A 56666-nucleotide genomic window follows, 5' to 3' on the forward strand; every position below is an offset into this window, starting at 1 on the left:
CACGAGGACGAGGACGCCTTCCGCCGCGCCCTCGGCCCCGGCGGCGCTCCCCGGGGCGACGGAGTCGACACGGCGCGCCGCGACCGGCCGACGCGGTGTGACCGTGTCCGCGTGGACCCTCATGACGAGCCTCCACGACCCCGGACCGGCTCAAGGCCGGGACCGGCGAGGACGAGGACGCCTTCCGCCGCGCCCTCGGCCCCGGCGGCGCTCCCCGGGGCGACGGAGTCGACACGGCGCGCCGCGACCGGCCGACGCGGTGTGACCGTGTCCGCGTGGACCCTCATGACAGGCTCCCCAGGTCCCGCACCAGATCGAGACCGAGCAGCCGGTCGGCGTAGGCGTACGTCTCGAAGCGGGCGCCGTCCGGCAGGCCCGGCTCGGTCTCCACCCGGCCCAGCTCCCGCAGCACTCCGGGCACGTCCAGATCGTCCTCCCAGGCGGTGCGCAGCCGTCCGCGCACCTCCTCGGGAACCGGCCGCGACGGCCGGCGGCCCCAGACGGCGACGGCCCGCCGCCAGCGGGCGAGGTTCCGCTCCGCTTCGTCGAGGGCGTCCGCGTCGAGCCGTACGGGCGTCCCCCGGGGCGTGGCGAGCAGGGCCAGGCGCAGGGCGGCGGGATCGCGGACACCGACGTCGGCCGCCGTCGGAGCCTCCGGCCCGGTCACCGGGGCGACCTCGACCAGGACGGTTCCGTCCGGCGGCGACCCGCCGACCGCCGCCGACCGCTCCCCCGTCACACGGATGACCTGGGACTCGCCCAGCCCCGACGCGAGGTCCCGGCCGTCCTCGAAGGGGCGGATGCCCAGGCCGGTGGCGGCGGCGCGGAGTTCCGGCTGCTGCCGGTCGCCGGTGAGCACGGCCCAGACGGGGGTGCCGCCGAGTTCCAGGACGCGGACGAGGACGTCGGCGACGAGCAGCACGCGCAGGGCGGAGGCGTCGAGGCCCGTGGCGTGCGCGTGGACCCGGGTCAGGACCCGCCGGGCGGGAGCGGCCTCGACGGGCGCACCGGTACGGGAGTCGATGATGCGCAGCACGGCCCGACTGTAGGCGCAGGGACGGCCCTTTGCAGACACTTGGCCGCGATTGCGGATGTTGTGGCGGGATACCGGACGGCATGGCGCGGCTTCCGGACAGTGCGGCGGGAATCACCGCCCGGCGGCCGCCGTTTCCGCCGAGGACAGTGACCCCGAGGCCCGAGGAGGCCGGCCGTGTACGGTGACGCAGCGACCATCCGCAGGATCCTGACCGAGCTCGGTGACACCTGGGCCGTCGTCGGCCTCTCCTCGAACCGGGGCCGGGCCGCGTACGGCGTCGCCGAGGTGCTGCGGCGCTTCGGCAAGCGCGTGGTGCCCGTCCATCCGAAGGCGGAGACGGTGCACGGCGAGCCCGGCTACGCCTCCCTCGCCGAGATCCCCTTCGAGGTGGACGTGGTCGACGTCTTCGTCAACAGCGACCTCGCCGGACCGGTCGCCGACGAGGCGGTCGCCAAGGGCGCCAAGGCGGTCTGGTTCCAGCTCGGGGTGATCGACGAGGTCGCGTACGAGCGGATCCGGGCGGCCGGACTGGACATGGTGATGGACCGGTGCCCGGCGATCGAAATTCCTCGTCTGGGCTAGCTGTCTCACTCTCTTCTCACATTGCGTGTCTGAATACGAACATTCCGTACAACCGCCTGACCTGTACAAAGACCGTGACGCTCCGTTCCGGCTCAACAGTCAAAATTTGGGAAACAGTCTTTTGCCGACTCGCAAGGCGTCCCTACCCTGTGGCCTCATTGCTCGTTAATCCTCTGTTCAGAAACTGAGAGGCCACTTGACATGGCGAATGTCGACCATGCCGTGCCGCAAGCCACGAGAGACCCGAGCGGTCTGCGAAGGGACGTCGGGCTGATCGGACTGATGTGGGCCTCCGTGGGGTCCATCATCGGCTCCGGCTGGCTCTACGGAGCCCAGAAGGCCGTCATGGCGGCCGGCCCCGCGGCGATCATCTCGTGGGTGATCGGCGCGGTGGCCATCGTCCTGCTCGCGCTGGTGCACGCCGAACTCGGCGGCATGTTCCCGGTGGCCGGCGGAACGGCCCGCTACCCGCACTACGCGTTCGGCGGCCTGGCCGGCATGTCGTTCGGATGGTTCGCCTGGCTGCAGGCGGCGACCGTGGCCCCGATCGAGGTCGAGGCCATGATCGGCTACGCCGCCCACTGGCACTTCGCCCAGGGCTTCCAGCACTCCGACGGGACACTGACGCCCAGCGGCATCGTCGTCGCCGTCCTCCTCATGGCGGTCTTCGTCGCGGTCAACTTCTTCGGCGTCCGGGCCCTGGCCCACACCAACAGCGCCGCCACCTGGTGGAAGATCGCCGTCCCGCTGGGCGCCATCTTCATCATCGCCGCGGGCCACTTCCACGGCGGCAACTTCACCTCGGAGGGCTTCGCCCCGCTCGGCGCGAAGGGCGTGCTGAGCGCCATCAGCGGCAGCGGCATCATCTTCGCCCTGCTGGGCTTCGAGCAGGCGATCCAGCTGGCGGGCGAGAGCCGCAACCCCCAGCGTGACCTGCCGCGCGCCACGCTCGGGTCGGTCGCGATCGGTGCGGTGATCTACATCCTGCTCCAGGTCGTGTTCATCGCCGCCCTGCCGCACAGTGCCTTCGCGCACGGTTGGGCCAAGCTGGACTTCCCCGGCATCAGCGGCCCGTGGGCCGGCCTGGCGACCCTGGTGGGCCTGGGCTGGCTGGCCGTGGTGCTGTACGTGGACGCGGTGATCTCCCCCGGCGGCACCGGCCTGATCTACACCACCGCCACCTCCCGCGTCTCCTTCGGTCTCGCCAAGAACGGCTACGCGCCGAAGGTCTTCGCCCAGACCGACAAGCGGGGCGTGCCCTGGTTCGGCCTGATCATTTCCTTCGTGACCGGCGTGGTCTGCTTCCTGCCCTTCCCGAGCTGGCAGGAGCTGGTCGGCTTCATCACCTCGGCGAGCGTCCTGATGTACGCCGGCGCTCCGCTCGCGTACGGCGTCTTCGCCGACCGGCTGCCGCACTTCGCGCGCCCGTACCGGCTGCCCGGCGGCAAGGTGATCTCGCCGCTGTCGTTCGTGGTGGCGAGCCTCATCATCTACTGGTCCGGCTGGGACACCCTGTGGCGGCTCGGCATCGCCATCATCCTCGGCTATGTGCTGCTCGGCTCCTACGCCTGGTACGCCACGAGCAAGGAACTGCCGGACGCGCCCCGGATGGACTTCAAGGCCGCCCAGTGGCTCCCGGTCTACCTGCTGGGCATGGGCGTGATCTCCTGGCTGGGCGGCTTCGGCGGCTCCGGCAAGCTCCCGCTGTGGTGGGACATGCTGGTGATCGCGGCGTTCTCCATCGGCATCTACTACTGGGCCAAGGCCTCCGCCTCCGGCACCGAGGAGATCGAGCGCAGCATCGACGAGGTCGTCGTCGTGGACATGCCCGCGCACTGAGTGCGGCCGTCCGCACCGACGGCAGCACTCCGCTGAGGGCCCGGCCGCTCCCGCGGCCGGGCCCATGCCTGTCTGAACACCGTCATACTGGCCCGGTGACACTCCCCTCCCCCCACCTCGATCCCCCTGCCGAAGAGCGCCGTCCGGTCGTCATCGTGGGTGCCGGGCCCGCCGGGCTCGCCGTCGGGAACATCCTGCGAGCCGCCTCCGTCGACTGCGTGGTCCTCGAGACCGAGAGCCGCGGGTTCATCGAGACGCGACCGAGAGCCGGGATCGTCGAGGAGTGGGCGTTGCACGAGCTCCGACGGCGCGGGCTCGGCCGGGGCATGCTCGCGGGGGCCGAGGCGCACACCGAGTGCGAGTTCCGCTTCGCCGACGAGCGGCACCGGTTCGCGTACACCGACCTGACGGGCCACCGCCACTACGTCTATCCGCAGCCGATGCTGGTGACCGATCTGGTGCGCGAGTACACCGAGGTCCGGGGCGGCGACATCCGCTTCGGCGTGCGGGACGTACGGCTGCACGACCTGGACACGGACCGTCCCTCGGTTTCCTACCTCTGCCCGGAGTCGGGGCGGCGGCGGATCATCGGCTGCGACTTCGTGGCCGGCTGCGACGGGGCGCGCGGGGCCACCCGGGACGCACTGCCGCCCGGGCGGGCCCGGATCGCCCGGCACGACTACGGCATCGGCTGGCTGGCACTGCTCGCCGAGGCGCCGCCCTCCTCCGACTGCGTCGTGTTCGGCGTCCATCCGCGTGGCTTCGCCGGGCACATGCCCCGCAGTCCGGAGGTCACCCGCTACTACCTGCAGTGCCCGCCCGGCGACGACCCTGAGAACTGGGGACACGAGCGCGTCTGGGCCGAGCTGCGGGAGCGGCTGGGGGCGGCGGGGGCGCCGCCGCTGACGGAGGGACGGCTGATCGAGAAGCGCGTGCTGGACATGCACGACTACGTGGTGGAGCCCCTGGTGTTCGGCCGGCTGTTCCTTGCGGGTGACGCCGCCCATCTGACCGCGCCCATCGCGGCCAAGGGCATGAACCTGGCCCTGCACGACGCCTTCCTCCTCGGCGACGCGCTCGCCGCGCGGCTCACCCGGGGCGACAGCACCGGACTGGACGGCTACTCGGCGGCGGCGCTGCGGCGGGTGTGGGACTACCAGGAGTTCTCGCAGTGGCTGTCGGACATCTATCACGGGGCGGCTTGCGGCGATCCGTTCCGCGCGGGCACCACGCTGGCCAGGCTGCGCCGCCTGTTCGCCTCATCGGCGGCGGCCGCCGCGTTCGCGGAGCAGTACCTGGGCACGGCCGCGCGGCACTGACGCCCTCCTCAGTCGTGCACCGGCCGGTCGCCGATCCGGTGGTCCGCCACGTTCAGCGCCTCGTCGACCAGGCGGCGCAGATGACCGTCGTGCAGTGAGTAGACCACGCGGCGGCCCTCCTTGCGGGTGCTCACCAGCCCCGCGAGCCGCAGCCGGGCCAGGTGCTGGCTGACCGCGGGCCGGGCCGCCCCGCACTCCGCCGTGAGGGTCGTGACGTCGGCCTCCCCCCGCGTCAGCGCGTGCAGCAGCGCGAGGCGGGTGCGGTCGCCGAGCAGGGCGAGGAGTTCGGCGGCGAGCGTGAACTGTTCCTCGCCCGGGCTGCGCGGATGCGCATGGTGCGCAGGTGACAGGTGCATGCGTGCGCTCATAAGCACATAATGGCTCCGTGGGCGGCGTACGTCCACTCCCGCAGCCGAAGGGGAAGCACGTGAGCGACCACAACCATCACCACGAACACCCGCATCGCTCCTCCGCCCGCCATCGCCTCGCCCATCTCCTCACGCCCCACTCCCACGAGACCGCCGACAAGCTCGACCCGGCGCTGGAGTCGAGCGCGCGCGGCATGCGCGCGCTGTGGGTCTCACTGGCCGTGCTGGGCGGGACGGCGCTGGTGCAGGCGGTCGTGGTGGCCGTCTCCGGATCGGTGGCGCTGCTCGGGGACACGGCGCACAACGCCGCGGACGCGCTGACCGCCGTACCGCTGGGGATCGCCTTCATGCTCGGCCGACGTGCCCCGACACGCCGTTTCACCTACGGGTACGGGCGCGCCGAGGATCTCGCGGGCCTCGCGATCGTGCTGACGATCGCCGCGTCCGCGGCCTTCGCGGCATGGACGGCGGTGGACCGGCTCCTGGATCCGCGGCCCGTCGCCCACCTCCCGGCCGTCGCCGTGGCCGCGCTGGTGGGGTTCGCGGGCAACGAGTGGGTGGCCCGGTACCGGATGCGGGTGGGCCGTGCCATCGGGTCGGCCGCGCTGGTCGCCGACGGTCTGCACGCCCGGACCGACGGGTTCACGTCACTGGCCGTGCTGGTCGGCGCCGGGGGATCCGCCCTGGGGTGGCAGCTCGCCGATCCGCTGGTGGGGCTCGCGATCACGGCGGCGATCGGCCTGGTGCTGCGGGACGCGGCGCGGGAGGTGTTCCGGCGGGTGATGGACGCCGTCGACCCGGCGCTGGTGGACCGCGCGGAGCGGGCACTCGGCGAGGTCGCGGGCGTGCTGGAGGTCGGTGAGCTGCGGCTGAGGTGGATCGGGCACCGGCTGCGGGCCGAGGTCGCGGTCGTGGTGGACGGCGAGGCGACGGTCCGCCAGGCCCACGCGGTGGCCGTCGAGGCCGAGCACGCCCTGCTGCACGCCGTGCCGAGGCTCACCGCGGCCCTGGTGCACGCGGATCCGGCGCCCGCCCCGGGCCACGCGGACCCGCACCTGCCGCTGGCCCACCATGTGACCGCCTGAGGTCAGGCCGTGCCCAGGCCCTCCAGCACCACCGCTCCCGGCAGCTCGGCGAACGCCTTGCCCGGCACCAGCAGTTTGCCGCGCCGGCGCCCGCTGCCGACCAGGACGTAGGGCAGGTCGACGACGGCCGAGTCCACCAGCAGCGGCCAGCTCTCCGGCAGCCCGATCGGCGTGATGCCCCCGTACTCCATCCCGGTCTCCCCCGTCGCGGTGTCCATCGACGCGAAGGAGGCCTTGCGGGCCTCGAGCCGGCGGCGCACCACACCGTTGACGTCGACCCGCGTGGTGGACAGGACCAGGCACGCGGCCAGGGTGGTGGCGCCGCCCCGCCTGCCCGCGACGACGACGCAGTTGGCGGACCGCTCGAGCAGGTCGCGCCCGTAGTGCTCGACGAAGGTGGCGGTGTCGGCCCACTGCGGTTCGGTGTCGACGTAGACGATCTGGTCGGCGGGGACGCTGCCGCGCCAGTGGCGCACGGCGTCGGCGACCGGGCCGACCAGTTCGTCGAGGCAGTCGGGAACGGGCGTCGCGTTGTCGAAGTCTCCGATGGGTGCGCGCATGACCGCACGCTACAGCCCCGGGAGAGCGGGCTCAGCGCACCGGCGGGACCGAGACGGTCATCACCAGCTCCGCGGGGACGTCACCCTCGTTGCCATATGTGTGCGGGGTGTCGGCCTCGAAGGAGACGCTCGCACCGGCCGGGACGCGGTACTCGGTCCCGTCGACGGTGAGCGTCAGCTCGCCCGCCGTGACGTGGACGAGTTCCACCGTGCCGGAAGGGTGCGGGTCGGAGGCGCTGGCCTCGCCGGGCATCAGGTGCCAGTCCCACATCTCCAGCGGGCCCGGTGCCTCGGCGCCCGCGAGGAGCCGGTTGTAGCTGCCCGCCTCGGTGTGCCAGAGCCGTACGGCCTGGTCGGCGGGGACGATGCGGACCTTCGGGCCCTGTTCGTAGTCGAGCAGGGTGGTGACGCTGATGCCGAGCGCGTCGCCGATCTTCACGACCGTGCCGATGCTGGGGTTGGTGCGGGCCTGCTCGATCTGGATGAGCATGCCGCGGCTGACTCCCGCACGGGCGGCCAGCGTGTCCAGGGTGAAGCCGCGCTCGGTGCGCCAGCGCTTGACGTTGCGCGCCAGGGACTGGGTCAGCAGGTCGAGGTCCGACACATTCCGTCCAATATCATGGATGACAGAGTTCAATGGACTGAACTACGGTGGGGTGAACCCGATCGTTCACCGAACTGTACTGCGAGGGGTCTCGTGACCGCATTCTTCGCCCTGGCCAGCAGCCTTCTGTGGGGCCTGGCCGACTTCGGCGGCGGGCTGCTGACACGGCGAGCCCCCGCGCTCACGGTCGTGATGGTCTCCCAGACGATCGCGGCCGTGGTCCTCGGTGCGATCGTGACGGCCACCGGAGGCTGGAGCGAGGCCGGGCCGCGACTGTGGTTCGCCTTCGCGGCAGGGCTGGTCGGGCCGGTGGCGATGCTGTCGTTCTACAAAGCTCTCGCACTGGGGCCGATGGGCGTCGTCTCCCCGCTCGCCACCCTGAGCGTCGCCGTCCCCGTCGCCGTCGGCCTCGTCCTGGGCGAACGTCCGGGCCTCGCGCAGGTGACGGGCATCGCGGTCGCCGTCACGGGCGTCGCCCTCGCCGGCGGGCCGCAGCTGCGGGGCGCCCCCGTGCAGCGGCAGGCGATCCTGCTCACCCTCGTCGCCGCACTCGGTTTCGGTACGGTGTTCGCTCTGATCACGGAGTCCTCGACCACCGTCGGCGGTCTGTACCTCGCACTGTTCGCGCAGCGCGTGACGAACGCGGCCGCGGGCGGAGCCGCCCTGTACCTCTCGGTGCGCCGGGGCACCCCCGCCCTCCCGGTGGATGGATTCTCCCGGGCCGACCTGCCCGCGCTCGCCTTCGTGGGCCTCGCGGACGTGGCGGCCAACGGCACCTACTGGGTCGCCGCCCACCACGGCCCGGTCACCGTGGCCGCGGTACTCGCCTCGCTCTACCCGGTGGTCACCGCGCTGGCCGCCCGCGGCTTCCTCCGGGAACGCCTGCGTGCGGTGCAGGCGGCGGGCGCGGGCCTCGCCCTGCTCGGCACGCTGCTCCTGGCGACCGGCTGACAGCCCCGAAACGGTGGGGGCACGGGGCCACAGGGGTCGCCCCTCGCAATCCGGGGTAGAGAGTCAGCCGTGTACGCGAGTCCCGACGACGAAGCCACCGCACACCTGCTCGTGGCCGCTGCTTTCCATGAAGCCGCCGCGAAGGCCCACGAACGGGACGACGTCTCCATCGGCGAGTTCTCCCGAGCCGTCCTCGCCCGCTTCGACGAGTACGGTGAGCTCCAGGGCCGCCTCTACGACGTCGTCCGCGGCTACGCGGCGAAGCACGCCTCCCTCGAGGAGCAGGCCGCGCTGGAACGATGGATCGCGGAGAAGACGGGTTCCTGACGCGCCGGCGTCCGGGCTGGCCGCAGGGGCACGCCGGCGCCTTGCTGGATCAATCCGGCCCCGCCTATGGTGCGACGACGTCGGAGTCGGCGCCCAGCGAACGGCGCCCGGAGTACGGGGCGGTCGTCGTGGGCGTTTATGTCCGGATCAGGGGCTGGCTGGAGTGCGATGACCGGCAGCTCATCCAAGTCAAGGAGATCGTCGGAGCGGACGATCCCGATCGGACATACGGCGGAGGCTGGGCCTTTCCCGCGAGGCAGTACAACTTCACCAATTGGGTCTTCTTCGGGGCCGAGATGCGCGCGCAGTCCGCCGACCGGTTCCTGGAGCAACTGCGCCGTGTGGCGCGGGTCCCGGCTTCCGACGACGACAATGACCTGATCACCGGTCTGTTCCTCGTCAGCCACGAGTCCGAGGGCATGAGCGAGTGGCAGGTTCGCGACGGCATCGTGGTGATCGGAGCCCCGAGCGGGGCGTATCAGTTCCTCGACGAGTAGGGCCGGTGAAGAGCCTTACGCTGCCGATACGCTCCGCCGAATTGACCCATGATTCGAGCAGGAGAATGAACCCTGTCCGGGGTCTTTCCCGGCCATAGATTCATGGCATGACGGACAACGCGCACACCGCTCAGGCCGCCCCCCACACACCCACCACCGCTCACGAGGACTCCCCGCGCACCAACTTCGCCGAGGCTGCCCCCAAGGCGTTCGAAGCCCTTACCCGCAAGGCCGACGAGGACGAGGCCCGGCTGCACATGACCCTGGAGACGACGCCCGGGCCACGCCCGGCTCCCAGGGCCCTCGCACGGCGCGGGAGGGCGAACGCCGCGAACCTCGCCCTCCTCGCCTTCGCCCAACTGATCATCTCCGTCGACTACAACATCGTCTACGTGGCGTTACCCCAGATCGGCATTGGCCTGGGCTTCTCCGCGCAGCACCTCCAGTGGGTGATCAGCGCGTACGCCGTCGCCTTCGGCGGCTTCCTGCTCCTCGGCGGCCGCGCCTGCGACCTGTTCGGCCCACGCCGCACGTTCGTGCTCGGACTGAGCCTGTACGGAGTCTCGTCGCTGGCAGGCGGCTTGGCCGCAGGACCCAGCCTGCTCATCGCGGCCCGCGCCGTGCAGGGCATCGGCGGCGCGTTCCTCTTCCCCGCAACGCTCACCCTCGTCGGCACGCTCTTCGCGGAGGGCCGCGCGCGCAACCGCGCCTACTCGGTGTGGGGCGCGGCGGGCGGCAGTGGACTCATCGTGGGCGCGCTGCTCGGCGGCGCACTGACCCAACTCCTCGGCTGGCGCTCGGTACTGTACGTCAACGTCCCGCTGACCCTGATCGCGGTGGTGGCCGCCTTCCGCCTCATCACCCCGGACACCGCTCGGCGGGCCGGCCGCCGGATCGACCTGCCCGGCGCCCTGACCTCCACGCTGGGCGTCACGGGGCTGGTCGTCGCCCTGGTCCAGGGCCCGGAGTCGGGCTGGCTGTCGGCGACCGTCGTGCTCTCCGCGGCGTCGGGCGCGACCCTGCTGGCCGCCTTCCTCCTCATCGAGGCCCGCACTCGCGACCCCTTGATGCCCCTGCGGCTGCTCCGTGGCCGCCGGCTGCGCACCGGCATGGCCGTGACGTTCCTCTACATGGCGACGATCGGCAGCCTCGCGTACTTCCTCACCGTCTATTTCCAGAACGTCCTCGGCTACGACGCCTTGCGCACCGGTCTCGCCTACCTCGTCCCCATGCTGGCGATCACCGCGGGCTCGCTCCTCGCGGGCCGGATCACCACCCGGCTCGGCGCCCGCACGGCGATGACCGGCAGCCTCGCGCTCGGCGCGGCGGGCACGGCGATGGTGGCACTCGCCATGGCCGCCGACGGCTCCTACGCCGCGCTGATCCCCGGCTTCCTGGTCCTCGGCCTGGGCCAAGGGGCGGGCTACTCCCTGATGTTCGGCGCCGCCGTCGCGGGCATCGCGGGCCACGAGCAGGGCATCGCCTCCGGCATGGCGTCCACGACCCAGCAGGTAGGCGGCGCGGTGGGCCTGGCGGTCCTGGTCGGCATCGCGGGCCTCGGGCAGCACACCTCGGCGGCGGCCACGGTGGCCGGCGCGCGCACCGCGCTCTTCGTGGCAACGGCGGGCATCGCCCTGACAGCCCTGGTGGCCCTCGGCTTTCCGCGCAGGCCAGCACGGTGACGCCGCAACGTCGTCGGACGCGCATCACGCAGCGCCGGTATGGGGCCGGCCCGTCACCTGCCCCCTGTTGGTGACGGTCCTTCCGCGCTCTTTTCCCGGCGTCCCTGACACGATTGTGGCTTATGATCACGACAAGGCGGGGTCGTAGCACAGAGGTAGTGCGCCGCGACATCATCTCGGAGGACGTCGGTTCGAATCCGACCGCCCCGCCCCTCACGGGACGACGCAGGGGCCGTGCAAGCCCGCCGGCTCCTGCGCACTGTCACTGTGGCATGTTCGGATGCCTGAGCGCACCGAGTGCGGCAGTCGGCCAGAGACCCGACATGGAAGGTCTCCGGCGGCGCCATGGACAGCCTCACAGCTGCAGGTTGTGCCACCGCTGACATCGCCCGATGCGGCAGGACGGACGACGAGATCAAACGTCCTCCTGGCCCGTCCACGTCGGTTCAGTGAGCGGGTTTCTCCCAGGTCAGCGAGTACCGGCGCAGCACGTGGCGGCGGTAGCGCACGCCGGGCAGCAGCCGGTGGGCGGCAGCCCGTACCTGCCCGTAGCTCATCTGCGGATCGGCGACCGGCATGCCCTGCGGGCCACGCGCGCGACGCAGCACCTTCGTGATCCGCACGATCGGGGCGGCCGCGATCAGTGCCGCCCATTCCGTCACGCTCGCCTCGCGGGCCAGACCGACCACCACCAGCGTGCCGCCGGGCCGCAGCAGCTCACGCATGCGGACGAGGGCCGCCTCGAAGTCCATGTGATGGATCGTGGTCACCGAGCAGACGAAGTCGTACTCCGCACCCCCGAGTTCCGCGGTGAGGAAGTCTCCCTGGACGAAGGTCAGTTGCGGGTGACCGGCGGCGGACTCGCGGGCGCGGGCGATCATGTCCGGTGACTTGTCGACACCGGTGACGCGTTTCGCCCGCCCGGCGAGCTTCCGGGCCAGCAGCCCGTCCCCGCAGCCGACGTCCAAGGCATCGCCGCACCCCTCGGGAACGGACCGGAGGATGCCCGGGTGCCGGGCAACGTTGGTGTTCCAGTACGGCTCTTCGGCAGGCTCGCGCATCGGATCAGCGTAGGGCCGGTCACCGACTGGACGCCGACGGATTCGCGGTGCCCATGGGGAGTGGGGACCGCAGCCGAGTCAGCTCTCGGTCTCCAGCTCCGCCAGCCGGGCCACGTCCGCCTCGTCCAGCTCCGCCAGGGACAGCAGCTGCTCCGAGGTGACGCCTTCCGGGATCGGCACCGGGGGCGGCGTCCGCAGCGGCGGCTGCCAGCCGTCGGCGGGTGTCCAGCGGCGTACGACCTTGGCGGGCGCGCCGGCCACCACGGCGTGGTCGGGCACGGTGCCGCGGACCACCGCCCCGGCGGCCACGACCACGTTCCGGCCGATCCGCGCGCCGGGCAGGACGACCGCGCCGGTGCCGATCCAGCAGCCCGGGCCGATCTCCACCGGCTCCATCCGCGGCCACTGCTTACCGATCGGCTCGTGCGGGTCGTCGTACGAGTGGTTGGTGGAGGTGACGTAGACGTACGGCCCGAAGTAGCAGTCGCTGCCGATGGTGACCGTCGTGTCGGCGATGACATGGCTACCCCGGCCGAGCACGACCCCGTCGCCGATGCGCAGGATCGGCTCGGGCCCGAGGTCGAGGTCGGGCATGAGGCCCGCGGTCAGGGTGACCTGTTCGCCGACGATGCAATGGGCGCCGAGGTGGATCCAGGGTTCGCCGAAGACGGTGCCCAGCGGGAAGGCGAGCCTGGTACCCGTTCCGATCGCGCCGAAGCGCAGCCGTCCCGGGTGCTCGGCGGTGACCGAGCCCGTGCGCTGCACCCATGCCCAGCCCGCGTGCACGGCGCGCTGGAGGAGACCGCGCCGCCAGGACGAGAACGAGAACGTGTTCTTGTGGATGGGCATCCGCTCACCGTACTCAGCGCATGGTCCGGCCAAGAGCCCGGAAGGCTGTGATCTTCGCCCCACCGGGTGGCGTACCGTGCGAATGTACCGACGACGAGGAGAGGGCGATGACGCACAAGGCGTTGATCATGGGCATCGGCGGCAGGGAACCGAAGGTCGACACCGAGGCTTTCGTGGCGCCCACGGCCTCCGTCATCGGGGACGTGACGCTGGAGGCGGGTGCGAGCGTCTGGTACGGGGCGGTGGCGCGCGGCGACGTGGAGCGGATCACCGTCCGGGCGGACGCCAATGTGCAGGACAACGTGACGCTGCACGCCGACCCGGGCTTTCCCGTCACCATCGGCGAGCGCGTGTCCGTCGGGCACAACGCCGTGGTGCACGGCGCGACCGTCGAGGACGACTGCCTGATCGGGATGGGCGCGACGGTCCTCAACGGGGCGGTGATCGGCGCGGGGTCCCTCGTGGCCGCGCAGGCTCTGGTGCCGCAGGGGATGGTCGTGCCGCCGGGGTCACTGGTGGCGGGGGTGCCGGCGAAGGTGAAGCGGGAGCTGACGGAGGAGGAGCGCCAGGGGGTGACGCTCAACGGCACGCTGTACGCCGAGCTGGCCAAGGCGCACCGGGACGTGCACCGGGACTGATGTCCCGGGCCTGCCTCAGTCGGCGGCCGGGACGGGTTCCGGCTCGGTCTCGGCCTCCCGCCTGTCGGCCGCCTTCTTCGCCTTGCGCTTGAGCACCAGCATCGACGACAGGCCGATCAGCAGGGCCACCACCAGGCCCAGGTAGGAGAAGCGCTTGAGCCAGTCCTCGGCGACGACTCCGACGTAGTAGATGACGGCGGTGGTGCCGCCCGCCCAGCAGATGCCGCCGAGGACGTTGGCGATCAGGAACTTCCAGTACGGCATGTGCAGGACACCGGCGAGCGGGCCTGCGAAGATGCGGAGCAGGGCGATGAAGCGGCCGAAGAAGACCGCCCACATGCCCCACTTCTCGAAGGACCGCTCGGCGGTGGCCACGTGGCCCTCGCTGAAGTGCTGGGGGAACTTCCTGCCCAGCCAGGCGAGCAGTGGTCGCCCGCCCTTGCGGCCGATGGCGTATCCGATGGAGTCGCCGACGACGGCGCCGGCGGTCGCGCACGCACCCAGCACGAAGGGGTTGACGCCGGAGTGCTGGGAGGACATCAGGGCCGCCGAGACCAGAACGATCTCACCGGGCAGCGGGATGCCCAGGCTCTCCAGACCGATCACCAGGGCCACCACGGCGTAGACGGCGGCCGCGGGCACCGAGTCGAGCCATTCCTGGACGTGCACCGCCGGTTCCTCCCCTGTCGGTCATCACTTGCGGGAAGGTCGCCCGTCGGGCGCTCCCCCAGTGAAGGCTACCGGTTCGCCCGCGGACGGCGGCGGCCCTCAGTCACGGCGGGCCACGAGGCGGTAGGCGTTGGACAGGCCGAGCCGGTGGGACAGCGGCCGTACCCCGAGACGGTCCACCAGGGTGGCCAGGACCAGGGCGGGTACGCCCGCGAGCAGGGTCGCGGTGCGCAGGCTTCGGCTCAGGGCCCCGGGCGGCTCGCGCAACCAGGGGGCGTCCTCGCGCGGCGCGGTGTGGTCCAGGGCCAGCCAGACGGCGGCGAGCAGGTCGACCGGGTCGTGCGGTTCGGCGTGCTGCTCGGCGACCACCGTGAAGCCGAGCTCGGTGAGCCGTCGGCGCAGGTTGGCGACGGGCACGAAGTGCAGGTGCTGCGGCTGGAGCCAGGGCAGCCACCAGCGGCCGAGGAGACGGGCGTAGCGGCTCTCGGGGTCGGGGACCTCGATCAGCAGGTGGCCGCCGGGGCGGACGGCCTGGTGGGCGGCGCGCAGTTCGCGGTCGGGGTCGGTGCTGTGTTCCAGGTAGTGGAACATGCTGACGACGTCGTAGCGGGCGGCGAGGTCGGGTGCCAGGTCGGGGAAGAGGCCGCGGTGGGCGTGTTCCACGCGGCCCTCGCGGGCGGCGATCTCCACGCCGTCGGTGAAGTCGAGGCCGTCGAAGGAGGTGCCGGGCAGCACCTCGCGGGCGGCCGCGCAGAAGTGGCCGTGCCCGGTGCCCACGTCGAGCCAGTTCTTCGGGGTGGGATCGTGCGGCAGCATCGACTCGGCGCGGCCCCGGTACATCTTCGTACGGCCCCCGAAGGTGCCGCCCATCCTCTGCTCGCCGAGGCCGTCGTAGAAGTCTCGGTAGTAGAACTCCAGGCCCTCCTCGTTCAGCGCCGGGTTCTGGAAGGTGTGCCCGCACGCCTCGCAGCGGTCGAGGAGGAAGCGGCCCGGTTTGTGCTGGAGCAGGTCGGTGGTGCGCAGCCTGGTGGTCAGGCGGTCCGACCCGCACCAGGGGCAGGTGCTGCGCCGGGGCGCGAAGAAGCGGTCCACACCGCTCGCCAGGTCGGCCCGGTAGGCGGGGCGCAGCTCGGCGACCCGGGCGGCGCGGTCAGCTCGGCCGGCACCGCGAGCACCCCCGGCACCACCGGCGTCGTCGGGGCCTTGGGTCTCGTTGCTCATCGGGTTCCCTCCGGACGTGTGTCGGCGGCCAGCCGCTCGAGGCGGGTGGCGGCGGCGGGGGCGCCGCCCGCGGCGCGGAACGCGGCGCGGATCCGTTCCGCGGCGGTGCGGTGGCCGGGTTCGTACAGGACCGTGTCGAGGGCCGCGCCGAGCCCGGCGGCGGAGACCCGGCCGAACCGCACCCGGACGCCCGCTCCCGCGTCGACGACCTGGGCGGCCACCACGGGCTGGTCGTCACGGATGGGGGCGACGACCAGCGGCACGCCGTGCCAGAGGGCCTCGCAGACGGTGTTGTGCCCGGCGTGGCAGACCACCGCGCCGGCCCTTTCCAGGAGCGCGAGCTGGGGCACGTAGGGCAGGACCAGTACGTCCTTGTCCCCGCCGGACACCTCCAGCGTGCCGCCCGGATCGGCCACCACGGCCTGTGTCCGGTCGGCCCGTTCGCGCACCGCGCCCACGCACTCGGCGAGGAAACGTCCGGCCGCGTCGGCGTTGGCGGTGCCCAGGGTCACCAGGACCGTGGCCCGGCCGGGGTCCAGCCACTCCCAGGGGAACCCGGGCGCGGCCGGGCGGGCGGCGACCGAGGGGCCGACGTAGTGGATGTGTTCGCCCCGGACGGCCGACGGACCGGCGAGTTCCGGGGTGCTGAACGCCAGCAGCAGGTGGGGGGAGAAACGCGGGTCGGTGTCGCCGGCCGGGTCACCGATGCGGGCGCGCAGCTCGTCGAGCCTCGCCCTGATCCAGTCGGCGACCTTGGGCATGCCGTCGTAGGCGCCGGTGAGTTCGGCCGAGGTGGTCGCGGAGGTGGCCCAGGGCAGGCCGAGGCCCTCCGCCACCAGGGCGCCGGCGAAGGCCTGCTGGTCGGCGACGACGACATCGGGGCGCAGGCTCCGCACGGCCGCCCGGACCCCGGGGGCCATGGCGTCGGCGAGCGGCAGCAGGTACCCCTCCCACAGGTACTTCAGCGCCTCCGGGCCACGCAGTCGGGGCGGGCGCTCGGCCGGGGCGGGTCCCGCGCAGGGGAGGACGTCGGCCTCCGGGCCGGCGAGCCGCCGAACCAGCCCGGCGTCGGCGCACACCCAGGCCACCCGGTGTCCGCGCGCCGCGAGTTCGGCGGCGACGCCCACCGCCGGGTTGATGTGCCCCACCAGGGGCGGTACGACGAACAGGAAGCCGCTCACCGGACGGCCTCGGCCCCCGCCGAGCGGATCAGTTCCAGGACGTGCCCGCCGACCGCCCCGGCCGCCTCGACCAGCACGGAGTGTTCGTGTCCGGGCAGCACGACGGACCGGAAGTCGGCGAGCAGCGCCTCCTTGAGGGGCGCCAGTTCCACCAGGTCCGAGTCGCCGCCGTAGACGCCGAGGACCGGGCAGCGCACGGCTCTGATCTCGTCCTCGGTGAGCACCCTGCTGGCGGGTATGTCCCGGCCGAGGGTGGTCTCCCGGGCGAGCCGTGCGGCGCCCTTGGCGAGGCGCGCGGTGTTGTGCCCCCGGTGGGCGGTGATCCAGGCGATCGCGTCGGGCTCGTTGTACGCCAGCTGGTTCAGTACCCGGTCCAGGATTCCGCCGAGCTTCGCCGCCCAGGCCGCGGTGGCCGGCTCGGACTCGATCAGGGTGAGGCTGGCCGCCCGCTCCGGGTGGCGGGCTGCGTAGCCGAAGGCGATGGTCCCGCCGTAGGAGTTGCCGACCAGGTGGACGGGCCCGGTGATGCCGAGCCGGTCGAGCAGTGCTTCGAGGTCGTCGATGTTGTGGTCCAGGGTGTAGCCGGCCGGGGGCCGCTCGCTGCGGCCGTGGCCGCGCAGGTCGTACATGACCACGTCGACGCCGGCCACCGCGAACCGCGGGGCCACCGTGAAGTAGTAGCTGGCCAGGCTGTCGGTGAGCAGGCCGTGCACGAGCACGGCGGTGGCGACCGGGGGACGGCCGTCCTCGGGGCCCATGCGCTGCACGTGCAACCGGACTTCGCCGGTGTCGACGATGGCCATCCGTCAGCTCGCCTCCGCGGCCTTCAGGCTGTGCACGACGTGCTCGACGAGCCGGCCGACGGTGAGCTCGATGATCTCCTCGAACTCCATGCCGGCCAGGAACTCGGCGAAGTTGACCCGGTTTCCGTAGTGCTCCCTCAGCAGACCCGCCAGGGTCACGAGGTCGATGCTCTCCAGCTCCAGATCGCGGTTGAACGTCGTGGTCATGCCGATCTCGAGGTCCTCCTCGCCGTACTCCTCGAGGAGGGTCAGGAGCATGCCCCTGATGTCGGCGAGCACCGCCTCCTCGTCGGCGGACGCGGTGGTCGGCTCCATGGGATTCATCGCTCCTGCTCCTCTTCGTCGTCGCCCGCCGGGCCCGTCGTCCAGGCCACGACGTAGTCCCTCGGCGGCAGTGCGGGCGGGTTGCGGACCGGTGCGCAGTGCACCGTGTACACGCGTTCAAGGCGTCCTGAGACCAGCAGCCGGTCCCCGGCCGGTGCCGCGTGGAAGACGGCGAAGTCCCGGGGGCGACCGCCGAATCCGGTGCCCTCCGCCTTCGCCACGGCCTCCTTCGCGGCCCAGAACCGGGTGAACCAGAGCGCGGCGTCCCCCGCCGCGGACAGGGCACGCAGCAGCCGGAGTTCCTCGGCGCCGAGAGCCGCGGCGACGGCCGACGGGGCGCGTTCGGTGACCTCTTCGATGTCGATGCCGGGTCCCGGGCCGGGCGTGTGCGGGCGCACGATCGCCACGCCCGCCTCGGCACGGTGGGCCAGGGACACGTCCAGCGGGGGCAGGACGCGTCCGTGCACGCCGGTGACGTACGGGCGGCCGAGGTCGTCGTTGTGCACCTGGATCTCGGCCGGGTAGACCGGTCCCTCGCCCTGCTCCCACAACCACCGCCGTACGGCGTCCTTGACCGCGATCCGCCCGAGCAGCCACTGCCTGCGGCCGCGCGGCGCGTGCTCGGCGTACCGCGCGCGCTCCGGGCCGCCCAGGGAGTTCCGCATGATCAGCTCGCGGGACGCGAGGTCCGGCCACCTCTCGTGCAGCAGCGACCAGCCGCCCGCCCGGGGTTCGGAGAGGGTGTTGCGCTCGGGGAAGCGCTCGACCGGGCGGGTCTGCGGGTCGTTGTCGAAGCGGCGGTCCTGCCAGCCGGTCAGCCGGGCCCACACCCGCCCGGCGACGGTGAGTTCGACGTCCGCCTCGAGGACGGTGTCGGTGAGCGAGGTGATCCGTACCAGGCACTCGACCCGGGTGCCGGGGGCCGGACCGGGTCCGTGGAAGAGCATGTGCCGTATCTGCACGGGGAACACGACGGTCCGCTCGGTCCTGGTGGCCATGATCCAGTAGCCGAGGATCTGGCCCACGTTGTCGAGCAGGGCGCCGGGGGCGGTGGGCGTGGTGATGACGCCGCGCACGTGTTCGTCGCCGATGCCGGTGAGTTCGGTGACCCCCTGGAACGCCGGCCCGTGGAACATCCAGCGCTCCCGGTAGATCTGGTCGGCGCTGTGGTCGGGGGTGCGTTCCGGGGTGCCTTCCGGAATGAGCGGAGCCGTGCCCGCTTCGGGCGGTGCGGTGTGGCGGGCGGCGAGTTCGACCACGGCTCGGGCCGTCGGGCCGAAGGAGACGGCGAGGCGGTCGGGGTCGTCGGGAGCCCTGGTGACGGTGACCTGGACGTCGACGGGCGGGGTGGCGGTGAGCCACCGGTCGAAGCGGGCCCCGTGCACGGCGACCGCCCGCATCCCGGGTGCCGCCTGCTCCGCCGCGTCCATCATGTGCTGCACGATCGTGGTCGCCGGCACGACCGGCCAGCGGTCGGCCAGGTCCGGCCATCCGGGACGCTGCGGGAAGAAGCAGTGGTCGAGGAGGTGGGGCATGGTGTCCGGCGAGACGTGGACGGTCGTCTGACGGGTGGCCGGAGTCGCCGTGGCCGGGGGCCGCCGGGCGGACGGAGTCGCCGTGGCCGGGGGCCGCCGGGCGGACGGGGTCGCCGTGGCCGGGGGCCGCCGGGCGGACGGGGTCGCCGTGGCCGGGGGCCGCCGGGCGGACGGGTCGGCCGCCTCGCGGGTGCCGCCGGCGGTCCCCGGGCCGCTGCCGGTGCGCGGGGGTGCGGCCGGGGGCCTGCGTCCGTCCGCCGTGATGAGCTCGGCGGCCGTGTGCGCGGTGTCGCGCAGCAGCGCGCTCAGTTCGGCGGCGGCCGGGAAGCGTGCGGCGAGGGTGTCCAGCGGGGAGGTCAGGGCGGCGGGGCCGTCGTGGGCCGGGGTCTCGTCCGCAGCGGGCGCGGCGCGCAGCTCCGCCCGCAGCGCGGTGAGGGCCGGGCCGTCGAGCGACACCAGCGCGCCCCCCAGGTCGAGCCGGACCGGCGGACGCTGCGGCCGGGCGGTGGGCGCGGAGGCCGGGGCGGAAGGGGGTGCCCCCGCGGAAGCCGGCGCCGGGGCGTGCGGCTTGGGCAGTGCCGGTTCCACCCGGGCTCCCGCCGTCCACAACGCCGTGGCGACGCGGCGGAGTTGGGCGAGACCCGTTCGGTGCGGCGAGTTGGCGGCGACGGCCAGGTGGTCCCGGTCGCCGAGGGTGTCGTCGATGAGGGAGGCGAGTTGTCCGGGGCCGGCCTGGACGAAGGCGCGGTGCCCGGCGTCGTACAGGGCCTCCACGAGCAGGCGGAAGCGGACGGGTTCCAGCAGGTGCCGGACGAAGAGTTCGCGTACGGCCGTCTCGCCCTCGGGGAACGGTGCGGCCGTCGTCCCCGACCAGACGGGGACGGTGGGCGGGTGCAGCCGGAACCGGGCGGCGGCCTCCTCGATGGGCGACAGGTAGGGCTCGAGCATCGGCGTGTGGAATCCGGACCGGAACGGCAGCACCTGGCACAGCACGCCCCGGGCGCGGAAGGCCCGTACGAAGTCACCGACCGCCGTGTCCGGGCCGCACACCATCGACTGGCCGGGCGCGTTGTCGTGGGAGAGCACGATGCCCGCGTCCGCCCAGCCTCCGGCGAGGGCGGCGACGACCTGCTCGGCCGGCGCGCCGACGGCGGCGAAGGCCAGGCCCGGGACGCTGACCGTGTCCGGGTCGAACCCGGCCATGAACGCGTCCACGTCGGCACCCGAGTACAGCCCGGCCACCGCCATCGCGGTCCACTCGCCGACGCTGTGCCCGGCGACGGCGTCCGGGACCACGCCCATCCGGCGCAGCGCCGCGTCGAGGAGCCGTCCCGCGCCGACGACACCGGCACCGTGCCGTCCCACGTCATCGACCCGCGGCTCCTCGGCGGTGGCCCCGGGGAGCCCGGGCAGGCCGAAGTGCGCGGCGACGTCGTCGACGCGGGGCGTGAACTCGGCTTCCAGACCGGGGAAGACGAAGACCAGCTTTCCCTGCCCGGGTCCGAGGAGCGGCCCGGGCCGGAACCAGACGTCGCTGCGGCCCTGCCAGGCCCTGCCCTTGCCGACCGCCCGCCGGGCGAGCGCGAGCCGCCTGGCGGTGGGATCGACGATGCCGAGCCGCGCGGGCCCGGCCTCCGGGTGTGGACGGGCGACGTCCAGCCCGGAACCGAGGACGGCGGAGTCGTCGGCGGCGAGGAGCGCGGCCAGCCCTGCCGGACGGTCGGCGGCGAGCAGGAGGACGCGCTCCGGTTCGGTGACGCGGACGGGGGTCGGCGGGCGCCCGCCCGTGACCTTCGCGGAGTCGGCGGCGCCCGCACGGGCCGGGGCGCGGCCGGGGGCACGGAAGGTGCCGTCCGCGGCGGACGCCGTCGCTCGCCCGGCAGGTGCCTCCTCCAGCACCACGTGGGCGTTGATGCCGCCGAAGCCGAAGGCGTTCACGGCCGCCCGGCGCACCGGACGGTCCGGGGTCGTCTCCCAGGGGACCGCCTTCTCCAGCGGGCGGAAGCGGGTGCGGGCGAGGGCGGGGTGCGGGTCGTCGCAGTGCAGGGTGGGCAGGAGCGTGGCGTGGTGGACGGCGAGGGCGGCCTTGACCAGGCCCGCCACCCCGGCGGCCGGCATGGTGTGGCCGATCATCGACTTCACCGAGCCGAGCACGGCGCGTTCGTCGCCGTACGGGTCGCCGGGATCTCCGGGGCCGAACACCTCGGCCAGCGTCGCCAGTTCGGCGGTGTCCCCGGCCGGGGTCGCGGTGCCGTGCGCCTCCAGCAGGCCGACCGCGCCGGGGACGGCCGGATCGAGGCCGGCGGCACGCCAGGCCTGGCGTACGGCGTGGCTCTGGCCGCCCGGGTCGGGGTTGACGAGACCGGACGTACGGCCGTCGCTGGCCACGCCCGTGCCGCGGATCACCGCGTACACGCGATCGCCGTCGCGCTCCGCGTCGGACAGTCGCTTGAGGACGACCACTCCCGTGCCCTCGCCGATGAGGATGCCGTCGGCGTGCCGGTGGAAGGGGCGGATGCGCTGGCTCGGGGACAGGGCGCGCAACTGGGAGAAGACGCTCCAGAGGGTGATGTCGTGGCAGTGGTGCACTCCCCCGGCCAGCATCAGGTCGCAGCGCCCCGCGGCGAGTTCGCCGACGGCCTGGTCGACGGCGACGAGCGAGGAGGCGCAGGCCGCGTCCACGGTGTAGGCGGGGCCGCGCAGATCGAGCCGGTTGGCGATGCGGGAGGCCGCCAGGTTGGGCACCAGGCCGATCGCGTTCTCGGGGCTGTCGGGGCCCAGGCGTTCGGTGAACGCCGCCCGGACGCGGCCGAGTTGCTCCGGCGTGAGGTCGGGCAGCAGCTCGCCCAGGGTGCGTACGAGCTGTCCCGCCGTGCGGACCCGCTGGTCGAGCCGGACCAGGCCGGGGGTGAGGTAGCCGCCCCGGCCGAGGACGACACCGACACGGTGCCGTTCGGGCAGCCGGTCGTCACCGCCCGCGTCGGCGATCGCGGCGGCGGCCACGTGCAGGGCGATCAACTGGTCGGGCTCGGTGCCCGCCACCGAGGCGGGCATGATGCCGAACCGGGTGACCTCCACCTCGGCGAGGCCGTCCACGAACCCGCCCCGGCGGCAGTACACCTGGTCGGCCGCGGCGGGCCCGGTCGCGGCCGAGGGCCGGTAGTAGTCGGCGTCCCAGCGGCCCTCGGGCACGTCGGCGATCGCGTCCACGCCGTCGCGCAGGTTGCGCCAGTAGGCGTCGAGGCCGGCGGCCCCGGGCAGCAGGACCGCCATCCCCACGATCGCCACCGCTGTCTGACGGCTCATCACATCGCGGCCGGTCATGTCACCAGGCCGAGGCGGTGTAGACGACCGCGCGGGCCGACTCGTCGCCCCAGGCCAGTTCCCGCAGCAGGGCCGCGGTGCCCTCCTCGGGGTCGATGAGCTTCACACCCCGCCGGGTGAACTCCCGGCCGAGTTCCGGGCTCACCATGCCGGTGTGCCCGCCGGTGGGCGCCCAGGGCCCCCAGTGCACGGTCAGCGCGCGGTGGCCGGTGCGGGCGGACCAGTCGGCGCCGAGCTCCTCCAGGGCGTCGTTGGCGGCCGCGTAGTCGGCCTGGCCCCGGTTGCCGAGGACGGCGGAGACGCTGCCGAACAGCACGGCGAAGCGCGGGCCGGTGGGGAGTTCCTCCAAGGCGGCCAGCAGGGTGGCGGCCCCGGTGGTCTTGGTGCCGTACACCCGCTGGAAGGATTCGGTGGTCTTCTCGGCGATCAGCCGGTCCTCGATCACCCCGGCGGCGAACACGACCCCGTCCAGCCGGCCGTGCTCGGCGTGGATCTCCTTGACCGCCTGGAGTGCCGCGTCCCGGTCACGGAAGTCCACCGACCGGTATCGCGCCTCGCTGCCGAGCGCGGTGAGTTCGGCGAGCGTCGCGGTGATCTCCCGTTGCGCGAGGATCAGTCCGGCGGCGCGGTTGATCTCCGCGGGCCCGGCCGATCCGTCCGCTCGGGTGGCGAGCGCCGCGCGCAGCCCGGCCGGGGTGCGCGCGGAGGCGGTCCGGGGGTCCTCGGGTCCGGCGGGGGCGGGGGTCCTGCCGACGAGTTCGATGCGGCAGCGGCAGGCCGCGGCGAGCGTGGCCGCGAACCTGGCGGTGATCCCGCGGGCGCCGCCCACCAGCAGCACCACGGAGTCCCGGTCCAGGCCGAGCGCGGCGGCCTCCGCGGCGCCGTCGCCTGCCGGGCCGGCACCGGTGGTGCCGAGCGGTCCGAGGGGCGCCTCGACGAGTTCCATGCCGTGCCGGCCCCCGGCCGTGCGCAGGACGACGGGTTCGTGTTCGGACGACGGCGCGAGCAGTTCGGTGAGCAGGGCGTCGGCGACGGCGGAAGGGGCGGTGTCGTCGAGGCCGACGACCCGCGCGACGGTCTCCGGGTACTCGCGGGCGATGGTGCGGAACAGGCCGTACAGCCCGGCCGCGGGGAGGGCGCCGGCGTCGGTGGACCGGGCGGCCAGCAGCCGGCGGGGGCGCAGCGCCAGGGCGGCCCGGAGCACGGGGTGGGCGTCCGGCAGGACCGGCACGTCGGCTCCGGGCAGCGCGCCGAGATACAGCACGCCGTCCAGTGGGCCGTCGGCCTCGGTGAGCAGGTGCTCCCGCCCCGCGGTCACCACCTGGGCGCCGTACCCGGCGAGCCGTGCCTCGACCTGCCCGGCCGCTCCCGCGCCGTCGCCGAGGACGGCGAAGCGCTTCCCGGTGAGCGCGGCCGCGGGATCCGGCGGTCCGGCGGGCAGGGGCAGGGGCACCGGGCGCAGTTCGAACCTTTTGGGAGCCTCGCCGGTGATCTCCGGGGTGGTCTCCGAGGGCTCGTGCGGGACCTCGTCTGGCTCTGCCGTGATCGTCAGGTCCATGACAGTCTCGGGCACGGCTGCCGCGGTGGGCTCCCCCGCCGTCGCCTCGTCGGCGGCGATCAGCCGCGCCGCCAGCCACTCGGTGACCGACGCGGCCGTCCGCGCCCTGGCCAACTCCTCCAACTCGGCGTCGTCGAGGGCGGCTTGCAGGTCGGAGCCGCTTCCGATGCCGAGCCGTGCGGCGAGTTCACCGGCGATCTCGGCCCGTTTGATCGAGTCGATGCTCAGGTCCGCCTCCAGATCGAGATCGGGCTCGATCATGTCGACCGGGTAGCCGGTGCGCTCGCTGATGATCTCCAGGACGACGCGTCGGACGTCGACGCCCTCGGGGGCACCGGTGTCCGCGACGGCCGGAACGGGCGCGGACGGCTGGGCGGGCGCCGCCTCGCCCGGCGGGAGCTCGGCGGACACGGCCCGGGTCCGCGGCGGCGCGACGGGGGCCGCCGGAGCCGGGACCGATGTGCCCGGTGCCCCGCCGAAGTAGGTCAGCAGCACATCACGCTGGGCGGCGATCATCTCCCGGCTGGTGCGCAGGAACTCGGAGATCAGCGCGTCGTGATCGGCCGGGGCGCCGTGCGGGGGGTTCGTCGTCACAGTGGTCTCCACGACTCGTCGGGCCGGTGCGAGCGCACCGGGGAGGAGGTCTCCGGCGGCGGTGCGGACCAGGTGTCCGTCGACGGTCCATCCGGGCCGCCGGGGCACCGGTGTCCGGACCGCGTCGACGGCCTCGCGTCCCCTCAGGAGCCAGGCGGTGCGCACCGGCCGCCCCGCGACGGCCAGTTGGGCCAGCGCGTCGAGCCAGCCCCGCAGGCCGCTTCCGTCACGCGGTTCGCAGGCCACGGTGCGGTGCGGACGGTCGCCGAGGATCTGCCGGACCAGTCGGGTGAGGACCGTGCCGGGCCCCGCCTCCACGAAGACGCGTGCCCCGGCCCCGTACATCGCCTCGATCTGCCGGACGAACGCGACGGGCGCGCCGATCTGCGCGGCGAGGCCGGCGCGCACCGCGTCGGGGTCCGGATCGTAGGGTGCGGCGGTGCGGTTGGACCACACGGGGAACTCGGGCGGGCGCACGGTCTTGTCCTTCAGGACCTTGGCGAACCGCTCGCCCGCACCGGCCACCAGGGGGCTGTGGAAGGCACAGGCCACCGGCACGCCCTTGGCGGTGAGTCCGGCGGCGCGCAGCAGCCCTACCGCGGTGGCGACATCCTGTGTCGGGCCTGAGATCACCGTCTGCTCGGGCGAGTTCTGGTTGGCGACGACGACCGTGGCAGGTGCGCCGGCCGCGCGCAGGGCCCGTTCGACGTCCTCCGGGCCGGCGGCGACGGCGGCCATGGTGCCGGGGTCGTCGCCCGCCGCGGCCAGGATCGCCGCCGCCCGCTCGGTGCTGAGTTCCAGGAGCGTGTCGGGGTCGAGGGCACCGGCCGCGCAGAGGGCGGCCAGTTCGCCGTAGCTGTGTCCGGCCGCCATGTCGGGCCGTACTCCGGCCCAGGTGAGCAGGGCGTGCGCGGCGAGGCCGGTGATGCCGAGGGCGGGCTGGGCGGTCCGGGTGTCGGTGAGCGCGGCCCGTTGCCGTGCGCGGCCGGCCTCGTCGAAGGCGGCCGGCGGATACATCCGTTCGGCGAGCTCCGGTGCCGCCTCCAGGTACCGCTGCAGCTCCGGGAAGGCGAGGAACACCTCGGCGAGCATGCCGGGGCGCTGGCTGCCCTGACCGGGGAAGAGGAAGGCGACCTCGCCCTCGGCGCCGGCCTCCGGTTCCGGTGCCAGGTGAATGCCCGCGGCCGGGTCGTGCTCCCCGGCCAGCACCCGGCGCAACTGCCCGATCAGGCCGTCGACGTCATGCGCCACGATCGCCGCGCGCACCGGCTCCGGGGAGGCGTCCGCGCGCCTTGCCGCGCTCAGTGCCAGGTCGCGCAGCCGCCAGGGGCGGCCCTCGGTCTCGGCCGCCGTCAGCAGTTCCCCGATCACACGGTGGGCCGCCGCGAGGTCCCGGCCCCGGAACAGGAACAGCTCGGCGGGCCAGGTGTCCAGCGCCTGTTCGGGCGGTGCGGCGTCACCGTGGGCAGCGATGACCACGTGGAAGTTGGTGCCGCCGAAGCCGAACGCACTGACCCCGGCGAGGCGTTCGGCCGGCGGAACCGCCCACGGCCGGGCCCGGGTGTGGAAGGCGAAGGGGCTCTCCCCCTCCTGCCAGGCCGGGTTGGGCCGCTCCAGGTGGAGGGTGGGCGGCTTGACCCCGGTGTGGAGGGCGAGGGTCGTCTTGATCAGGCCCGCGAGGCCGGCGGCGCACTTGGTGTGCCCGATCTGCGACTTGACCGACCCGAGCGAGCAGCCGCCCGCTGCGGCGCCGGCGGTGGCGAACACTTCGCCGAGGACGGTGAGTTCGGTGCGGTCGCCGACCACGGTGCCGGTGCCGTGCGCCTCGACGAGACCGACGTCGGCGGGCGAGACGCGGGCGTTACGGTACGCCCTTTCCAGCGCGGCCCGCTGCCCCTCCGGCCGGGGTGCGGTCAGGCCGAGGGAGCGGCCGTCGCTGGACGAGCCGAGCCCCTTGATGACGCCGTAGATCCGGTCGCCGTCGCGTTCGGCGTCGGCCAGCCGTTTGAGGACGACGCAGGCCACGCCCTCGCCGAGGGCGATGCCGTCGGCGGAGCTGTCGAAGGCGCGGGAGCGGCCGGTCGGGGAGAGCGCGTGCACGGAGGAGAACAGGACGTAGTCGTTGATGCCGTTGTGCAGGTCGGCGCCCCCGCACAGCACGACGTCGCTGGTGCCGGCGACGAGTTCCTTGCAGGCCACGTCGACCGCGGCGAGCGACGAGGCGCAGGCGGCGTCGACGGTGTAGTTGGCCCCGCCGAGGTCCAGGCGGTTGGCGATCCGCCCGGAGATGACGTTGGCGAGCATGCCCGGGAAGGAGTCCTCGGTGAGCCGGGGCAGCTGGGCCTCCAGCCCGTCCGGCACGCTGCCGTAGTACGAGGGCAGTACGGCGCGCAGCGTGGCGGCGTTGGACAGGTCGCTGCCCGCCTCTGCGCCGAAGACGACGGAGGTGCGGGAGCGGTCGAAGTCCCGTCCCGTGTCGCCGTATCCGGCGTCCTCCAGCGCGCGCCGGGCCGCCTCCAGGGACAGCAGCTGGACCGGCTCGATGCCGCCGAGGGAGGCGGGCGGGATGCCGTAGCGCAGCGGGTCGAAGGGGATGCGGGGCAGGAAGCCGCCCCACTTGGAGGTGGTGGCGCCGTCCTCGTGGTGGACGGCGGGGTCCCAGCGCTCGGGCGGGACCTCGGTGACCGCGTCGTGTCCGGCGACGACGTTCGCCCAGAAGGCGGACACGTCGGGGGCGTCGGGGAACATGCAGGCCATGCCGATGACAGCGATGTCGAGGGGCGGGGGCGCCGCCGGTCGCGGGGTCCGGTGGTCGCCGAGCCGCTCGGTGAGCTCCCGGGTGCGGCCGGCGAGGAAGCCGGCCGCGTCCGAGGTGACCGAGCGGTGCAGGGCGTCGATCGTGGTGGTCGCCGAGCGCAGGACCACCACATCACCGGCCATGAACATGCCGTCAGCGAGCTGGCGTCGCTCGTCGACCGGGGTGAGTGCCCCGCCGTCGGGCCGGTCCAGGCCCTTGCTGGCGATGCGCAGCCGACCGACGTTGAGCCGTTCCAGCTCCTCCCAGATCCGCCGGTCCGGCACGCCCCGGGCACGCAACTCGGCTTCCCGGTCACGGTAGTCGTGGGTGAAGGGGCTGGGGACGCAGCGGGTGGCGTGTCCCGGGGCGGTCTCCAGCAGGGCGGTCGTGGTCGCCGCGACGACCTGCCGCTGGAACAGGGGCTGGATCGCGCCGTGTTCGACCGCCTCAGCCGTGAACAGGTAGGCGGTGCCCATGAGAACGCCGACCGCCGCGCCCCGGGCGGTGAGCGGGGCGGTGAGCGCGGCGACCATGGCCGCCGAGCGCTCGTCGTGCACGCCGCCCGCGAAGAACACCTCGATCCGCCGGGCGGTCTCCTCCTCCGCGCCGGCCAGGAAGTCCTCCAGTACGGCGAGTTGGGCCTCCCACAGCGGGAAACTCGCCCGGGGCCCGACGTGTCCGCCGCACTCCGCGCCCTCGAACACGAACCGGCGGGCCCCGGCGTCCAGGAACTGCCGGAGCAGGCCCGGCGAGGGCACGTGCAGGAAGGTGCTGATCCCGGCCCGCTCCAGCGCCTCGGCCTGGGAGGGCCGGCCACCGGCGACGACGGCATGACTGGGCCGCAGTTCCCGTACCGCTTCGAGCTGGGCGTTCCTGATCTCTTCGGGCGCGAACCCGAGTATTCCCACCCCCCACGGCCGGCCCTCCAGCGCGGCCCGCGCCCGAACCAGCATCGTGCGGGTCTGCTCGCCGTTCGCGAGGGCCAGCGCCAGGAACGGCAGCGCGCCCGCGTCGGCCACGGCCGCGGCGAACCCCGGCTGGTCACTGACCCGGGTCATGGGCCCCTGCGCGATGGGCAGCCGGGTGCCGAGGGCGCGGCACATGGGAGAGCCGGGAAGGAGGGCGCGGTCGGGGGTGGCGGTGGTCGCCGTGGGCCGGCTGTCAGCGGGCGTGCCGGGGAGGGGGGCCGAGTGCCCGGGATCCACCAGAGCTTCTCGAGCGGCCGCCCGCATTCCCCGGACCACGCCCTTGACGTCCCGCCACCGCTCGGCGAAGCGGGCCGCCAGGAAGCCGTCCTGTCCGACCGGCAGCAGCCGGTGACGCGGGTCGCCGGCGCCGAGCAGGGCCGCGACCGCCGCCGGATCCTCGGACGGCAGGGGCGGCACGTCCGGGCCCCGGCGGCGAAGCACCCGGTGCCCGCCCACCACGACGGTCTCCGAGCCGTCCAGGGAACGCAGCGCCGCCGCCGTCGCCTCGGGCAGCCCGGACTCGGCCAGCAGGGCCAGTTGGCTGTCGAGCACCACTCCGGCCGCCCCGCCGGCCACGGCGGCCGCCGCCGTACGCGGCCCGATGCCGCCGCATGCCCACACCGGCACGTCCACGTCCGGCTCCGCCAGCAGCTGTTGCAGCAGCACGAAGGTACTGAGGCTGCCGACCCGACCGCCGCTCTCCGCTCCTCGGGCGATCAGCCCGTGCGCCCCGGCGCGCACCGCGTCGCGGGCTGCGGCCAGGTCCGTCACCTCGACCAGAACGCGGTGGCGGGCGGTGATCTCGCCGATCTGCCAGGGCGCCCCCGCGGCCAGCACCACGGAGTCGGGGCCGCCCGTGCTCTTCTCCCCCGGGCCCGAGGTGCCGTGTCCGAGCAGGTCCTGGGGCCGCATCCGGCAGTGCGCGGCCACGCGCACCCCGTACGGGCCGGGGGCCGTGCGTCTCAGGCGTGCCAGCGCCTCACGTGCTTCCCGGTCGCCGGTACCGAGGTCCAGGACGCCGAGGCCGCCGGCCCGGGAGGCCGCCGCGGCCAGCCTGGCATCGGGTTCTCCGAAGGGGGTGACACAGATGATCAGGTCCAGGGCGCGCACGGCAGACGTCATGATGCTCCGAAGAATTCGGTGGACCAGCACGGTGGGGGGCTTGTGCGACGTGGAACTCCTGTGCGAGGCCCCCGGAAACTAGCGAGCTCCTTACTCGCCGGTCAATATCGGTGCGGGCTTTCCCCATGCCGTCGAACCGATCCGGCCAGCGGCCCGAACTCACCGCAAGAGCCGAAAATCCGAGCAATTCCCTTCGGCCGGACGGCGGCACGGGCTGCGTCCCGGTACGCACCACACCACCGCAAGCCCGTCAAAGTGCCCGTGGGGATTCACCCGGCACTCACCCCTGCGCAACACGGCGGGCCGCCGGGCCGCACTGTGTTAAATCCCCATGTCCGCCGCCCCGTGGCTCGATCGGAGCGTCGACCCCCGGAAACCACTCGACAACGTGAGCCGGAGAGTAAACACCTATCGGGGAAAGCTGTAGTAAACCCTTGAAGTAACGGCCGGTAACACCCCACCCGGGCGGCGACCGCCGTGTAGGCCGGATGCCGACACCGTGGTCGGGGGCGGCACATCGCTCCCAGGACGCGTAAGGAGGGGCGTCCGAACACCGTGGGCGGCGTTGGCCGTCCGGCCGACGGGCGCGGCCGCCGCGGACGGAACCGGGGCCGGCGCCGGGGGTGCCTCCTCGTCGGCGCCCGGGCGGGTGGAGCCGCCGCCGGAGGCGCCCCACGTCGCGCGGGGAAGGGGGATGCCGCTGTCGTCGCACCAGTTCTTGGCCACGAGCAAGGTGACGACCAGCACGAGGGCGGTCAGGCCGACGCCGATCAGCAGGGCTTTGCGGCGCCTGCCCTCGGAGACGGTGCGATGCCGTCCACCGGCCGCCGGGTGGGCGGCCCGGGACGCGGACGGCCGCTCCTCGGCCGGAACGCGCACCGCGCGCGAGTCGAGGTAGCGGCGGGCACCCCAGCCGAGCACGGCCTCGGCGAGCAGCGCGTCCAGGCCGTCCTCGAAGTGGCTGAGCTGCTCGGCGGCGTGCCTGCAGTAGCGGCACCGCACCAGATGCCGCTGCACGTCGGGCAGCAGCACGCCGCCCCGGCGCACGGGGATCTCGAGCAGACGGTTGTAGAAGCGGCATTCCCTGGTGGGCGCGAGTTCCCGGTGGACCCGTACGCAGGCCACCCGGAATTGTGCGCGAGCGCGCACCAGAGCGGCGGAGGCGGTGGCGGTGTCCATCCCGAGCAGACTGGCTGGTATGTTTATCGGTTCGGCTTCGACCTCGGTGTGCCAGAGAAGGCATTGAGAGGCTCCCGGAAGCGCCCGGAATGCACGCTCCGCGAGTTGGCGCCTTTCGGGAGTGCCGGGCATCGCCGCGCGTAGACCACGGCCACCGGTGGGCTTGCGCAGTTCCGGCAGGACTATGGGAATAACGTCGTCGGCCGCCCAGTTGCGGACCGTCTCCCGTACGGCCGCCAGGAGCTGAGGACGCAGTGCGCCGCCGACCGCTCCGCTCGCCAGCCGGCCCAGCACCCGGCTGAAGGCGGAGGTGGCCACCAGCTGGGCGGAACTCGACATGGACGCCAGGCAGATGACCGCGTAGTCGCAGGTCGCACGCCAGTGCCGGGCCAGCAGCAGGGCGACCGCTCGATGGCTGTCCCCACCCGGACCGCGCAGCTGGGCGACCAGGTCCCGGTCGGAATCCCCCGGGGAGGATCCGGGGCGCGGCGGGTACGGCGGACGTGGGGGGTGAGGGGGTTGCACTGGACCTTTTCCTTCCGGGCCGCAGGACGGCACGGGCAATGCGCGCCCTGCGGAAATCAGTGCCTGTTTCGTGCTGCCTAGGGGATCGGCCTTCCTCCATGGGCCCGGCCGCACCCCTCCCGCGGGAGGCTCACCTTCGCACACACGCCTGACAGGAAACAAGAAGTTCGACTGACCTACGTTCAGGGGACGGGAAATCAACAGAAGTTACCGCTGGTATCCACACCCGTTTTCGATACCGGGGTTACCGAAGCATCAACGAGTGCCCCTCGAATGCGCGCCGACACTCCGTTCCCACGGGTTTCTCGCACGTCTCCCGCGGCGCGCTCTCGTGCCGACGCCACCGCATCGCGGACACGAACCCCCACTCCTCGTGGTGACCCCCGGACCCGGGCCGGTCCGTCCGTACGGCCGCGCGGCCGTCGAGCCCACCGGCGAGTGCGACGCCGCGCGCGTCACCGGCCTGATGGAGAGCCGTCGGGCGCGAACGCGGGCCCGCCGCGGGCGGCGCGGTGCAGGGGGTCGTCCTCGACGGGCCGCGCCACAGCACGAGGAAGGCGGACCACCTGCGCACGGTGGTCCGCCTGGCCTGCGACCGGCCGGATCCCGGCCCCGTGATCGCGGCCCGGCTCGAGGAGTTCGTCGCGGGGCTCGGGGGCGACGGGGCGGCGCGCCGGGAAGGGCGGCACGCGGTCCGGGCGTTCCCGGGGCCAGCCGTCGAGCACGGGGCGGTCGAGCGAAGGGTCCGCCGTCGAGCACGGGCGGTCGAGCGAAGGGTCCGCCGCCGGGTCGCGGGGTCCGCGGTCGAACGAAGGGTCAGCCGCTCGGCCGCAGGGTCCACACCACCGTCATCTCGCCCGTGACGGCACCGTCCTCCCGCTGGATGGCGACGGTCACCGGGAACTCCGGGCGCTTGCCCTCGTCGAGTTCGGCGACCACGTCCGCGGCGGGGCGGCCGAGGGTGGCGGTGGCCCTGACCGGGCCCAGGGCGATCTTCCTGAACGCGATCTCGGCGGTGACCGGGAGCGGTACGGCCCGCGAGAGCTGGTCGCCGAAGGCGGCGAGCACGATGGCACCACTGGCGGACTCGCCGAGGGTGAACATCGCCCCGGCGTGCGGCCCGCCGACGTGGTTGCGGTACTCGCTCTGGTCCGGCAGGGACAGCACGGCCCGCTCCGGGGTGGTCTCGAGGTACTCGAGGTTCAGCGTCCGCACCATCGGCACCGTTGCGGCCAGCAGCTCGCCGATCGACATCTGGTCTGCGCTCATGCCCGCATGTTACTCACGAGTAGCCGATCCTGGCCAGAGCCCGTGCCGCACCCCATTAGGGTTACGTGCCATGTGGCCAGGACAGCAGCCGCCCGGGGGCGAGCAGAACCCGCAGAACAACCCGTACCAGCAACCGGGTTACCAGCAGCCGAATCCCTACCAGCAGCCCGGCTACCAGCAGGCCAACCCCTATGGGCAGCAACCGCAATGGGGCGCGCCCGCGCCCGTGGGTGCTCCGCCCCCGCCGCAGGGCGGAGGCAAGGGCGACAACCGCACGAAGATCGTCGCCGTCGTCGCCGCCGCGGCCGTGGTGGTGGCCGCCAGTGTGACCGGATTCCTGGTGCTGGGCGGCAAGGACGACAAGACCGACGACGGTGCGGCGAAGGGCGATGCGAGCCGGTCGGCGTCGGCGTCCACGGACCCGGGCGACTCCGCGTCCGGCTCGGAGGGCGATCCGCGCGGCGCGGACACGCAGAAGCCGACGATCCCGGGCTGGAAGGTCGTGGTCAATCCGAAACGGGGCGTCGCCTTCGACGTGCCGCCGGACTGGGAGGTCCAGCCCCCCGGCGAGGGCATCGGCATGGAGGACCACAAGACGGGCAAGCCGATCGCCTTCATGACGGGCACGACCCTGTACAAGTCCAAGTGGTGCACGTCCGACGACGACAAGGACGGGCGCACGGACGACACGGAGCTGGGCGCGGCCGGCACCAAGGGCGCCAACGGCGCGAAGAACACCGACGAAGCCGCGATCAACGCCGTGGGCTGGTGGGTCTACGGCGGTTACACCCAGCCCGACAAGAAGAGCCTCACCCTCGACAAGAAGGCCACGAAGTTCAAGACGGATTCGGGCATCGAGGGCAGCTACGCCTGGGCCCGGTCGCACAACAGCCCGCAGAAGGGCAAGTCCAAGTGCGCCAGCGACGGCAAGGCCGTCAGCTTCGGTTTCAAGAACTCCGCCGGGGACTTCGTCTCCTGGATCCTCTACGGGGCCACGGGCGTCAGCGGAGAGCTCCCGGACAAGACCATCATGAAGATCATGAGTACCGTGCGCCTGTCCGGTGACCCCACGGGGTGAGGACACCGGCCCCGTACCGGTCAGCCGATGCCGAACGTCCCGTCGGGGGGCTCGGGTGACGGCACGGCGTCCTCCTCCCGTACGGGCCGGGCGTCGCCCGTGAAGTCCCTCAGCCCCGGGCCGTGCTCGACCCGGGCCGGGAAGGCGTCGGAGGCGGTGCGGCGGGCCAGGGCGGCCGTGTCCAGGGGACGGTGCGCGGCGACCAGGACCGCGTTGCCGAACCGGCGGCCACGCAGCACACCCGGCTCGGCTATCAGCGCCAGCTCCTCGAAGACGGCCGCGAAGGTGGCGAGTTGGGAGCGGAGGAAGCCGAACGGCGCGGCGTCCGCGAGATTGGCGAGATAGACCCCGTCGGCGCGCAGCACGCGGGCCGCCTCACGGGCGTAGGCGAGCGAGGTGAGGTGCGCCGGGACCCGGGAGCCGCCGAAGACGTCGGCGATCAGCACGTCCGCCGAGCCGGCCGGGGCGGACTCGAGCCAGGCGCGGGCGTCCGCGGCGTGCAGTGCGATACCGGCGCCGTCCGGGAGCGGCAGGTGCTCGACGACGAGCTCCAGCAGCCCCCGGTCGGCCTCCACGACGTCCTGCCGGCACCCGGGCCGGGTCGCCGCGAGGTACCGGGGCAGGGTGAACGCGCCGCCGCCGAGGTGCAGCACGTCCAGCGGTCGCCCCGGCTCGGCGACGGTCTCCAGGACGTACCCGAGCCGCCGCGCGTACTCGAACTCCAGATGCGTCGGCGCGTCCAGGTCCACGTACGACTGCGGCGCCCCGTCGACCGTGAGCAGCCAGGCCCGCTCCCGGTCGACGTCCGGCATCAGCTTGGCGGTGCCGTGGTCGGTTACCCGGGAGACGGGTATGGAGTCGTTCACCTTCCCATTGTGCCCAGGGGTGTCTTGTGGATCATGCCGGGGTCGCGGGGTCTGGCACGCACTCCCCCACTCTCGACTTCGCTCGAGCGCGAGGGGCCCCCACCGGCGTTGTCGTCGGTCCCCGACTCCCCCACTCTCGGCTGCGCTCGAGCGGGGGGACCCCCATCGCGTCGACGCCCTCCTCCGCCTTGCAGCTGCACGCTCCCCCACGCTCGAACAGCCTCGCGCGGGGGGGGGGGGGGACCCCCATCGCCCCCGCTCGGGTCGGCTGGAAGGCACCGTCGGCCTAGGCCAGCCTGATCCACAAGACACCCCCTAGTGCACGGCGGTCACCGTGCCCGCACCGACCGTCCTGCCGCCCTCCCGGATCGCGAAGCCCAGCCCCGGCTCCAGCGGCACCTCACGGCCCAGCTCCACGGTCATGGCCACCGTGTCCCCGGGCCGCGCCACCGCCGCCTCCCCCAGGTCCACGTCGCCCACCACGTCCGCCGTGCGGATGTAGAACTGCGGCCGGTAGCCGGTGGAGAGCGGTGTCGCGCGCCCGCCCTCCCGCGTCGAGAGCACGTAGACCTGCGCCGAGAACCGACGCCTGGGCACGACGCTCCCGGGCGCGGCCACCACGTGTCCCCGCCGGACGGCGTCCCGTGGCACCCCGCGCAGCAGCAGCGCCACGTTGTCCCCGGCCTGGGCCTCCTCCATCGGCTTGCCGAAGGTCTCCAGCCCGGTGACGACCGTCTCGACGGAGGCGCCGAGCACCTCGACCCGGTCGCCGACCCGCACCGTGCCCCGCTCGACCGCGCCCGTGACGACGGTCCCCCGCCCGGTGATCGTCAGCACGTTCTCCACCGGCAGCAGGAACGGCGCGTCCAGGTACCGCTCCGGCAGGGGCACGTACGTGTCCACGGCGTCGAGCAACGCCTCGACGGACGCCGTCCAGCGCGGTTCGCCGCGCAGGGCCCCGAGGCCGGAGACCCGTACGACGGGGGCCGTGTCGCCGCCGTAGCCGTGTGCGGTGAGCAGGTCGCGGACCTCCAGCTCGACCAGGTCGGTGAGCTCCTCGTCACCCGCGTCGGCCTTGTTGAGCGCGACGACGATGTGGTCGACACCCACCTGCCGGGCGAGCAGCACGTGTTCCGCGGTCTGCGGCATGATCCCGTCGAGCGCGGAGACGACGAGGATGGCCCCGTCGAGCTGGGCGGCGCCGGTGACCATGTTCTTGACGTAGTCGGCATGGCCCGGCATGTCCACGTGCGCGTAGTGCCGGGTGTCGGTCTCGTACTCGACGTGGGCGATGTTGATGGTGATGCCGCGCGCGGCCTCCTCCGGGGCCCGGTCGATGCGGTCGAAGGGCACGAACGTGCCGGTGCCGCGCTCGTCGAGCACCTTGGTGATGGCGGCGGTCAGGGTGGTCTTGCCGTGGTCGACATGACCCATCGTGCCGATGTTCAGGTGCGGTTTGGTGCGTACGTACGCCGTCTTGGGCATGACTGAGTACCTCGAAGCCTCTGCGTAGAAGAGTTCCAGGAGAGATGGGGACCCCGAGGACTCGCCGACCCTCCCCCTGCGGGGTCCGCCGGACTTTCCGGAGAGGGTCAGCTTCGGGCGCCGTCGACAGCGGCCAGGAAGATCGGGACGGCAGCCTTCGGGGCATCCGCGACCGCGGATGCTGCGAGGAAGGCGTGCCGGAACATGACGCAGATCATGGCTGACGCTTCGTCGCACGTCGAATGGTTTTCCGCGTGCCTTCCGGCCCCGGATCGCGGGCAACGGACAGGTTCCATACGGCGATCACACGTGTTCGTCGGTTAATGTCACCGAATGCTCGATGCCACCAACCGCTCTGGGGGCACCGCCACGGCCTCTCCCCGGGCCGCCGCCTCGGAGCTCGCGATCGCCGTCCCCACGGCCGCGACCGTTCCGCCCCTTCTGTCCGTCCGGCCCACGGCCCCGTCCGGCTGGGGCGCCCGCTGCACCCGGGTGCTGCTCTCGCCGTGGTCGCGGCTCTCGCTGCTCCTGGTGCTGCTCGCGGCCGCCGGGGCCTGCGTGCTGCTCTTCGAACCGCAGCGGCTGATCACGAACGGCTGGCCGCCGCAGCTCGGCGGGGCCGCCGCGGCGGCCGTGTTCGCGGCCGCGTACGGGCTGTGCACGGTGGCCTTCGTGCCGCGGCCACTGCTGAACCTGGCCGCGGGCGCCCTGTTCGGCTCCCAGATGGGTCTCGGAACGGCGCTCACGGGCACCGTGCTCGGCGCCGGGGTCGCCTTCGGCCTGGGCCGGCTGCTCGGTCAGGACGCACTGCGCCCGCTGCTGCGCGGCCGCTGGCTGAAGGCGGCCGACGGGCAGCTCAGCCGCCACGGCTTCCGGTCGATGATGGTGGCGCGGCTCTTCCCCGGCGTGCCGTTCTGGGCCGCGAACTACTGCGCCGCCGTCTCCCGTATGGGCTGGCTGCCGTTCCTGCTGGCGACGGCGCTCGGCTCGGTCCCGAACACCGCCGCGTACGCCGTCGCCGGCGCCCGCGCCTCGGCGCCGACCTCGCCGGCCTTCCTGGTCGCGATGGCCTTGATCACCGTACCCGCGCTCGTGGGCACGGTGGTGGCCTGGCGCAAGCGGCACCACCTGCGCGCCCGCTGAGGGCCCTCACGAGTCGTCAGGCGGCTTCCGCCGGCGGCGCGCAGCGGCCGGGGCCGGTCTCCTCAGCCGGCTCCCGGGTACACGTCGAGCCGGCCGCACATTCCGAACTTCCCGTACTCCGCCGGCTGCTCGGCCCGCACGACGGCACCGGCCAGGTGCGCCGCGTCCCCCCGCTCGAGCCGGTCGAGCTGCTCCCCCGTCGCCGTCGCGGCGGCCGCCGCACCGTGCCGCCAGCGCTCGCGCCACTCTGCGATCCGGGGCCGTACGAGCGCGGCGGCGGCCCGGTGGAAGGCGGCCAGCGCCTCCGGGCCGGAGGCCTCGCGCAGCGCCCGGTACCCCTCCAGCGCGAGATCGCGCCGGGCGCGGGCGATCCGCTCCCGTTCCTCCTCCGGTGCGTCGCCGGGGATGGCGGTGGCGGCGGCGTAGACCTCGGGATCGGTCAGGTACCGGGGAGGCAGCGTCAGCACCGCGTCCCCCGCCTCGGGCAGCCCGCTGTTCTGCATGAGGACGGTGATGCGCAGGTCGTCCTCGTTGACGAGCCGGTGGACGGTGCCCGGCGTGAACCAGGCGACCGTTCCGGGCACCAGAGGCGTGACCTCGTACCCGGATGTCGTGAGCGTCTGCACGGCGCCCCGCCCGCCGGTGACCACGTACGCCTCCGAGCAGGCCAGGTGCAGATGCGGAGTTCCGCCCCGGACGCCGTCGGGAGCGGGCCAGTCGTACACGCAGAGCCGGGAGACGGCCACGCCGCCCGGCAGCCCCGTGAACTCCCCGCCGCTCACCACGGATGCGCCTCCAGGTACTCGGCGATCTCCGCCCGCTCCCAGGCCCCGTCCGCCACGACGACCCGGTAGCGCCGGCGCAGCGTGTCATCGGGCGCGAGTTCCAGCTCGTCGAAGAACGCCCAGGAGGGCGCGACGGCGGCGAACGGGTCGTTGCGCACGAACCAGTGGGCGGGGTGGGCCCCTTCGGCGCCGAGGTGGTCGTTCTCGGGGGCGTGCGCGAAGACGAGCGTCGCGTGGCCGTCGGTGCCGTCGTGTTCGCCGGAGAAGGCCAGCCAGGGCGCCTGGGCCCCCATCAGGCCGGGGCCATCGGTCCCGGGACCGATGATCCGGCCGTCGCGGAAGGCCCGCGGGCCGCGCCAGAACAGGCCCGTGTACCCGGCCATCTCACGACCGGCGGTCGTCGGGCTGCCGAAGCGCAGCGGCTCGGCCCGCCGGTTGGTGATGGCGCTGGTCCAGGTCAGCGCCCAGGAACCCGAGGCCGGGTCGACGTCGTGCACCTCGATCCGGCGCTCCTCCTCCGCCCACAGTTCTCCGGTGTACGGGTGCCAGGTCAGCCGCTCGGCGATGACCACGCGGTCGTCGTGCGTGGCGACCTCGTCGAAGGCGACGTGCGCCATCGAGCCGACCCGCTCGGGGAGTTCGAGGTACCCCTGGCCGTGGACGTAGGAGTTGCCGCCCCACAGGTTGGCGCCGGACAGGTGCGAGGCCGTCAGCTGCAGGCCCTTGTGCCAGCGGTGGTCGTTCGGCCGGTAGTCGGTGACGACGTCACCCGCCAGCGTCCGCACCGGGTGGAGGTACGGCTTCGGCGACTCCCACGCGGCCTCCGGGCGGTACACGTAGGCGAGGAGCTCGACGCCGGTGTCCGGCTCGGTGACGGTGATGCGGTCACCGTGGGCATGGACGAGGCGCAGTCGGCTCGTACGGGTCACGCGGGCACCCCCTCCCCGACGGCGGGCGCCCAGCCGGGCGCTCCCCCGTGCATCGCCGTGTAGAACGGGTCGCCCGGCCCGATCTCACCCGCCCGCACCGTGGTGTCCGTGAACGCCGACTTGTACAGCGCGGTGATCAGCTCCAGGCTGGTGCGCCCGTCCGCCCCGCTGCTGCGCGGCCGTCGGCCCGCGCGCATGCTGGCGACCAGCTCCCGCAGCTGCTCCAGGTGCGAACTGGGCACGTCGGCGCCGAAGTCCTGCCAGGCGGCGGCCTCGGCGGCCGGCACGTCCCGGGCCGGGGTGACCCGCCAGTTCGCGTTGCTGTGGCCGTAGAGGTGGGTGAGCTCGACGGTGGCCCGCTCGCAGTCGATGCGGATGCGGCTCACCTCGTCGGGGCTCAGGACGCTGTTGACGATCGTGGCCATCGCTCCGCTCTCGAAGCGGACCAGCGCGGTGGAGACGTCCTCGGTCTCCACGTCGTGGACCAGCCGGCCGGCCATGGCACGCACCTCGCTCCATGGGCCGAGCAGGTCGAGGAGCAGATCCATCTGGTGGATGCCGTGGCCCATGGCGGGCCCGCCGCCCTCGGTGTGCCAGCGGCCCCGCCAGGGCACCGCGTAGTACGCGGTGTCGCGGTACCAGGTGGTCTGGCAGTGCGCCACCAGCGGACGCCCCATCGCCCGTTCGGCGATCAGCCGGCGCACGTGCCGGGAGCCCGAGCCGAAACGGTGCTGGAAGACGATCGACGCGTACGGGCCGCCCTCGGTGCCTTCCTCCGCCTCCACGGCGTCGTAGTCGGCGAGGGTCGGCACCGGCGGCTTCTCGCACCACACCCAGGCCCCGGCGCGCAGCGCGGCCACGGTCTGCTCGCGGTGCAGCGTCGGCGGGGTGCAGACGCAGACCAGGTCGGGCCGCTGTTCCTCGAGCATCCGGTCCAGGTCGGTGTACGCGTGCGGGATGCCGGTCTCGGCGCAGAACGCCTCGACGGCGTCCGCGTCGATGTCCACGGCCGCGACGACCTCGGTCTCGCCCTCCTCGGCGAGCTGCGCCAGGGCGGGCAGATGGGATCCGCGCCCGATGGCGCCGGTGCCGATGACGGCGGCCCTGATGCGCCGGCCGGTGAGTGGGGGTGTGGGACGGGACATGGGCGAGATCAGCACCTCTCCGGACGGCGGACGCGCGCGGACAAGCCCAGCAAGCGCTTTCCCTTTCCGCTGCAACGTATGTGGCGACAACGCGGCCGGTCAACACCTCCGGCCCGGCCGACCAGGTGAACCCCTGCGTCCGGGCCGTCACGGCGGGACGGTACGCTGCCCACCGCGATACAAGATCACCGCCGGACGACCGCCGGATCGCGCTCAACCCCCTCGGCCTTCTCAGCACTTGGACGCCACACCTTCATGTCTTGGTTTGAATCGCTCGTCCTCGGACTCGTCCAGGGGCTGACCGAGTTCCTCCCCGTCTCCTCCAGCGCGCACCTGCGGCTGACGGCGGCCTTCTCCGGCTGGAAGGACCCGGGCGCGGCGTTCACGGCCATCACCCAGATCGGCACGGAGGCCGCGGTGCTGATCTACTTCCGCAGGGACATCGGGCGGATCGTCTCCGCCTGGTTCCGGTCACTGGCCGACAAGGAGATGCGCCGGGACCACGACGCCCGGATGGGCTGGCTGGTGATCGTGGGCTCCATACCCATCGGGGTGCTGGGTCTGACGCTCAAGGACCAGATCGAGGGACCCTTCCGTGACCTGCGGGTCACCGCGACCATGCTGATCGTGATCGGTGTGGTCATCGGCATCGCCGACCGGCTGGCGGCCCGCGACGAGACCGGCGGACGGCACCGGGCGCCCAAGCAGCGCAAGACCCTGGCGGACCTCGGCGTCAGGGACGGCCTGGTCTACGGCCTCTGCCAGGCCTGCGCCCTGGTCCCCGGCGTGTCCCGCTCCGGCGCCACGATCAGCGGCGGCCTGTTCATGGGCTACAAGCGCGAGGCGGCCGCCCGCTACTCCTTCCTGCTCGCCGTCCCGGCCGTGCTCGCCTCCGGCGCCTTCGAGGTGAAGGACGCGGTGGGCAGCGGGCATGTGGCGTGGGGGCCGACCCTCTTCGCCACGGTGATCGCCTTCGCCTCGGGGTACGCGGTGATCGCCTGGTTCATGAAATACATCTCCTCGAAGAGCTTCATGCCCTTCGTCTGGTACCGAGTCGCCCTCGGCATCGCCATCATCGCCCTGGTCACGGCGGGTGCGCTGAGCCCGCACGCGGCCGAGTCGGCGAGCTGAGGTCCCACTCGGCCACCTACCCGTGACCAACCACATACGGTCTGCGTAGCCGTGCGGTAGCGGACTGTCAGTGCTTGGCCCTAGGCTTGTCCGCGTGTCCCCCGATTTCACGACCCCTGGTTCCGTGCGGTCTGCTGCCGAGCTGAACGAGCAGATCCGCGCCCTGTGGCTGCGCGCGGGCGGGTCCCTCTCGGCGCAGGAGCGGGAGGAGTACGAGCTGTTGGTGATCGAGTGGGCCGAGGCGATCCGGGACGGGGTGATCGAGGCGGCCTGAGCCGGAGGAGCCACGCCGGCCGTCAGGCGGGCGCCCGGGCGAGCGTCCTGCCGTCTCACCGCCCGCCGAGGACCACCCTGGCGGCTTTCGTCCACCCCAGATTCACCAGTTTCACTAAACCCCGGGTGCAATTGCCCCGGGTGGACGACGCGTAGGTCGAGCCGTACTGGTAGCGGCCGCCGCCAAGAGCGTTGGCCGCGGGCTGTGTGAAGTAGGCAACCGATCGGGGCACCTTGTCGCAGGCGACGGCTTTGCCGAAGTACTCGCTGAAGTTGGACGGTGTGCCGAGCAGGCTCCGATCGCGCGGTACTCGGAGACTCCCGATGGGCGTGTCGACGCCGGTCCTCATGTTCTGAACCCACGCGCCCCACCACTGACCGCCGGAGTCCGTTTCCAGACGCCATACGCGGAGCCGGTAGCCGGTCTGTGGATCGATGGCGTACGGAATCCTGCAACTGCGACCCGACCCTTCGCCGCCGAAGCCCCCGCAACCGCTCCCCCTGCTGCCGTTCGCGTTCCACAGCGAGAAGATCGCCGTCTCACCGGTCGTGTGGTCGAAACGCACACCGTCGGTCTGCAGGCCGGTGTAACCGCCCTTGCCGGGCGTGGCCGTGAAGTCCCACACCATGGCCCAGTACGAATGGTTCGCCTTCCGCGTGATCTGCACACGCTGGTCGATGTTCCAGAACCCGTTGGCACCGTGCATGTTCCACAACGCGTACTCGTTGGCGTTCCGGTGCTGTGCGGCCTGCGACCCCGCGGCGCTCATCATGAGCGCCGCCCAGACGGCGGTGACCACCCCCAGAAGTCGGCCGCCACGAGCCCGTCGCCTCCAGCGATGTCCTCCTGTGTCGCGCATCCCCACCCCCTCGCCGTCCGCCGCCGGTTCACGGTTCGAACCGGCGGTGTCGTTGCTCCAGAGTGGTCACTCGCGGCACCACGAAGAAGGGGCGTGAGGAAGCGTCGGCCCGCTCCACCGAATACCCCCGGCACGCCTCTTGGATCCGTGCGCCGGGTGCCCAACACTGTGCCGATGACGCAGCGTGTGGAGCTCGCGACGGTGATGGACCGGCTGGCCGTGGACGGGGTGGTGACCGACTACGCGGTGGCCGTGGACGACGGCGACTGGGCGGCGTACCGGGGGCTGTTCACGGCGGACGGGCGGGCCGACTACCGCGGCGCGGGCGGCATCGAGGGAGATGTGGGGCAGGTCGCCGGATGGCTCGCGGAGAGTCTGGGACTGTTCGCGATGCGCCAGCATCTGATCGTCAACCGGCGGGTCCGGTTCGGTCTCCTGGAGCAGGACACCGGGGACACCGCCCGGGTGCAGGCCGACTACCTCAATCCGATGCGGTTCGCGGGCGGCGACGGCGGCTCCACCGCGCCGGATCTGGTGTGCGGCGGACGTTACTCCTTCGGTCTGCTGCGCACGGCCGACGGCTGGCGGCTGCGCGAGGTGGTCGTCCAGGAGAAATGGCGCCGTCTCCCCGGCTCGCGCCCGGCTCCGGTGGCGGGGTGAACCCGGGTTCCGACCGGCGCCGGTGGCGGGGGAAGTCCAGCTCCTGACCGGTGCCCGGCCGATGCGCCCTGTGCGGAAGGACGTCCGGTGCGCACACTGGAAGCGTCCACCGGGAAATCGGTATGCACAGGCCGGCGCTCGCAGGGTAGAGAGGCGACGTATGAATACGTTCGACCGCTGGCTCGCCTCCCCGTGGCGGCGATCCCTCATCGCCGCCCTCGCGGGTGCCCTTCCCGTGTTCGCCTTCCCCGAGCCCTCCCTGTGGTGGTTCGCCTTCGTCGCGCTGGTCCCGTGGATCCTGCTCGCGCGCGCCGCGCCCACCGGCCGGCGGGCGGTGTACGACGGCTGGTGCGGCGGGTTCGGGTTCATGGTGGCGGTGCACCACTGGCTGCTGCCGAGTCTGAACGTCTTCATCTTCCTGCTGGCCGCGCTGCTGGGTGCGCTGTGGGCGCCCTGGGGCTGGCTGGCCCGCCGGTTCCTCGGCGTCCGACCGGCGGGCTTCGGACCGGTGGGCTTCGGTCCGGCGGGCGTCCGAGCGGTCGGCGGCTCCCCCGGGCCCGGGCGGGTGAGCGCCGCGCTGCTGGTGCTGCCGTCGGCGTGGCTGGCGGCGGAGCTGGTCCGTTCCTGGCAGGGGCTGGGCGGCCCCTGGGGCATGCTCGGCTCCACCCAGTGGCAGGTGGCCCCGGCGCTGCGGCTCGCCTCGGTGGGCGGGGTGTGGCTGCTCAGCTTCCTGGTGGTGGCGGTGAACGTCGCGGTCGCCGTGCTGGCGTCGGTGCGCGCCTCCCGGGTGCCCGCCGTGGCCTCGCTGGTGGCGACCGCCGCCGCGGTCTCCGCGGCCTGGATGTGGGCGCCGCGGCCCGACGTCGACGGCGGGGTGCGGATCGCGGTGGTCCAGCCCGGCGTGATCAAGGGACCGACGGCACGCTTCGACCGCGAGGAGACCCTCACCCGACAGCTCGCCGGGAAGGGCGTCGACCTGGTCGTATGGGGCGAGAGCAGCGTCGGCTACGACCTCGACGACCGCCCGGACCTGACCCGCCGGCTCGCCGCGCTGTCCCGTTCCACCGGCGCCGACGTGCTGGTCAACGTCGACGCCCGGCGCTCCGACCGGCCCGGCATCTACAAGAGCTCGATGCTGATCGGCCCGGGCGGGCCGACCGGCGCCCGGTACGACAAGATGCGGCTCGTGCCGTTCGGCGAGTACATACCCGCCCGCTCGCTGCTCGGCTGGGTCACCTCGGTGGGCAAGGCGGCCGGGGAGGACCGGCGGCGCGGCAGCGAGCAGGTGGTGATGAACGTCGGGCACGGGCTGCGGGTCGGCCCGCTGGTGTGCTTCGAGACCGCGTTCCCCGACATGAGCCGCCATCTCGCCGAGGACGGCGCGGACCTGCTGCTCGGCCAGTCCTCGACGTCGTCGTTCCAGGACAGCTGGGCCCCGGAGCAGCACGCCTCGCTGGCCGCGCTGCGGGCCGCCGAGACCGGCCGCCCGATGGTGCACGCGACCCTGACCGGTGTCTCCGCGGTGTACGGGCCCGGCGGGCAGCGCATCGGCCCGTGGCTCGGCACGGGCGCGAGCTCGACCCATGTGTACGACGTGCCGCTGGCGCACGGCGTCACCCCGTACGTCCGCTACGGCGACTGGCCGGTGCACGTCGCGCTGCTGGTGCTCGCCGCCCTGTGTGCCGGCGAGGGGACGCGGACGGTCAGGCGGCGCCGGAGGAGGACTCCCGGACCGCACGTACCACCCGTTCGCACAGTTCATGGGTCGCCAGTGCGTCACGGGCGCTGAGCACCTTGCCCTCGCGTACGGCCCCGAGGAAGGCCAGCACGGCCTGCTCGATGCCGCGCTGGCGGGCCACCGGCACCCAGTCGCCGCGCCGCCGCACCGTCGGCTGGCCCTTGTGGTCGACTATCTCGGCGAGGTTGACCACCTGGCGCTTGGTGTCCTGCCCGGAGACCTCGAGGATCTCCTCCGCCGAGCCGCTGAGCCGGTTCATGATGCCGAGCGCGGTGAAACCGTCCCCGGCGAGCTGCAGGACCACGTGGTGCAGCAGGCCACCCTCCGTGCGGGCGCGGACGGTCACGTCCTCGATCGGTCCCGGCACCAGGAACCGCAAGGTGTCCACGACATGGATGAAGTCGTCGAGGATCATCGAACGCGGCTCCTCCGGCAGCCCGATCCGGTTCTTCTGCATGACGATCAGCTCGCGCGGATGGTCGGCGCACTGCGCGTATCCGGGGGCGTGGCGCCGGTTGAAGCCGACGGCGAGCGAGACGCCGCGCCGCTCGGCGAGCGCCACCAGCCGCTGGGAGTCGGCGAGTTCGTAGGCCAGCGGCTTGTCGACGTATGTCGGTACGCCCGCCTCGAGCAGCCGGCCGGCGATCTCGGGGTGCACGACGGTGGGCGCGTGCACGAACGCGGCGTCGAGGTCCTGGGCGAGCAGCGAGTCCAGGGTGGGGTGCCGGTGTCCGGCCGGGAGGTGGAGGCCGTCGGCGACCCGGGCCAGGGTCGCGGGCGTGCGGGTGTGCAGGTGCAGGTCGACGCCCGGCTGTACGGCCAGCACCGGCAGGTAGGCCTTCTGCGCGATGTCGCCGAGCCCGATGCAGCCGACCTTCACGAGCGTTCCCCTAGCGATTGGGTGCTGGTGTCCTCCCGGCAGCATACGGGGGGCTCCAGTCGGCGATCCCGTCGAAGCTGCGCAGCAGCAGCGCCGGGGCGGCCTTCGACAGCGCGGAGAGCGCGGTGTCGCGCAGGGCGACGGCGGCCCGGTTGCCGGCCATGCTCATCCGGGCCGCCCTGACGGCCTGCCGGGCGATGGCGGTCGTACGGTGCAGCCTGGCCGCCGTGTAGGCGGGGAGGCCGCCGGCGAGCGCCACGAGGACGACGGCGTCCTCGATGGCCTGGTTGCCGCCCTGGCCGAGGGTGGGCGGCATGGCGTGCGCGGCGTCGCCGAGCAGCGCGGTCCGGCCGCGGTGGAAGGCGGGCAGCGGCTCGGCGAGGTGGTGGACGTCGTGGCGGAGCACGTCCTCGGGGCGGGCGGCCGCGAGGACGGCCGGGATCGGGTCGTGCCAGTCGCCGAACCGGCGCAGAAGTTCGGCCCGTTCACCGTCCGGGGCGCGCTCGCCCGCCGGGGCGGTGGCGGCGGCGTAGGCGTACACCCGGCCGTCCTTGAGCGGGTGTGTGCCCCACAGGCTGCCCCGGCCCCAGGTCTCGTGCGAGGCGAACCGCGCACCGGGCACCGGGAGCACGACCCGCCAGGTGGTGAACCCGGCGTAGACGGCGCCCGGGTGTCCGGGGAACAGCAGGCTCCGCACACGGGAGCGGACGCCGTCCGCGGCCACCACCAGGTCGGCCTCCAGGTCATCGTCGGTGGTGGTCACGCGGGCGGGCCGGTCGCGGTCGCCGGGGTCGGCGAGGGTCGCCGCGGTGGCGGTGCGGACGGTGTCCGGTGGCAGCAGGGCGGCCAGGGTGTCGACCAGGGTGGCCCGGTGCAGCAGGACGAGGGGGCCGCCGAAGCGGGCGGCGGCGGCCTCGGCGCTGGAGCGGGACAGCCAGCGGCCGCGCGGCGTGCGCAGTCCGCCGTCGCCCTGCCAGGCGGCCAGGTCGCGTATCTCCTCGCCGATGCCGAGGACGTCCAGGGCGCGCAGTGCGTTCGGAGCCAGGGAGATGGCCGCGCCGACCGGCTCCAGGGAGCGCGTCCGCTCCAGCACGGTGACCTGCCATCCCTGCCCGTGCAGAGCCGCGGCGGCGGTCAGGCCTCCGATGCCTCCCCCGATGACGACGGCGCGCGACGACTGTGCCATGGCTCCTCCTCAGGTGCGGAACGACCTGCTCACTACAAGTGTAGTTCGGCAACGCTTCGACGGTACTACACGTGTAGTCGAAGAGGTAGGTTGACCGGCATGTCCGTACACCCCACGAGCGCCTCCCGCGCCGATCTCGTCGCCGACACCGCCCTCGCCCTGCTCGCCGAACGCGGCATGCGCGGGCTGACGCACCGGGCCGTCGACGAGGCCGCGGGACTGCCGCAGGGCTCGACGTCGAATCTGGCGAGGACCCGGCAGTCGCTGCTGGAGCTGGCGGTGCGCAGGCACGCCGAGCGGGAGGCGCGGATCCTCGCCCTGGAGGAGCTGCCCGATCCGCGCGGCGGCCCGGACGCGCTGGCCGACGCCCTGGCCCTCGCCGCACACCGCTCGATCACCCGACACCGCGAGCTGCTCGTGGCCCGCTACGAACTGGCCCTGGAGGCGACCCGCCGCCCGGAACTGCGCGCCTTCTACGACGCCACGGGCGCCGTCTTCCGCGAGCAGCTGACCGCCATGCTCGACGCCGCCGGCTCGGCCGACCCCGCCCGGCACGTGTTGTCACTGGTCGCCTGGGCGGACGGCTTGATGTTCAGCTGCGTGGCCGGGTCGTTCAACGCCGAGGTGCCGAGCCTGGCGGACGTGCGGGCGGGGGTGCGGGAGCTGCTGCGGGGGATGCTCGGTGGCTGACGGGGACCAGCGTCCTCGGCCGGGAAAACCCGTGGTGGAGGGCGTCGGGGTGGGCCAGGATGCGGGCATGACGATCACACGTGAAGAGCCCGCCCAGAACGCCGACGAACGCTCCATGCTGGAGGGCTGGCTGGACTACCACCGCGGGACGCTGGCCTGGAAGTGCGAGGGCCTGACCGACGAGCAGCTGCGGACCGCGTCGGTGGAGCCGTCCGAGCTGTCACTGATGGGATTGGTGCGGCACATGACCGAGGTGGAGCGGTGGTGGTTCCACGAGGTGCTGCTGGGCGAGGACCCCGGGGTGCTCTACTGCACCGAGGACGACCCGGACGGCGATTTCCACCTCACCGGGACGGAGACCTGGGACGAGACCCGAGCCGCCTGGGAAGCCGCGATCGAGACGTCCCGGCGCCACACCGCGGCCCTGACGCTCGACGACTTCTCCAAGATGCGGGGCAGGACGACCGGGGAGCCCTTCAACCTCCGCTGGATCTACACCCACATGATCGAGGAGTACGCCCGCCACAACGGCCACGCCGACCTGGTCCGGGAACGACTGGACGGCGCGACCGGCGACTGACGTCAACCGCGGCCCGCCCGCACTCCCCGTACGGGGTACGAGATCACCCGTGCGGGGCATCATCGGCTCCCGTACCGTTTCCAACCCGGGCCCCACCCACCAGAGTTGCGCGCGTGCATCGTACGACGACCACCGCAGCGCTCCTGGCCACCGTGGCCGTCTCGGCCCTCTCCGGCTGTGTGACGGTCCAGCGCCCGCCGGCCCCCGGCCCGCCGCCGGGCTCCGCCCCGTCGCAGACGCCGGTGCCCCGGCCGGACGGCAGCGCCCAGCCGCGTGCCGTGCAGGCACCGGCACGGGAGGCACTGGAGATGGTCGGCCCGTCCCGCCACCCGCAACAGCGCACGTCACCGGCCCCGCATCCGCCGGTGGACCCGCCGGCGCCCCGGCAGCCACCGCTCCGCGTGCAGCCACCTCCGCACCCGCATCCCCGCCCCCACCGGCGCAGGCCCCCGGAGCAGCCGCACATCGAGGTCCCGGACTTCTCCCGGACGGCGCCGAAGTCCACGGACGTCTGCGCCCTCGGCAGGAAGTACGGCGGCTGGCGCCCGGACAGCCCCGAGGCGACCATCTGCGAGCAGGCCTATCGGCGCTGACGGGGGCGTTCGCCCTAGGTCGGACGCTGTCTCGGCGGCCCCCAGGCTCCCCCGTCGGCGGAGCCCTCCTCCGCGAGCCGCACCTCCAGCCGGCTGATCGCCGCCCGCACCCCGTTCCCGTAGCCGTCGTCGCCGAGTGCGCGGGCCGCCCCGCGGGCCTGGCGCAGATGGATACGGGCCGCCTCCCGGTGGCCGAGCTTCACATAGTCGGCGGCGAGGTTCAGATGCAGGCTGGGGTAGAAGGCGCGCATCGCCGCCGGACTCTCGTCCCCGGGTGCGCGGTCCTCGGCCAGCTCCTCCGCAGCCGACAACGCCCTCAGGTCCCACGCGAGTTCGTCCGAGGGGTCGTCCTGGGTGTCGGCCAGGTAGTGGGCCAGCGTACAGCGGTGCAGCGGGTGCCCGTCCGTTCCCAGCTCCACCCACAGGTCCAGGAACCGGCGCCGGGCCTCCTCACGGTCCCCGCCGTGGTGCAGCATCACGACCTGACCGATCCGGGTCAGCACGGCGTCGGGCGCCGCCTGCTCCTGCCGCTCCGCCACCGCGTCCTCCGGGCACACTAGGGGCCTGTACCGGACGACGCTAACCGGCGGCACCGGCAAACCCGGTCAGGCGGCCCCGTACGACACGGGACCGCCGGGACGCGGTCAGCCGACGTCGGGGATCGTCCAGTCGATCGGCTCGTGGCCCTGCGCGGCCACCGCCTCGTTGATCTGTGTGAACGGGCGGGAGCCGAAGAACTTCTTGGCCGACAGCGGAGAGGGGTGCGCGCCCTTCACCACGGCGTGCCGCTCGGCGTCGATCAGCGGGAGCTTCTTCTGCGCGTAGTTGCCCCACAGCACGAAGACCGCCGGGTCGGGCCGGTCGGCCACGGCCCGGATCACCGCGTCCGTGAACCGCTCCCAGCCCCGGCCCTTGTGCGAGTTGGCCTCGCCGCCCCGCACCGTGAGCACCGCGTTCAGCAGCAGGACGCCCTGCCGGGCCCACGGCATCAGATAGCCGTTGTCCGGGATCGGGGTGCCCAGTTCCTCGTGCATCTCCTTGTAGATGTTGCGCAGCGACGGCGGGACCCGCACCCCCGGACGGACCGAGAAGCACAGGCCGTGCCCCTGGCCCTCGCCGTGGTAGGGGTCCTGACCGAGGACGAGGACCTTCACGCTCTCGTACGGCGTGGCGTCCAGCGCGGCGAAGACCTCCTCGCGGGGCGGATAAACGGGACCCTTCGACCGCTCTTCCTCGACGAACTCGGTCAGCTCCTTGAAATAGGGCTGCTGCAGTTCGTCGCCCAGAACCCCGCGCCAGGACTCGGGCAGCATGGCGATGTCGGTCACGTCAACGTCCTCACGATGTGCGGTCACTTCCAGGTCTCAGAACCTACAGGCGACCACTGACACCAGGAGCCCGCCCGGCGAAAACACCTCCGGCTACCAGCTGGTCTTGCGGTGCAGCTCCCACATCATCATGATCGTGGAGGGGTCCAGCGCCTGCTCTCCGCCGGAGATGTCGTCGCTGGCCGCCACGTACTGGCGGCCCTGCCACAGCGGCAGCAGCCGGGCGTCGTCGACCAGGATCTGCTGTGCCTCCTGGAACTCCTTCACGACCTTGGCGCGGTCGCTCTCGCGACGCGACTCGGGCAGCAGCGTCTGGGTGATCTTCGGCGCCGGGTAGGGCGTGCCCAGCGCGTTCCGCTCGCCCACGAACGGGGCGATGAAGTTGTCCGCGTCCGGGAAGTCCGGGAACCAGCCGCGCCCGAACACCGGGTACTCACCGTTCTCGTACCCCTGCACGTACGTCTTCCACGGACGGCTCTTCAGCGTGATCGTGAACAGGCCGGAGCCGTCCAGCTGCCGCTTGAGCTCCTGGAACTCCTTGGCGGTCTCCGAGCCGTAGCGGTCGGTGGTGTACCAGAGCGTGAGCGGGACCCGCTGGTGGAGGCCCGCCTTGGTGAGGATCTGACGGGCCTTGGGGACGCTGGGGTCGCCGTAGTCGTCGAAGAAGCCGGTGGTGTGACCCGTCAGGCCCGCGGGGACCATGGAGTACAGCGGGTCGACGGTGTCCTTGTACACCTTGTGCGCGATGGCGGCGCGGTCGACGACCTGTGCGACGGCCTTGCGGACGGCCGGGTTCTTGGCCCACGGATCCTTGGGGTTGAACACCAGGTAGTTGATGTCCGTGCCGGCGCCGTCCACCAACTGGAGGTCGCTGGAACCGTGGCTCTGCAGGGCGACGATGTCGTCGGCGGCGAGGCCTCGGTAGGTGACGTCGATCTGCTTGTCCTTGAGCGCCCTGACCATGGTGCCGGAGTCCCGGAAGTAGCGGATGGTCACCGCGTCGTTCTGGCGCCGGGCGAAGCCCTGGTAGTGGTCGTTGCTGACGAGTACGGCCTTCTCGCCCTCCTGGTACGACTGGAGCTCGTAGGGCCCGGATCCGTCGACCTTGCCGTCCTTGCGCAGTGATTTGGCGGGGTAGTCGTCGGGGTCGACGATGGACATGGCCGGGGTGGCGAGCACGAAGGGGAAGGTCGCGTCGGGCTTGTTCAGGTGGAAGACCACCTGGCGGTCGCCGAGCACCTGCACCCGGTCGAGGCTGCCGAGCAGTCCGGCGGGGCCGGTCTTGGCGTTGATGGTGCGGATGCGGTCGATGGAGTACTTGACGGCCTGGGCGGTGAGCGCGTCGCCGTTCGAGAACTTCACGCCGGGGCGTATCTCGCAGCTGTAGGTGCGGTAGCCGGAGTCCGTGAACTTGCAGCTCTTGGCGGCGTCGGGCTGAGGGGTGATGGCACCGTTGGGGTAGGCGAGGAGCGTCTGGTAGATGTTCCGGAACAGCTCCCAGGAGCCGTCCCAGGACGCGGCCGGGTCCAGCGTGCTGGGTGCGCTGGTGGTCCCCACCACGATCGGCCCCCCGCTGCTCGGGTCGCTCGCGGAGAAGACACTGCACCCGGCCGTCAGGCACATGGAGGCGACAGCCGCCACTCGTCTCAGGCATCGCTTCCGGTTGAACACGCGCACGCTCCTCGATCCGCCATACCAAGGGTCGGCAGACCTTACCGCAGCGTCTGGCGCCCTGAACCACCCTGTGACCAGCGCCCTTGATCAACTGCGCTTTGACGACGTTGTCACCGGACCGTGCGGGTCCGGTACCACGCAAAACGGGCGCCGCCCCCGCGGGGAACGACGCCCGAAGCGCTGTGCCGACCGTGCCGTCAGCTCACGCCGGCGTTCAGGAAGATGCCGCCGTCGACCACGAGCGTCTGCCCGGTGATCCAGTCCGACTGGGCGGAGGTGAGGAACGCGGCGGCGCCGCCTATGTCGGACGGCACCCCGAGCCGGGCGAGCGGGTAGGCGGCGGCGGCCTCCTCCTCCCGGCCCTCGTACAGGGCCTGCGCGAACTTGGTCTTCACGACGGCCGGGGCGATGGCGTTGACCCGCACCTTGGGGGCGAACTCGTGCGCCAGCTGCTGGGTCAGGTTGATCATCGCGGCCTTGCTGACGCCGTAGGCGCCGATGAACGGCGAGGGCGCGAGGCCGGCGACCGAGGCGATGTTGACGATCGCGCCCCCGTTGTCCTTCTGCCAGGCGTGCCAGGTCTTCTGCGCGAAGCCGAGCGCCGAGATCACGTTGGTCTCGAACACCTTGCGCGCGACGTCCAGGTCGAGGTCGGCGATCGGCCCGAACACCGGGTTCGTACCGGCGTTGTTGACCAGGAAGTCGACGCGGCCGAAGGCCTCCATGGTGCGCTCGACGGCCTCGGCCTGGTGGGCGAGGTCGTGCGCCTTGCCGGCGACGCCGATGACCCGCTCGGCGCCGAGCTGCTCGACGGCCTCCTTCAGGGCACCCTCGTTGCGGCCGGTGATGCACACCCGGTCGCCGCGCGCGACCAGTGCCTCGGCGATGCCGTGGCCGATGCCGCGGCTGGCGCCCGTGACGAGGGCGACCTTGCCGGAGAGTTCGGGAAGTTCAGTCATGTCCGGGATCCCCAGGTCCTAGTCGAGCGGTCCGCCGGCCACGTACAGCACCTGGCCGGAGACGAAGCCGGCGGCCTCGCCCGTGAAGAACGCGATGGCGTTGGCGATGTCCTCGGGCTCACCGACGCGCTGGACGGGGATCTGGGTGGCGGCGGCGGCCTTGAACTCCTCGAAGCCCATCTTCACGCGCTCGGCCGTGGCCTTGGTCATCTCGGTGGCGATGAAGCCGGGGGCGACGGCGTTGGCGGTGATGCCGAACTTGCCCAGCTCGATGGCGAGGGTCTTGGTGAAGCCCTGCAGGCCCGCCTTGGCGGCGGAGTAGTTGGCCTGGCCGCGGTTGCCCAGCGCGGAGGAGGAGGACAGGTTGACGACGCGGCCGAAGCCCGCGTCGACCATGTGCTTCTGGACGGCCTTGGTCATCAGGAAGGAGCCGCGCAGGTGCACGTTCAGGACGGTGTCCCAGTCGGAGACGCTCATCTTGAACAGCAGGTTGTCACGGAGCACGCCCGCGTTGTTCACGAGGATGGTGGGCGCGCCGAGCTCCTCGACGATGCGCGCCACGGCCGCCTCGACCTGCGCCTCGTCGGAGACGTCGGCGCCGACCGCGATGGCCTTGCCGCCGGCCGCGGTGATCTTCTCCACGGTGTCCTTGCAGGCGGCCTCGTCGAGGTCGATCACTGCGACCGCGCGGCCCTCGGCGGCCAGCCGTACGGCGGTGGCGGCGCCGATGCCGCGTGCCGCGCCGGTGACCACGGCGACCCGCTGCTCAGTGGTGGACATTGCTGGTTCTCCTCGCCCTAGAGAAGGTGCGCCCGTTTGGTGAGCGACCGCTTAGTACCTTCAGTACACGTGACGCTAGAAGCCGTGGCACCCGGTGTCAACGGCCCACCCGGTGCGTGTGATCCATTACCTCACCAGGAGCTCCAGCAATCGCGCAGCCTCGCCCGCCGGATCGGTGGTGAGCCCGGTGTGCACCGGGCCGGGCTGCACGACCGTGGAGCGGGGCGCGATCAGCCAGCGGAAGCGCCGCCCGGCGTCGTCGCCCGCCGCCTGCCCGGCCGCTTCCCCGCCGGCGCACACCCCCTCCACGGCCCCGAGCGCGGCCCGGACGCCGGCCACGTCCGCGCCGGGGTCCAGCGCCAGCAGCCGGGCCTCGTCCAGGTGGGTGCGGGCGCCGACGTACGCCTTCGCACGGCAGTAGACGACCACACCGGCGTTGATGCACTCGCCCCGCTCGACGCGGGGCACGACCCTGAGCAACGCGTACTCGAAGACGTCGCGGTCGCCGCCCTGGCCCGCCCTGGTGATGTGGCGCTCGGTCATTTGTGCCCCTCGGTGCTTGCGATGCCTTCGACGCGCTCATGGATGACGGCGGCTCGCGCGAGCAGCGGCCGCGCGTAGGCCCGGCGCAGGTCGTCCGGGGTCGCGAAGCCCGGCTCGTCGGCCAGCCAGGCGTCCGGGATCTCGGCGGTGACCTCGGCGAGGAGGTCCTCGGTGACCAGGGGCGCCAACTCGGTGGCGGCCGAGCGGACATCGGGCGCGAAACGCGCGAGGGCATGGTCCGAGGCGTCGTACGGGCGGGTCGCGGAGGTCTCCGCGGAGGGCCAGTTGTGGTGCCAGATCATGGTGGCGCCGTGGTCGATGAGCCACAGCTCCCCCCTGTGCACCAGCAGGTTCGGGTTGCGCCAGGAGCGGTCGACGTTGTTCACCAGCGCGTCGAACCAGACGATCCGCCCGGCCTCCTCACGGCTGACCGTGAAGGCGAGCGGGTCGAAGCCGAGGGCTCCGGAGAGGAAGTCCATGCCGAGATTGGTGCCGCCGCTGGACCTGAGCAGTTCCTGCACCTGCTGGTCGGGCTCGCCGAGCCCCAGGACCGGGTCGAGCCCGATCGCCACCAGCCGGGGCATCCGGAAGCCGAGCCGGCGGGCCAGTTCGCCGCAGACGACCTCGGCGACCAGTGTCTTGCGGCCCTGGCCGGCGCCGGTGAACTTCATGACGTACGTCCCGAGGTCGTCGGCCTCGACGAGCCCCGGCAGCGAGCCGCCTTCACGCAGGGGCGTGATGTAGCGGGTCGCGATGACTTCCTTGAGCATCGCCCCAGGTTACTGGCCTGCGCCGACGGCCGGACCGGCAGCGCGGCCACAGCTCCGGTTCACGCCCGCCTCATCTCCGGGGGGACAAGATCTCGATGCCGTCTGAACAGGTGGTGCCCCGGGACCGTACCCCTGGACGGATCACGAAAAGCTCCGCGGAAGGGAACCCCTCATGACCAGCGCATCGCCCACTCCCGCAGCCGGACCGGCCCGCCGTACCGTCGTGGCCGCGGCCGGAGCGGCGGGACTCGCCGCCGCGCTGGCCGCCTGCGGCTCGGAAGACGATTCGTCGAACGCCTCCGGCGCGGCCGGAGCCGGCACCTCCGCAGGCACGGCGGGAGCCGCCGGCTCCGGCACCGCGCCCAGCGCGCAGGCGGGCAACGGCGGTGCCGGCGGCACGGCGCTCGCCAAGACCGCGGACATCCCCGAGGGCGGCGGCAAGGTCTTCAAGGACCAGGGCGTGGTGGTCACCCAGCCGACCGCCGGAACGTACAAGGCTTTCTCGTCCAAGTGCACCCACGCGGGGTGTGCGGTGGGCAGCGTCGCCAACGGTGTGATCGTCTGCCCGTGCCACAACAGCCACTTCTCCGCCGCCGACGGCAGCGTGAAGCAGGGGCCGGCGACCCAGCCGCTGGCCGCCGCTAACATCACCGTCTCCGGGGACGAGATCAAGCTGGCGTGAACGCGGGCGTCAGCCCCGGCGGCGCGGCCGCTCGAGGCAGCCGAGCACCTCGTTCGTCGTCGTGACCGTGGCGACCAGCGCGAGGGTGTTGCGGATCATCACCGGGGTGTACTCGGGGGGCACCCCGGCGATGGCGTCGCCGGGCACGACGGCGGTGTAGCCGAGGTTCACTGCGTCGAAGACGGCGTTGGGGATCGCCACGTTGGCCGACACCCCGGTGACGACCAGCGTGCGGCAGCCCAGGTTGCGCAGCAGCGCGTCGACCTCGGTGCCCTGCACGGGCGACAGACCGTGCAGCCGTCGTACGACGATGTCCTCGTCGGCCACCTCGATGGGAGCCGCGACACGCACCGCCGCGGTGCCGGACAGCTGCTGGACCGGCAACCGTTCGGCGGCGCGGAACAGCCGGGCGTTGCGGCCGGCGCCCCGGCCGTCGGGACGGCGCTCGGCGACGGCGTGGATCACCTGGACACCACTGTCGTGCGCGGCGGCGACCAGCCGGGCGATGTTGTCCAGGGCGCCGGAGGAGCGGGCCTGAGCGGCCAGTTCGGGCAGCGCGCTGCCGGGGCCCACCACGCCCTGCTGGCACTCCACGGTGAGCAGCGCGGTGCTCGGGGGGTCGAGGAGTCCACCGAGCCGCTCGCGGGACGCCATGATGTCCTCTTTCGCCGGGTGACGGGGCGGGCGAGACTAACGGCCATTGCGTACGAGGGGAAGACTACCCATTCTTTTCTGACGTGATGTCAGAGGATCTAGACGCCGGACAGGACCCGGACCGTCTCCTCTGGCACGACGTGGGAGAAGAGGGGGACGCATGACCGCCACGCAGCGCCGGGGCCGCAAAATCATGATGACACCGGGTGAGGTGGACGAGTTCCTCACCACCCAGCGCACCTGCCGGGTCGCCACCGTGTCGGCGAACGGCGCTCCGCACGTGAGCGCCCTGTGGTACGCCTGGGACGGCGTGTCGCTGTGGCTGTACTCCGTGGTGCGCAGCAAGCGCTGGACGGACCTCGGCCGCGATCCGCGGGTGGCGATCGTGGTCGACTCGGGTGAGGAGTACGAGCAGCTGCGCGGTGTCGAACTGACCGGCACGATCGAGTTCGTGGGCGAGGTTCCCCGGATCGGCGAGTTGTGCGCCGAACTGGACACCGCCGAGATGCTGTTCGCCCGGAAGAACTTCGGCCTGGACGAGATGCCCCACGACGGGCGGCACGCCTGGGCCCGGCTGACGCCCGACAAGATCGTCTCCTGGGACTTCAGCAAACTGGGGCCCGCGTAGGACGGCCGGGACGGCTCAGCCGACCTTCTCGGCCGCCGCCCGCAGGGAGTCGACCGCCGCACGGATCGACGGGCGGCGGTCGGCGTCCGCACGCCAGACGACGTACACATGGCGGCGTACCCGCTGCCGGAGAGGAACCGTGACGACGCCGGGGGGCAC

At 72.9% G+C, this 56666-nt stretch carries 52 protein-coding genes (1 of these 52 running past the window's edge); 20 read left to right on the forward strand and 32 right to left on the reverse strand.

Annotation, left to right across the window (positions count from 1 at the left end):
• Positions 1 to 283: 283 nt before the first annotated feature.
• On the reverse strand, positions 284 to 1075 hold the full coding sequence (locus tag ACWC21_RS15485) for a hypothetical protein (RefSeq protein WP_450881923.1): 792 nt from the start codon (positions 1073 to 1075) through the stop codon (positions 284 to 286).
• A 135-nt stretch (positions 1076 to 1210) separates the two neighbouring features.
• On the opposite strand from ACWC21_RS15485, the gene ACWC21_RS15490 reads away from it, so the two are divergent.
• The 3 genes from ACWC21_RS15490 to ACWC21_RS15500 all read left to right on the forward strand — a co-directional run bounded on the left by ACWC21_RS15490 (position 1211) and on the right by ACWC21_RS15500 (position 4776).
• Positions 1211 to 1618 carry a CoA-binding protein gene (locus ACWC21_RS15490; RefSeq protein WP_450881925.1) on the forward strand — a complete coding sequence of 136 codons (408 nt, stop codon included), beginning with the start codon at positions 1211 to 1213 and terminating at the stop codon, positions 1616 to 1618.
• Between the two features lie 201 nt (positions 1619 to 1819).
• Positions 1820 to 3457, forward strand: a complete 1638-nt coding sequence (locus tag ACWC21_RS15495) for an APC family permease (RefSeq protein ID WP_450881927.1) — start codon at positions 1820 to 1822, stop codon at positions 3455 to 3457.
• Positions 3458 to 3552: 95 nt separating this feature from the next.
• Entirely contained in the window at positions 3553 to 4776 is a 1224-nt protein-coding gene (locus ACWC21_RS15500; protein WP_450881928.1) for a 4-hydroxybenzoate 3-monooxygenase, read from the forward strand.
• 8 nt (positions 4777 to 4784) lie between these two features.
• Here the strand turns inward: ACWC21_RS15500 and ACWC21_RS15505 are convergent, their stop codons facing one another.
• On the reverse strand, positions 4785 to 5144 hold the full coding sequence (locus tag ACWC21_RS15505; protein WP_450881930.1) for an ArsR/SmtB family transcription factor: 360 nt from the start codon (positions 5142 to 5144) through the stop codon (positions 4785 to 4787).
• Positions 5145 to 5203: 59 nt separating this feature from the next.
• On the opposite strand from ACWC21_RS15505, the gene ACWC21_RS15510 reads away from it, so the two are divergent.
• Positions 5204 to 6229 carry a cation diffusion facilitator family transporter gene (locus ACWC21_RS15510; protein WP_450881932.1) on the forward strand — a complete coding sequence of 342 codons (1026 nt, stop codon included), beginning with the start codon at positions 5204 to 5206 and terminating at the stop codon, positions 6227 to 6229.
• A 2-nt stretch (positions 6230 to 6231) separates the two neighbouring features.
• Here ACWC21_RS15510 and ACWC21_RS15515 read toward each other — a convergent pair whose 3' ends face one another.
• Positions 6232 to 6789 carry a YbaK/EbsC family protein gene (locus tag ACWC21_RS15515; protein ID WP_450881934.1) on the reverse strand — a complete coding sequence of 186 codons (558 nt, stop codon included), beginning with the start codon at positions 6787 to 6789 and terminating at the stop codon, positions 6232 to 6234.
• Positions 6790 to 6820: 31 nt separating this feature from the next.
• Positions 6821 to 7393, reverse strand: coding sequence for a helix-turn-helix domain-containing protein (locus ACWC21_RS15520; RefSeq protein WP_450881936.1), 573 nt, complete (start codon positions 7391 to 7393; stop codon positions 6821 to 6823).
• 93 nt (positions 7394 to 7486) lie between these two features.
• On the opposite strand from ACWC21_RS15520, the gene ACWC21_RS15525 reads away from it, so the two are divergent.
• From ACWC21_RS15525 to ACWC21_RS15540, 4 genes are all read left to right on the forward strand, one after another.
• Positions 7487 to 8344: an EamA family transporter gene (locus ACWC21_RS15525; protein ID WP_450881938.1), complete on the forward strand. Its 858-nt coding sequence runs from the start codon at positions 7487 to 7489 to the stop codon at positions 8342 to 8344.
• Positions 8345 to 8413: 69 nt separating this feature from the next.
• Positions 8414 to 8671 (forward strand): hypothetical protein, encoded by a 258-nt coding sequence (locus tag ACWC21_RS15530; RefSeq protein ID WP_450881940.1) that lies wholly within the window; start codon positions 8414 to 8416, stop codon positions 8669 to 8671.
• Between the two features lie 41 nt (positions 8672 to 8712).
• Positions 8713 to 9168 carry a hypothetical protein gene (locus ACWC21_RS15535; protein ID WP_450881942.1) on the forward strand — a complete coding sequence of 152 codons (456 nt, stop codon included), beginning with the start codon at positions 8713 to 8715 and terminating at the stop codon, positions 9166 to 9168.
• A 107-nt stretch (positions 9169 to 9275) separates the two neighbouring features.
• Positions 9276 to 10850, forward strand: coding sequence for an MFS transporter (locus ACWC21_RS15540; protein ID WP_450881944.1), 1575 nt, complete (start codon positions 9276 to 9278; stop codon positions 10848 to 10850).
• A 446-nt stretch (positions 10851 to 11296) separates the two neighbouring features.
• Here the strand turns inward: ACWC21_RS15540 and ACWC21_RS15545 are convergent, their stop codons facing one another.
• Positions 11297 to 11911, reverse strand: a complete 615-nt coding sequence (locus ACWC21_RS15545; RefSeq protein WP_450881946.1) for a class I SAM-dependent methyltransferase — start codon at positions 11909 to 11911, stop codon at positions 11297 to 11299.
• 78 nt (positions 11912 to 11989) lie between these two features.
• Positions 11990 to 12760, reverse strand: a complete 771-nt coding sequence (locus tag ACWC21_RS15550; RefSeq protein WP_450881948.1) for an acyltransferase — start codon at positions 12758 to 12760, stop codon at positions 11990 to 11992.
• Between the two features lie 107 nt (positions 12761 to 12867).
• On the opposite strand from ACWC21_RS15550, the gene ACWC21_RS15555 reads away from it, so the two are divergent.
• A complete protein-coding gene (locus tag ACWC21_RS15555) occupies positions 12868 to 13398 on the forward strand; it encodes a gamma carbonic anhydrase family protein (protein WP_450881950.1) in 531 nt (176 codons plus the stop codon).
• 15 nt (positions 13399 to 13413) lie between these two features.
• Here ACWC21_RS15555 and ACWC21_RS15560 read toward each other — a convergent pair whose 3' ends face one another.
• The 9 genes from ACWC21_RS15560 to ACWC21_RS15600 form a co-directional block, all read right to left on the reverse strand.
• A complete protein-coding gene (locus tag ACWC21_RS15560; RefSeq protein WP_450881952.1) occupies positions 13414 to 14067 on the reverse strand; it encodes a DedA family protein in 654 nt (217 codons plus the stop codon).
• Positions 14068 to 14166: 99 nt separating this feature from the next.
• The gene (locus tag ACWC21_RS15565) at positions 14167 to 15288 is read right to left on the reverse strand and encodes a class I SAM-dependent methyltransferase (protein WP_450881954.1); all 1122 of its coding nucleotides are present in this window, start codon (positions 15286 to 15288) and stop codon (positions 14167 to 14169) included.
• Positions 15285 to 16469 carry a glycosyltransferase gene (locus ACWC21_RS15570; protein ID WP_450881956.1) on the reverse strand — a complete coding sequence of 395 codons (1185 nt, stop codon included), beginning with the start codon at positions 16467 to 16469 and terminating at the stop codon, positions 15285 to 15287. Before ACWC21_RS15570 ends, ACWC21_RS15565 begins: the two co-directional genes overlap by 4 nt.
• On the reverse strand, positions 16466 to 17272 hold the full coding sequence (locus ACWC21_RS15575) for an alpha/beta fold hydrolase (protein ID WP_450881958.1): 807 nt from the start codon (positions 17270 to 17272) through the stop codon (positions 16466 to 16468). Before ACWC21_RS15575 ends, ACWC21_RS15570 begins: the two co-directional genes overlap by 4 nt.
• Before the next feature lie 3 nt (positions 17273 to 17275).
• Positions 17276 to 17587, reverse strand: coding sequence for a phosphopantetheine-binding protein (locus ACWC21_RS15580; RefSeq protein WP_450882076.1), 312 nt, complete (start codon positions 17585 to 17587; stop codon positions 17276 to 17278).
• A gap of 5 nt (positions 17588 to 17592) precedes the next feature.
• Complete coding sequence (locus ACWC21_RS15585) at positions 17593 to 22455, reverse strand: beta-ketoacyl synthase N-terminal-like domain-containing protein (RefSeq protein WP_450881960.1); 4863 nt, start codon at positions 22453 to 22455, stop codon at positions 17593 to 17595.
• Between the two features lies 1 nt (position 22456).
• Positions 22457 to 29494 carry an SDR family NAD(P)-dependent oxidoreductase gene (locus ACWC21_RS15590; protein ID WP_450881962.1) on the reverse strand — a complete coding sequence of 2346 codons (7038 nt, stop codon included), beginning with the start codon at positions 29492 to 29494 and terminating at the stop codon, positions 22457 to 22459.
• A 408-nt stretch (positions 29495 to 29902) separates the two neighbouring features.
• Entirely contained in the window at positions 29903 to 31198 is a 1296-nt protein-coding gene (locus tag ACWC21_RS15595) for a hypothetical protein (RefSeq protein ID WP_450881964.1), read from the reverse strand.
• Positions 31199 to 32014: 816 nt separating this feature from the next.
• The gene (locus ACWC21_RS15600) at positions 32015 to 32452 is read right to left on the reverse strand and encodes a DUF4442 domain-containing protein (protein WP_450882078.1); all 438 of its coding nucleotides are present in this window, start codon (positions 32450 to 32452) and stop codon (positions 32015 to 32017) included.
• Between the two features lie 85 nt (positions 32453 to 32537).
• Between ACWC21_RS15600 and ACWC21_RS15605 the strand changes: the two genes are divergently transcribed.
• Entirely contained in the window at positions 32538 to 33545 is a 1008-nt protein-coding gene (locus tag ACWC21_RS15605; protein ID WP_450881966.1) for a hypothetical protein, read from the forward strand.
• A 20-nt stretch (positions 33546 to 33565) separates the two neighbouring features.
• On the opposite strand, the gene ACWC21_RS15610 is transcribed toward ACWC21_RS15605, so the two are convergent.
• The gene (locus tag ACWC21_RS15610; protein ID WP_450881968.1) at positions 33566 to 34411 is read right to left on the reverse strand and encodes a spermidine synthase; all 846 of its coding nucleotides are present in this window, start codon (positions 34409 to 34411) and stop codon (positions 33566 to 33568) included.
• A gap of 315 nt (positions 34412 to 34726) precedes the next feature.
• Positions 34727 to 35896 carry an elongation factor Tu gene (gene tuf, locus ACWC21_RS15615; RefSeq protein WP_450881970.1) on the reverse strand — a complete coding sequence of 390 codons (1170 nt, stop codon included), beginning with the start codon at positions 35894 to 35896 and terminating at the stop codon, positions 34727 to 34729.
• A gap of 333 nt (positions 35897 to 36229) precedes the next feature.
• On the opposite strand from tuf, the gene ACWC21_RS15620 reads away from it, so the two are divergent.
• Positions 36230 to 37039: a TVP38/TMEM64 family protein gene (locus tag ACWC21_RS15620; RefSeq protein WP_450881972.1), complete on the forward strand. Its 810-nt coding sequence runs from the start codon at positions 36230 to 36232 to the stop codon at positions 37037 to 37039.
• 62 nt (positions 37040 to 37101) lie between these two features.
• On the opposite strand, the gene ACWC21_RS15625 is transcribed toward ACWC21_RS15620, so the two are convergent.
• Genes ACWC21_RS15625 through ACWC21_RS15635 form a run of 3 tightly spaced genes read right to left on the reverse strand, consistent with a single transcriptional unit; the run spans position 37102 to position 39898 of the window.
• Positions 37102 to 37824 (reverse strand): cupin, encoded by a 723-nt coding sequence (locus ACWC21_RS15625; RefSeq protein WP_450881974.1) that lies wholly within the window; start codon positions 37822 to 37824, stop codon positions 37102 to 37104.
• Entirely contained in the window at positions 37818 to 38753 is a 936-nt protein-coding gene (locus ACWC21_RS15630) for a DUF6807 domain-containing protein (RefSeq protein WP_450881976.1), read from the reverse strand. The genes ACWC21_RS15625 and ACWC21_RS15630 overlap by 7 nt, the downstream gene beginning before the upstream one ends.
• Positions 38750 to 39898: a Gfo/Idh/MocA family protein gene (locus ACWC21_RS15635; protein ID WP_450881978.1), complete on the reverse strand. Its 1149-nt coding sequence runs from the start codon at positions 39896 to 39898 to the stop codon at positions 38750 to 38752. Before ACWC21_RS15635 ends, ACWC21_RS15630 begins: the two co-directional genes overlap by 4 nt.
• A 255-nt stretch (positions 39899 to 40153) precedes the next feature.
• On the opposite strand from ACWC21_RS15635, the gene ACWC21_RS15640 reads away from it, so the two are divergent.
• Positions 40154 to 41029: an undecaprenyl-diphosphate phosphatase gene (locus ACWC21_RS15640; protein ID WP_450881980.1), complete on the forward strand. Its 876-nt coding sequence runs from the start codon at positions 40154 to 40156 to the stop codon at positions 41027 to 41029.
• Positions 41030 to 41123: 94 nt separating this feature from the next.
• Positions 41124 to 41303, forward strand: a complete 180-nt coding sequence (locus ACWC21_RS15645; RefSeq protein ID WP_450881982.1) for a hypothetical protein — start codon at positions 41124 to 41126, stop codon at positions 41301 to 41303.
• A 55-nt stretch (positions 41304 to 41358) separates the two neighbouring features.
• On the opposite strand, the gene ACWC21_RS15650 is transcribed toward ACWC21_RS15645, so the two are convergent.
• Positions 41359 to 42162: a DUF3472 domain-containing protein gene (locus ACWC21_RS15650; protein ID WP_450881984.1), complete on the reverse strand. Its 804-nt coding sequence runs from the start codon at positions 42160 to 42162 to the stop codon at positions 41359 to 41361.
• Positions 42163 to 42336: 174 nt separating this feature from the next.
• On the opposite strand from ACWC21_RS15650, the gene ACWC21_RS15655 reads away from it, so the two are divergent.
• Both ACWC21_RS15655 and lnt read left to right on the forward strand, forming a co-directional pair.
• Positions 42337 to 42822 carry a nuclear transport factor 2 family protein gene (locus ACWC21_RS15655; RefSeq protein WP_450881985.1) on the forward strand — a complete coding sequence of 162 codons (486 nt, stop codon included), beginning with the start codon at positions 42337 to 42339 and terminating at the stop codon, positions 42820 to 42822.
• A 160-nt stretch (positions 42823 to 42982) separates the two neighbouring features.
• A complete protein-coding gene (gene lnt, locus ACWC21_RS15660) occupies positions 42983 to 44611 on the forward strand; it encodes an apolipoprotein N-acyltransferase (RefSeq protein ID WP_450881987.1) in 1629 nt (542 codons plus the stop codon).
• On the opposite strand, the gene ACWC21_RS15665 is transcribed toward lnt, so the two are convergent.
• Both ACWC21_RS15665 and ACWC21_RS15670 read right to left on the reverse strand, forming a co-directional pair.
• Entirely contained in the window at positions 44526 to 45440 is a 915-nt protein-coding gene (locus ACWC21_RS15665; protein WP_450881989.1) for a Gfo/Idh/MocA family protein, read from the reverse strand. The genes lnt and ACWC21_RS15665 overlap by 86 nt on opposite strands.
• 10 nt (positions 45441 to 45450) lie before the next feature.
• On the reverse strand, positions 45451 to 46626 hold the full coding sequence (locus ACWC21_RS15670; RefSeq protein ID WP_450881991.1) for an FAD-dependent monooxygenase: 1176 nt from the start codon (positions 46624 to 46626) through the stop codon (positions 45451 to 45453).
• Positions 46627 to 46725: 99 nt separating this feature from the next.
• Between ACWC21_RS15670 and ACWC21_RS15675 the strand changes: the two genes are divergently transcribed.
• From ACWC21_RS15675 to ACWC21_RS15685, 3 genes are all read left to right on the forward strand, one after another.
• Positions 46726 to 47316 carry a TetR/AcrR family transcriptional regulator gene (locus ACWC21_RS15675; RefSeq protein ID WP_450881993.1) on the forward strand — a complete coding sequence of 197 codons (591 nt, stop codon included), beginning with the start codon at positions 46726 to 46728 and terminating at the stop codon, positions 47314 to 47316.
• Positions 47317 to 47383: 67 nt separating this feature from the next.
• Positions 47384 to 47896: a DinB family protein gene (locus tag ACWC21_RS15680; RefSeq protein WP_450881995.1), complete on the forward strand. Its 513-nt coding sequence runs from the start codon at positions 47384 to 47386 to the stop codon at positions 47894 to 47896.
• Between the two features lie 113 nt (positions 47897 to 48009).
• Complete coding sequence (locus tag ACWC21_RS15685; RefSeq protein ID WP_450881997.1) at positions 48010 to 48489, forward strand: hypothetical protein; 480 nt, start codon at positions 48010 to 48012, stop codon at positions 48487 to 48489.
• A 14-nt stretch (positions 48490 to 48503) separates the two neighbouring features.
• On the opposite strand, the gene ACWC21_RS15690 is transcribed toward ACWC21_RS15685, so the two are convergent.
• From ACWC21_RS15690 to ACWC21_RS15720, 7 genes are all read right to left on the reverse strand, one after another.
• Positions 48504 to 49028, reverse strand: coding sequence for a hypothetical protein (locus ACWC21_RS15690; RefSeq protein WP_450881998.1), 525 nt, complete (start codon positions 49026 to 49028; stop codon positions 48504 to 48506).
• Between the two features lie 105 nt (positions 49029 to 49133).
• The gene (gene ung / locus ACWC21_RS15695; RefSeq protein ID WP_450881999.1) at positions 49134 to 49817 is read right to left on the reverse strand and encodes a uracil-DNA glycosylase; all 684 of its coding nucleotides are present in this window, start codon (positions 49815 to 49817) and stop codon (positions 49134 to 49136) included.
• A 93-nt stretch (positions 49818 to 49910) separates the two neighbouring features.
• Positions 49911 to 51488, reverse strand: coding sequence for an ABC transporter substrate-binding protein (locus ACWC21_RS15700; protein WP_450882001.1), 1578 nt, complete (start codon positions 51486 to 51488; stop codon positions 49911 to 49913).
• A 200-nt stretch (positions 51489 to 51688) separates the two neighbouring features.
• Positions 51689 to 52450, reverse strand: a complete 762-nt coding sequence (locus ACWC21_RS15705) for an SDR family oxidoreductase (protein WP_450882003.1) — start codon at positions 52448 to 52450, stop codon at positions 51689 to 51691.
• 18 nt (positions 52451 to 52468) lie between these two features.
• Entirely contained in the window at positions 52469 to 53230 is a 762-nt protein-coding gene (gene fabG / locus ACWC21_RS15710) for a 3-oxoacyl-ACP reductase FabG (protein ID WP_389144872.1), read from the reverse strand.
• Between the two features lie 126 nt (positions 53231 to 53356).
• Entirely contained in the window at positions 53357 to 53773 is a 417-nt protein-coding gene (locus ACWC21_RS15715; RefSeq protein WP_450882006.1) for a DUF3037 domain-containing protein, read from the reverse strand.
• Positions 53770 to 54543, reverse strand: coding sequence for a HipA family kinase (locus tag ACWC21_RS15720; protein ID WP_450882008.1), 774 nt, complete (start codon positions 54541 to 54543; stop codon positions 53770 to 53772). The genes ACWC21_RS15715 and ACWC21_RS15720 overlap by 4 nt, the downstream gene beginning before the upstream one ends.
• Before the next feature lie 172 nt (positions 54544 to 54715).
• Here ACWC21_RS15720 and ACWC21_RS15725 point away from each other — a divergent pair, with 172 nt between their 5' ends.
• Positions 54716 to 55225: a Rieske (2Fe-2S) protein gene (locus tag ACWC21_RS15725; protein ID WP_450882010.1), complete on the forward strand. Its 510-nt coding sequence runs from the start codon at positions 54716 to 54718 to the stop codon at positions 55223 to 55225.
• A 9-nt stretch (positions 55226 to 55234) separates the two neighbouring features.
• Here ACWC21_RS15725 and ACWC21_RS15730 read toward each other — a convergent pair whose 3' ends face one another.
• Positions 55235 to 55879: a cysteine hydrolase gene (locus ACWC21_RS15730; protein WP_450882012.1), complete on the reverse strand. Its 645-nt coding sequence runs from the start codon at positions 55877 to 55879 to the stop codon at positions 55235 to 55237.
• A gap of 160 nt (positions 55880 to 56039) precedes the next feature.
• Between ACWC21_RS15730 and ACWC21_RS15735 the strand changes: the two genes are divergently transcribed.
• On the forward strand, positions 56040 to 56507 hold the full coding sequence (locus ACWC21_RS15735) for a pyridoxamine 5'-phosphate oxidase family protein (protein ID WP_450882013.1): 468 nt from the start codon (positions 56040 to 56042) through the stop codon (positions 56505 to 56507).
• Between the two features lie 15 nt (positions 56508 to 56522).
• Here ACWC21_RS15735 and ACWC21_RS15740 read toward each other — a convergent pair whose 3' ends face one another.
• Positions 56523 to 56666: the 3' portion of a LysR family transcriptional regulator gene (locus tag ACWC21_RS15740; protein ID WP_450882015.1), read on the reverse strand. 759 nt of this gene lie beyond the right edge of the window; only the last 144 of its 903 coding nucleotides appear in the window; the start codon falls outside the window, past its right edge — the gene reads right to left on this strand; it ends in the stop codon at positions 56523 to 56525.

Source organism: Streptomyces sp. NPDC001348 (assembly GCF_053597535.1).

Excerpts from the sequence above, each read along its gene's own strand:
- ACWC21_RS15585 (WP_450881960.1), bottom strand. The coding sequence starts at position 22,455 with ATGACCGGCCGCGATGTGATGAGCCGTCAGACAGCGGTGGCGATCGTG.
- ACWC21_RS15640 (WP_450881980.1), top strand. The coding sequence starts at position 40,154 with ATGTCTTGGTTTGAATCGCTCGTCCTCGGACTCGTCCAGGGGCTGACC.
- ACWC21_RS15680 (WP_450881995.1), top strand. The coding sequence starts at position 47,384 with ATGACGATCACACGTGAAGAGCCCGCCCAGAACGCCGACGAACGCTCC.
- ACWC21_RS15590 (WP_450881962.1), bottom strand. The coding sequence starts at position 29,494 with ATGACGTCTGCCGTGCGCGCCCTGGACCTGATCATCTGTGTCACCCCC.
- ACWC21_RS15495 (WP_450881927.1), top strand. The coding sequence starts at position 1,820 with ATGGCGAATGTCGACCATGCCGTGCCGCAAGCCACGAGAGACCCGAGC.
- ACWC21_RS15675 (WP_450881993.1), top strand. The coding sequence starts at position 46,726 with ATGTCCGTACACCCCACGAGCGCCTCCCGCGCCGATCTCGTCGCCGAC.
- ACWC21_RS15705 (WP_450882003.1), bottom strand. The coding sequence starts at position 52,450 with ATGACTGAACTTCCCGAACTCTCCGGCAAGGTCGCCCTCGTCACGGGC.
- ACWC21_RS15580 (WP_450882076.1), bottom strand. The coding sequence starts at position 17,587 with ATGGAGCCGACCACCGCGTCCGCCGACGAGGAGGCGGTGCTCGCCGAC.
- ACWC21_RS15565 (WP_450881954.1), bottom strand. The coding sequence starts at position 15,288 with ATGAGCAACGAGACCCAAGGCCCCGACGACGCCGGTGGTGCCGGGGGT.
- ACWC21_RS15605 (WP_450881966.1), top strand. The coding sequence starts at position 32,538 with ATGTGGCCAGGACAGCAGCCGCCCGGGGGCGAGCAGAACCCGCAGAAC.
- ACWC21_RS15725 (WP_450882010.1), top strand. The coding sequence starts at position 54,716 with ATGACCAGCGCATCGCCCACTCCCGCAGCCGGACCGGCCCGCCGTACC.
- ACWC21_RS15555 (WP_450881950.1), top strand. The coding sequence starts at position 12,868 with ATGACGCACAAGGCGTTGATCATGGGCATCGGCGGCAGGGAACCGAAG.
- ACWC21_RS15515 (WP_450881934.1), bottom strand. The coding sequence starts at position 6,789 with ATGCGCGCACCCATCGGAGACTTCGACAACGCGACGCCCGTTCCCGAC.
- ACWC21_RS15575 (WP_450881958.1), bottom strand. The coding sequence starts at position 17,272 with ATGGCCATCGTCGACACCGGCGAAGTCCGGTTGCACGTGCAGCGCATG.
- ACWC21_RS15620 (WP_450881972.1), top strand. The coding sequence starts at position 36,230 with ATGCTCGATGCCACCAACCGCTCTGGGGGCACCGCCACGGCCTCTCCC.
- lnt (WP_450881987.1), top strand. The coding sequence starts at position 42,983 with ATGAATACGTTCGACCGCTGGCTCGCCTCCCCGTGGCGGCGATCCCTC.
- ACWC21_RS15720 (WP_450882008.1), bottom strand. The coding sequence starts at position 54,543 with ATGCTCAAGGAAGTCATCGCGACCCGCTACATCACGCCCCTGCGTGAA.
- ACWC21_RS15600 (WP_450882078.1), bottom strand. The coding sequence starts at position 32,452 with ATGTCGATCGGCGAGCTGCTGGCCGCAACGGTGCCGATGGTGCGGACG.
- ACWC21_RS15650 (WP_450881984.1), bottom strand. The coding sequence starts at position 42,162 with ATGCGCGACACAGGAGGACATCGCTGGAGGCGACGGGCTCGTGGCGGC.
- ACWC21_RS15735 (WP_450882013.1), top strand. The coding sequence starts at position 56,040 with ATGACCGCCACGCAGCGCCGGGGCCGCAAAATCATGATGACACCGGGT.
- ACWC21_RS15635 (WP_450881978.1), bottom strand. The coding sequence starts at position 39,898 with ATGTCCCGTCCCACACCCCCACTCACCGGCCGGCGCATCAGGGCCGCC.
- ACWC21_RS15715 (WP_450882006.1), bottom strand. The coding sequence starts at position 53,773 with ATGACCGAGCGCCACATCACCAGGGCGGGCCAGGGCGGCGACCGCGAC.
- ACWC21_RS15670 (WP_450881991.1), bottom strand. The coding sequence starts at position 46,626 with ATGGCACAGTCGTCGCGCGCCGTCGTCATCGGGGGAGGCATCGGAGGC.
- ACWC21_RS15505 (WP_450881930.1), bottom strand. The coding sequence starts at position 5,144 with ATGAGCGCACGCATGCACCTGTCACCTGCGCACCATGCGCATCCGCGC.
- ACWC21_RS15540 (WP_450881944.1), top strand. The coding sequence starts at position 9,276 with ATGACGGACAACGCGCACACCGCTCAGGCCGCCCCCCACACACCCACC.
- ACWC21_RS15550 (WP_450881948.1), bottom strand. The coding sequence starts at position 12,760 with ATGCCCATCCACAAGAACACGTTCTCGTTCTCGTCCTGGCGGCGCGGT.
- ACWC21_RS15545 (WP_450881946.1), bottom strand. The coding sequence starts at position 11,911 with ATGCGCGAGCCTGCCGAAGAGCCGTACTGGAACACCAACGTTGCCCGG.
- fabG (WP_389144872.1), bottom strand. The coding sequence starts at position 53,230 with ATGTCCACCACTGAGCAGCGGGTCGCCGTGGTCACCGGCGCGGCACGC.
- ACWC21_RS15730 (WP_450882012.1), bottom strand. The coding sequence starts at position 55,879 with ATGGCGTCCCGCGAGCGGCTCGGTGGACTCCTCGACCCCCCGAGCACC.
- tuf (WP_450881970.1), bottom strand. The coding sequence starts at position 35,896 with ATGCCCAAGACGGCGTACGTACGCACCAAACCGCACCTGAACATCGGC.
- ACWC21_RS15655 (WP_450881985.1), top strand. The coding sequence starts at position 42,337 with ATGACGCAGCGTGTGGAGCTCGCGACGGTGATGGACCGGCTGGCCGTG.